The organism is Paenibacillus sp. JCM 18996 (assembly GCF_055392555.1).
This window is the reverse complement of sequence record NZ_AP043884.1, coordinates 3,147,501-3,202,667: the sequence shown is the minus strand read 5'-3', so window position 1 is coordinate 3,202,667 and position 55,167 is coordinate 3,147,501. Positions and strand designations below refer to the sequence as shown.

At 48.9% G+C, this 55,167-nt stretch carries 67 protein-coding genes, 2 rRNA genes and 1 other annotated feature (2 of these 70 running past the window's edge); of the genes, 1 reads left to right on the top strand and 68 read right to left on the bottom strand.

The window, feature by feature from the left end; genetic code table 11:
• The 59 genes from rpsI to ACZ5N7_RS15470 form a co-directional block, all read right to left on the bottom strand.
• Positions 1-341, bottom strand: partial view of a 30S ribosomal protein S9 gene (rpsI, locus tag ACZ5N7_RS15760; protein ID WP_464655503.1) — the 5' portion only. 52 nt of this gene lie to the left of the window's left edge; 341 of the gene's 393 nt are visible here — the first part of the coding sequence; the start codon lies at positions 339-341; its stop codon lies off the left edge, out of view.
• A gap of 19 nt (positions 342-360) precedes the next feature.
• Positions 361-798: a 50S ribosomal protein L13 gene (gene rplM / locus ACZ5N7_RS15755; protein WP_464655501.1), complete on the bottom strand. Its 438-nt coding sequence runs from the start codon at positions 796-798 to the stop codon at positions 361-363.
• 147 nt (positions 799-945) lie between these two features.
• On the bottom strand, positions 946-1,728 hold the full coding sequence (gene truA, locus ACZ5N7_RS15750; RefSeq protein ID WP_464655499.1) for a tRNA pseudouridine(38-40) synthase TruA: 783 nt from the start codon (positions 1,726-1,728) through the stop codon (positions 946-948).
• A gap of 223 nt (positions 1,729-1,951) precedes the next feature.
• A complete protein-coding gene (gene rplQ, locus ACZ5N7_RS15745) occupies positions 1,952-2,317 on the bottom strand; it encodes a 50S ribosomal protein L17 (protein ID WP_464655498.1) in 366 nt (121 codons plus the stop codon).
• A 42-nt stretch (positions 2,318-2,359) separates the two neighbouring features.
• Positions 2,360-3,304: a DNA-directed RNA polymerase subunit alpha gene (locus ACZ5N7_RS15740; protein ID WP_464655496.1), complete on the bottom strand. Its 945-nt coding sequence runs from the start codon at positions 3,302-3,304 to the stop codon at positions 2,360-2,362.
• A gap of 123 nt (positions 3,305-3,427) precedes the next feature.
• Positions 3,428-3,826, bottom strand: coding sequence for a 30S ribosomal protein S11 (rpsK, locus tag ACZ5N7_RS15735; RefSeq protein WP_464655494.1), 399 nt, complete (start codon positions 3,824-3,826; stop codon positions 3,428-3,430).
• A gap of 19 nt (positions 3,827-3,845) precedes the next feature.
• Positions 3,846-4,214, bottom strand: coding sequence for a 30S ribosomal protein S13 (gene rpsM, locus ACZ5N7_RS15730; RefSeq protein ID WP_464655493.1), 369 nt, complete (start codon positions 4,212-4,214; stop codon positions 3,846-3,848).
• A gap of 16 nt (positions 4,215-4,230) precedes the next feature.
• A complete protein-coding gene (gene rpmJ, locus ACZ5N7_RS15725; protein ID WP_003333770.1) occupies positions 4,231-4,344 on the bottom strand; it encodes a 50S ribosomal protein L36 in 114 nt (37 codons plus the stop codon).
• 169 nt (positions 4,345-4,513) lie between these two features.
• Positions 4,514-4,732, bottom strand: a complete 219-nt coding sequence (gene infA, locus ACZ5N7_RS15720; protein ID WP_464655491.1) for a translation initiation factor IF-1 — start codon at positions 4,730-4,732, stop codon at positions 4,514-4,516.
• 2 nt (positions 4,733-4,734) lie between these two features.
• Entirely contained in the window at positions 4,735-5,043 is a 309-nt protein-coding gene (locus ACZ5N7_RS15715) for a hypothetical protein (RefSeq protein ID WP_464655490.1), read from the bottom strand.
• Between the two features lie 16 nt (positions 5,044-5,059).
• A complete protein-coding gene (gene map, locus ACZ5N7_RS15710) occupies positions 5,060-5,806 on the bottom strand; it encodes a type I methionyl aminopeptidase (RefSeq protein WP_464655489.1) in 747 nt (248 codons plus the stop codon).
• Complete coding sequence (locus ACZ5N7_RS15705; protein ID WP_464655488.1) at positions 5,806-6,456, bottom strand: adenylate kinase; 651 nt, start codon at positions 6,454-6,456, stop codon at positions 5,806-5,808. Before ACZ5N7_RS15705 ends, map begins: the two co-directional genes overlap by 1 nt.
• 85 nt (positions 6,457-6,541) lie before the next feature.
• A complete protein-coding gene (gene secY, locus ACZ5N7_RS15700; RefSeq protein ID WP_464655486.1) occupies positions 6,542-7,843 on the bottom strand; it encodes a preprotein translocase subunit SecY in 1,302 nt (433 codons plus the stop codon).
• Positions 7,843-8,283: a 50S ribosomal protein L15 gene (rplO, locus tag ACZ5N7_RS15695; RefSeq protein ID WP_464655485.1), complete on the bottom strand. Its 441-nt coding sequence runs from the start codon at positions 8,281-8,283 to the stop codon at positions 7,843-7,845. Before rplO ends, secY begins: the two co-directional genes overlap by 1 nt.
• A gap of 38 nt (positions 8,284-8,321) precedes the next feature.
• Positions 8,322-8,510 (bottom strand): 50S ribosomal protein L30, encoded by a 189-nt coding sequence (gene rpmD, locus ACZ5N7_RS15690; RefSeq protein ID WP_464655484.1) that lies wholly within the window; start codon positions 8,508-8,510, stop codon positions 8,322-8,324.
• A 12-nt stretch (positions 8,511-8,522) separates the two neighbouring features.
• Positions 8,523-9,020 carry a 30S ribosomal protein S5 gene (gene rpsE, locus ACZ5N7_RS15685; RefSeq protein ID WP_464655483.1) on the bottom strand — a complete coding sequence of 166 codons (498 nt, stop codon included), beginning with the start codon at positions 9,018-9,020 and terminating at the stop codon, positions 8,523-8,525.
• A 30-nt stretch (positions 9,021-9,050) separates the two neighbouring features.
• Positions 9,051-9,416 (bottom strand): 50S ribosomal protein L18, encoded by a 366-nt coding sequence (rplR, locus tag ACZ5N7_RS15680; protein WP_464655482.1) that lies wholly within the window; start codon positions 9,414-9,416, stop codon positions 9,051-9,053.
• A 53-nt stretch (positions 9,417-9,469) separates the two neighbouring features.
• On the bottom strand, positions 9,470-10,012 hold the full coding sequence (rplF, locus tag ACZ5N7_RS15675; RefSeq protein ID WP_464655480.1) for a 50S ribosomal protein L6: 543 nt from the start codon (positions 10,010-10,012) through the stop codon (positions 9,470-9,472).
• A gap of 30 nt (positions 10,013-10,042) precedes the next feature.
• The gene (gene rpsH / locus ACZ5N7_RS15670; protein WP_464655479.1) at positions 10,043-10,441 is read right to left on the bottom strand and encodes a 30S ribosomal protein S8; all 399 of its coding nucleotides are present in this window, start codon (positions 10,439-10,441) and stop codon (positions 10,043-10,045) included.
• Positions 10,442-10,471: 30 nt separating this feature from the next.
• A complete protein-coding gene (locus ACZ5N7_RS15665) occupies positions 10,472-10,657 on the bottom strand; it encodes a type Z 30S ribosomal protein S14 (protein WP_113022649.1) in 186 nt (61 codons plus the stop codon).
• 35 nt (positions 10,658-10,692) lie between these two features.
• Positions 10,693-11,235, bottom strand: a complete 543-nt coding sequence (rplE, locus tag ACZ5N7_RS15660; RefSeq protein ID WP_464655477.1) for a 50S ribosomal protein L5 — start codon at positions 11,233-11,235, stop codon at positions 10,693-10,695.
• A gap of 32 nt (positions 11,236-11,267) precedes the next feature.
• Complete coding sequence (rplX, locus tag ACZ5N7_RS15655; protein ID WP_464655475.1) at positions 11,268-11,621, bottom strand: 50S ribosomal protein L24; 354 nt, start codon at positions 11,619-11,621, stop codon at positions 11,268-11,270.
• 52 nt (positions 11,622-11,673) lie between these two features.
• A complete protein-coding gene (gene rplN / locus ACZ5N7_RS15650) occupies positions 11,674-12,042 on the bottom strand; it encodes a 50S ribosomal protein L14 (RefSeq protein WP_464655473.1) in 369 nt (122 codons plus the stop codon).
• Positions 12,043-12,096: 54 nt separating this feature from the next.
• Complete coding sequence (gene rpsQ / locus ACZ5N7_RS15645) at positions 12,097-12,360, bottom strand: 30S ribosomal protein S17 (RefSeq protein WP_464655471.1); 264 nt, start codon at positions 12,358-12,360, stop codon at positions 12,097-12,099.
• 20 nt (positions 12,361-12,380) lie between these two features.
• Positions 12,381-12,578: a 50S ribosomal protein L29 gene (gene rpmC / locus ACZ5N7_RS15640; protein WP_464655469.1), complete on the bottom strand. Its 198-nt coding sequence runs from the start codon at positions 12,576-12,578 to the stop codon at positions 12,381-12,383.
• Positions 12,568-13,002, bottom strand: a complete 435-nt coding sequence (gene rplP, locus ACZ5N7_RS15635; RefSeq protein WP_464655468.1) for a 50S ribosomal protein L16 — start codon at positions 13,000-13,002, stop codon at positions 12,568-12,570. Before rplP ends, rpmC begins: the two co-directional genes overlap by 11 nt.
• Positions 13,003-13,004: 2 nt before the next feature.
• A complete protein-coding gene (gene rpsC / locus ACZ5N7_RS15630; protein ID WP_464655466.1) occupies positions 13,005-13,667 on the bottom strand; it encodes a 30S ribosomal protein S3 in 663 nt (220 codons plus the stop codon).
• Positions 13,668-13,680: 13 nt separating this feature from the next.
• Positions 13,681-14,013, bottom strand: a complete 333-nt coding sequence (gene rplV / locus ACZ5N7_RS15625) for a 50S ribosomal protein L22 (protein ID WP_464655464.1) — start codon at positions 14,011-14,013, stop codon at positions 13,681-13,683.
• Positions 14,014-14,064: 51 nt separating this feature from the next.
• The gene (gene rpsS / locus ACZ5N7_RS15620; protein WP_464655462.1) at positions 14,065-14,346 is read right to left on the bottom strand and encodes a 30S ribosomal protein S19; all 282 of its coding nucleotides are present in this window, start codon (positions 14,344-14,346) and stop codon (positions 14,065-14,067) included.
• A gap of 59 nt (positions 14,347-14,405) precedes the next feature.
• Complete coding sequence (gene rplB, locus ACZ5N7_RS15615; RefSeq protein ID WP_464655460.1) at positions 14,406-15,236, bottom strand: 50S ribosomal protein L2; 831 nt, start codon at positions 15,234-15,236, stop codon at positions 14,406-14,408.
• Between the two features lie 29 nt (positions 15,237-15,265).
• Positions 15,266-15,556 carry a 50S ribosomal protein L23 gene (gene rplW, locus ACZ5N7_RS15610; protein WP_464655458.1) on the bottom strand — a complete coding sequence of 97 codons (291 nt, stop codon included), beginning with the start codon at positions 15,554-15,556 and terminating at the stop codon, positions 15,266-15,268.
• A complete protein-coding gene (gene rplD, locus ACZ5N7_RS15605) occupies positions 15,556-16,179 on the bottom strand; it encodes a 50S ribosomal protein L4 (protein WP_464655456.1) in 624 nt (207 codons plus the stop codon). The genes rplW and rplD overlap by 1 nt, the downstream gene beginning before the upstream one ends.
• A 25-nt stretch (positions 16,180-16,204) precedes the next feature.
• On the bottom strand, positions 16,205-16,831 hold the full coding sequence (gene rplC / locus ACZ5N7_RS15600) for a 50S ribosomal protein L3 (RefSeq protein ID WP_464655455.1): 627 nt from the start codon (positions 16,829-16,831) through the stop codon (positions 16,205-16,207).
• Between the two features lie 52 nt (positions 16,832-16,883).
• Positions 16,884-17,192, bottom strand: a complete 309-nt coding sequence (gene rpsJ / locus ACZ5N7_RS15595; RefSeq protein WP_009589214.1) for a 30S ribosomal protein S10 — start codon at positions 17,190-17,192, stop codon at positions 16,884-16,886.
• 332 nt (positions 17,193-17,524) lie between these two features.
• Positions 17,525-18,715, bottom strand: coding sequence for an elongation factor Tu (gene tuf, locus ACZ5N7_RS15590; protein WP_464655453.1), 1,191 nt, complete (start codon positions 18,713-18,715; stop codon positions 17,525-17,527).
• A gap of 37 nt (positions 18,716-18,752) precedes the next feature.
• Positions 18,753-20,825: an elongation factor G gene (gene fusA / locus ACZ5N7_RS15585; protein ID WP_464655451.1), complete on the bottom strand. Its 2,073-nt coding sequence runs from the start codon at positions 20,823-20,825 to the stop codon at positions 18,753-18,755.
• Between the two features lie 175 nt (positions 20,826-21,000).
• Positions 21,001-21,471, bottom strand: coding sequence for a 30S ribosomal protein S7 (rpsG, locus tag ACZ5N7_RS15580; protein ID WP_464655449.1), 471 nt, complete (start codon positions 21,469-21,471; stop codon positions 21,001-21,003).
• Between the two features lie 37 nt (positions 21,472-21,508).
• Positions 21,509-21,931, bottom strand: coding sequence for a 30S ribosomal protein S12 (gene rpsL, locus ACZ5N7_RS15575; protein ID WP_464655448.1), 423 nt, complete (start codon positions 21,929-21,931; stop codon positions 21,509-21,511).
• 140 nt (positions 21,932-22,071) lie between these two features.
• A complete protein-coding gene (locus ACZ5N7_RS15570) occupies positions 22,072-22,323 on the bottom strand; it encodes a 50S ribosomal protein L7ae-like protein (protein ID WP_464655446.1) in 252 nt (83 codons plus the stop codon).
• 167 nt (positions 22,324-22,490) lie between these two features.
• A complete protein-coding gene (rpoC, locus tag ACZ5N7_RS15565; RefSeq protein WP_464659308.1) occupies positions 22,491-26,084 on the bottom strand; it encodes a DNA-directed RNA polymerase subunit beta' in 3,594 nt (1,197 codons plus the stop codon).
• Positions 26,085-26,182: 98 nt separating this feature from the next.
• Complete coding sequence (gene rpoB, locus ACZ5N7_RS15560; protein ID WP_464655444.1) at positions 26,183-29,719, bottom strand: DNA-directed RNA polymerase subunit beta; 3,537 nt, start codon at positions 29,717-29,719, stop codon at positions 26,183-26,185.
• A 404-nt stretch (positions 29,720-30,123) separates the two neighbouring features.
• Entirely contained in the window at positions 30,124-30,723 is a 600-nt protein-coding gene (locus ACZ5N7_RS15555) for a class I SAM-dependent methyltransferase (protein WP_464655443.1), read from the bottom strand.
• A 74-nt stretch (positions 30,724-30,797) separates the two neighbouring features.
• Positions 30,798-31,163, bottom strand: a complete 366-nt coding sequence (rplL, locus tag ACZ5N7_RS15550; protein WP_464655441.1) for a 50S ribosomal protein L7/L12 — start codon at positions 31,161-31,163, stop codon at positions 30,798-30,800.
• 63 nt (positions 31,164-31,226) lie between these two features.
• Complete coding sequence (gene rplJ, locus ACZ5N7_RS15545; protein WP_464655440.1) at positions 31,227-31,742, bottom strand: 50S ribosomal protein L10; 516 nt, start codon at positions 31,740-31,742, stop codon at positions 31,227-31,229.
• A 72-nt stretch (positions 31,743-31,814) separates the two neighbouring features.
• Positions 31,815-31,964 (bottom strand) — a sequence feature (ribosomal protein L10 leader region).
• Between the two features lie 57 nt (positions 31,965-32,021).
• Positions 32,022-32,714, bottom strand: coding sequence for a 50S ribosomal protein L1 (gene rplA, locus ACZ5N7_RS15540; RefSeq protein WP_464655438.1), 693 nt, complete (start codon positions 32,712-32,714; stop codon positions 32,022-32,024).
• A gap of 90 nt (positions 32,715-32,804) precedes the next feature.
• Complete coding sequence (rplK, locus tag ACZ5N7_RS15535) at positions 32,805-33,230, bottom strand: 50S ribosomal protein L11 (RefSeq protein WP_464655436.1); 426 nt, start codon at positions 33,228-33,230, stop codon at positions 32,805-32,807.
• 158 nt (positions 33,231-33,388) lie between these two features.
• Positions 33,389-33,922: a transcription termination/antitermination protein NusG gene (nusG, locus tag ACZ5N7_RS15530; protein WP_464655434.1), complete on the bottom strand. Its 534-nt coding sequence runs from the start codon at positions 33,920-33,922 to the stop codon at positions 33,389-33,391.
• A gap of 22 nt (positions 33,923-33,944) precedes the next feature.
• Positions 33,945-34,145 carry a preprotein translocase subunit SecE gene (secE, locus tag ACZ5N7_RS15525; protein ID WP_464655433.1) on the bottom strand — a complete coding sequence of 67 codons (201 nt, stop codon included), beginning with the start codon at positions 34,143-34,145 and terminating at the stop codon, positions 33,945-33,947.
• A 16-nt stretch (positions 34,146-34,161) separates the two neighbouring features.
• Positions 34,162-34,311, bottom strand: coding sequence for a 50S ribosomal protein L33 (gene rpmG / locus ACZ5N7_RS15520; protein WP_464655431.1), 150 nt, complete (start codon positions 34,309-34,311; stop codon positions 34,162-34,164).
• A 353-nt stretch (positions 34,312-34,664) separates the two neighbouring features.
• The gene (gene sigH / locus ACZ5N7_RS15515) at positions 34,665-35,309 is read right to left on the bottom strand and encodes an RNA polymerase sporulation sigma factor SigH (protein ID WP_464655429.1); all 645 of its coding nucleotides are present in this window, start codon (positions 35,307-35,309) and stop codon (positions 34,665-34,667) included.
• Between the two features lie 120 nt (positions 35,310-35,429).
• Positions 35,430-35,951, bottom strand: coding sequence for an NYN domain-containing protein (locus ACZ5N7_RS15510; protein WP_464655427.1), 522 nt, complete (start codon positions 35,949-35,951; stop codon positions 35,430-35,432).
• 12 nt (positions 35,952-35,963) lie between these two features.
• On the bottom strand, positions 35,964-36,701 hold the full coding sequence (rlmB, locus tag ACZ5N7_RS15505) for a 23S rRNA (guanosine(2251)-2'-O)-methyltransferase RlmB (protein ID WP_464655425.1): 738 nt from the start codon (positions 36,699-36,701) through the stop codon (positions 35,964-35,966).
• Between the two features lie 34 nt (positions 36,702-36,735).
• A complete protein-coding gene (locus ACZ5N7_RS15500) occupies positions 36,736-37,167 on the bottom strand; it encodes a Mini-ribonuclease 3 (RefSeq protein WP_464655423.1) in 432 nt (143 codons plus the stop codon).
• Positions 37,164-38,558 (bottom strand): cysteine--tRNA ligase, encoded by a 1,395-nt coding sequence (gene cysS, locus ACZ5N7_RS15495; RefSeq protein ID WP_464655422.1) that lies wholly within the window; start codon positions 38,556-38,558, stop codon positions 37,164-37,166. The genes ACZ5N7_RS15500 and cysS overlap by 4 nt, the downstream gene beginning before the upstream one ends.
• A complete protein-coding gene (gene cysE / locus ACZ5N7_RS15490; protein WP_464659306.1) occupies positions 38,539-39,198 on the bottom strand; it encodes a serine O-acetyltransferase in 660 nt (219 codons plus the stop codon). The genes cysS and cysE overlap by 20 nt, the downstream gene beginning before the upstream one ends.
• Positions 39,199-39,592: 394 nt before the next feature.
• On the bottom strand, positions 39,593-41,059 hold the full coding sequence (gltX, locus tag ACZ5N7_RS15485; RefSeq protein ID WP_464655420.1) for a glutamate--tRNA ligase: 1,467 nt from the start codon (positions 41,057-41,059) through the stop codon (positions 39,593-39,595).
• Positions 41,060-41,092: 33 nt separating this feature from the next.
• Positions 41,093-41,578, bottom strand: coding sequence for a 2-C-methyl-D-erythritol 2,4-cyclodiphosphate synthase (gene ispF / locus ACZ5N7_RS15480; RefSeq protein ID WP_464655419.1), 486 nt, complete (start codon positions 41,576-41,578; stop codon positions 41,093-41,095).
• Positions 41,575-42,279 (bottom strand): 2-C-methyl-D-erythritol 4-phosphate cytidylyltransferase, encoded by a 705-nt coding sequence (gene ispD / locus ACZ5N7_RS15475; protein WP_464655417.1) that lies wholly within the window; start codon positions 42,277-42,279, stop codon positions 41,575-41,577. Before ispD ends, ispF begins: the two co-directional genes overlap by 4 nt.
• A 124-nt stretch (positions 42,280-42,403) precedes the next feature.
• A complete protein-coding gene (locus ACZ5N7_RS15470) occupies positions 42,404-43,489 on the bottom strand; it encodes a PIN/TRAM domain-containing protein (RefSeq protein ID WP_464655415.1) in 1,086 nt (361 codons plus the stop codon).
• Between the two features lie 192 nt (positions 43,490-43,681).
• Between ACZ5N7_RS15470 and ACZ5N7_RS15465 the strand changes: the two genes are divergently transcribed.
• Positions 43,682-44,077, top strand: coding sequence for a nucleoside triphosphate pyrophosphohydrolase family protein (locus ACZ5N7_RS15465; RefSeq protein ID WP_464655414.1), 396 nt, complete (start codon positions 43,682-43,684; stop codon positions 44,075-44,077).
• 64 nt (positions 44,078-44,141) lie between these two features.
• Here ACZ5N7_RS15465 and pssA read toward each other — a convergent pair whose 3' ends face one another.
• From pssA to ACZ5N7_RS15420, 9 genes are all read right to left on the bottom strand, one after another.
• Positions 44,142-44,816, bottom strand: a complete 675-nt coding sequence (pssA, locus tag ACZ5N7_RS15460) for a CDP-diacylglycerol--serine O-phosphatidyltransferase (RefSeq protein ID WP_464655412.1) — start codon at positions 44,814-44,816, stop codon at positions 44,142-44,144.
• Between the two features lie 80 nt (positions 44,817-44,896).
• Complete coding sequence (gene disA, locus ACZ5N7_RS15455; protein ID WP_464655410.1) at positions 44,897-45,979, bottom strand: DNA integrity scanning diadenylate cyclase DisA; 1,083 nt, start codon at positions 45,977-45,979, stop codon at positions 44,897-44,899.
• Between the two features lie 15 nt (positions 45,980-45,994).
• Entirely contained in the window at positions 45,995-47,362 is a 1,368-nt protein-coding gene (radA, locus tag ACZ5N7_RS15450) for a DNA repair protein RadA (protein ID WP_464655408.1), read from the bottom strand.
• 230 nt (positions 47,363-47,592) lie between these two features.
• Positions 47,593-50,034 carry an ATP-dependent protease ATP-binding subunit ClpC gene (gene clpC, locus ACZ5N7_RS15445; RefSeq protein WP_464655406.1) on the bottom strand — a complete coding sequence of 814 codons (2,442 nt, stop codon included), beginning with the start codon at positions 50,032-50,034 and terminating at the stop codon, positions 47,593-47,595.
• Positions 50,035-50,114: 80 nt separating this feature from the next.
• On the bottom strand, positions 50,115-51,170 hold the full coding sequence (locus ACZ5N7_RS15440; protein ID WP_464659305.1) for a protein arginine kinase: 1,056 nt from the start codon (positions 51,168-51,170) through the stop codon (positions 50,115-50,117).
• 41 nt (positions 51,171-51,211) lie between these two features.
• Positions 51,212-51,730, bottom strand: coding sequence for a UvrB/UvrC motif-containing protein (locus ACZ5N7_RS15435; protein ID WP_464655405.1), 519 nt, complete (start codon positions 51,728-51,730; stop codon positions 51,212-51,214).
• 33 nt (positions 51,731-51,763) lie between these two features.
• Complete coding sequence (locus ACZ5N7_RS15430; RefSeq protein WP_464655404.1) at positions 51,764-52,225, bottom strand: CtsR family transcriptional regulator; 462 nt, start codon at positions 52,223-52,225, stop codon at positions 51,764-51,766.
• Between the two features lie 196 nt (positions 52,226-52,421).
• Positions 52,422-52,538 (bottom strand): 5S ribosomal RNA (gene rrf, locus ACZ5N7_RS15425).
• A 134-nt stretch (positions 52,539-52,672) separates the two neighbouring features.
• Positions 52,673-55,167, bottom strand: a 23S ribosomal RNA gene (locus ACZ5N7_RS15420); it runs 431 nt beyond the window's last position.

Below are 55,167 nucleotides of genomic sequence, written 5' to 3'. Positions count from 1 at the left end.
TTACGTTCTTTCATACGAGGGTCACGAGTCAGGAATCCGGCTCTTTTCAAAGATCCGCGGAATTCCGGGTCTGCTTTCAGCAGCGCACGGGAAATTCCGTGACGGATAGCTCCCGCTTGGCCGGACATGCCTCCGCCATGAGCAATAACCAATACATCGTATTTGTCCAATGTTTCTGTAAGATTCAAAGGCTGTTTCACGATCAGTTTCAAAGTTTCAAGACCGAAATACTCATTCAGGTCACGTTTATTAACGAGGATGCGTCCTTCGCCCGGTACGAGACGAACACGTGCTACCGAATGCTTACGACGACCTGTTCCATAATATTGAACTTGTGCCACGAGTTATCCTCCCTTTCAATTAGCCTTTTAGTTCCCAAACTTCAGGTTGTTGCGCTTGATGCGGATGCTCGGATCCGGCATACACTTTAAGCTTTGTTTTCATGCTTTCGCCAAGACGGTTCTTAGGAAGCATTCCGTGGATAGCAAGTTCAAGCATGCGCTCAGGTTTCTTTTGCAGCATTTCTTGAGCAGGCGTTACTTTCAATCCACCGGAGTACAAAGAGTGACGGTAGTACATTTTTTGCTGCAGCTTCTTTCCAGTAAGAACAATCTTGTCGGCATTAATGACAACTACAAAATCTCCAGTGTCTATGTGCGGAGTGAACTGCGGCTTGTGCTTACCGCGGATGATTGTTGCAGCTTCGCTCGCTAGGCGACCCAGGGTTTTCCCTGCAGCGTCAATAATGTACCATTTGCGCTCAACTTCGTTGGGTTTAGCCATGTATGTGGTACGCATTTACATATCCTCCTAAAAAAATATATCAAAACCTTGTTATTTTCAGCTCATTAGTTAAGTCAACTGTTCCATGTGTTCGTCTACTCGGGGCTGTGGGATAGCCAGTAGAAAACACAATTTCCATTTTACAATATAAACACGGAAATATCAAGGGGAATCTCTCAATTCCTCATAACTCACATGCCACAGCATAAGACCGTGAGGCTCGGCGGTCGGCCCCGCTTTCGCGCGGTTCTCCGCTTGAAGAATGGCGGGAAGATCGGAGCTCTTTCTTCTTCCTTCTCCTACCTGCAGCAAGGTCCCCACGATGATACGAACCATGTTATACAAAAAGCCGTTGCCGGTTAAAGTAATCACAATGATTCCTGAATCTTCGGAAGTGGGCTGCTCGTCTTTAATGAATTCAAGCGTGGCGTCATATATAGTGCGGACGTGGGTGCTTTTGTTCGACCTGACAGAGCAAAAGGAGGTAAAATCATGCTCTCCCACAAGATGAAGCAGCGCGGCCTTCATTTCCTTGACATTGAGTTTTCTGTACCAATGAAGCTGGGTTTGGTAATGAAATACATCTCTGTGCCGCCCGATCCTTATAAAATACTTATAGGTTTTGCTCTTGGCCGAACGGGTGGCGTGAAAATCGAGCGGCACTTCCCTGGCATTCGAAACCGAGATATCTACCGGCAGCAGGTTATTCATTGCCACACACCATCGGTCTACGGGAATCTGTGAAGAGGTAATGAAGTTGATAACCTGCCCTCGGGAATGGACGCCGGCATCCGTTCTTCCGGAGGCTAAAATTTTGATCTGTTCACCGGTCAAAAAAAAGAGGGCCTCTTCCAATTTATCCTGAATCGTGTTTTTGTTCGGTTGAGACTGAAATCCGCTGTATGAAGTTCCGACATAACTTACTACCATGCTGACGTTTCTCAAAGCGACCTCCGAACACGTGATGTTAATGGAGTCTGGAGAGGATATTTATCAATTCACCACAAAATAAAGCAGGCTTTTATAGTTCTGCCTGATACATACTTTACAAAAGCCCCGGTAAATACTACAAAAAAAAGGGCTTCATCAGAATCTTAAAGTAACAACCAACAAGAGAAAGCTCTATGTTAGTTGAAACCGGATTCTGTCCACCCTTTCCCGTGCCAAATTAGGCTCTGTCAACTAGCTCAAGATACACCATAGGAGCGGAATCCCCACGACGAGGTCCCAGCTTCAGAATACGGGTATAACCGCCTTGACGGTCAGCATAGCGGGGAGCGATATCCGAGAATAGCTTCTGGATTGCATCCTGTTCTTCGTTTGCAGCTTCACGGCGGACATAAGCCGCTACTTGACGGCGAGCGTGAAGGTCTCCGCGTTTGGCTAAAGTGATCAGCTTCTCTGCGATGGAACGAAGTTCTTTCGCTTTCGCTTCAGTTGTTTGAATGCGTTCATGTATGAATAAGTCAGTAACCAAGTCACGGAACAACGCTTTACGTGCACTTGCATCACGACCCAGCTTTTGGTAAGCCATGTGTTTAACCTCCTTCTTATTTCTGCTTGGTCTTGGTCTCTTTTATTCTTCCATTCTTAGGCCTAGTCCCAATTCTTCCAGCTTCTCTTGAACTTCTTCCAGCGATTTACGTCCAAGGTTTCGAACTTTCATCATATCTTCTTCTGTCTTGGTTATCAGCTCTTGCACGGTATTAATACCGGCGCGCTTCAAACAGTTGTAGGAGCGAACGGAAAGATCCAGTTCTTCGATCGTCATTTCAAGCACTTTCTCTTTCTTGTCCTCTTCCTTCTCTACCATGATTTCAGCGTCTTTAGCCTCATCCGTAAGCCCGACGAAGAGCATCAAGTGTTCTGTCAGGATCTTAGCGCCCAAACTCACAGCTTCTTCCGGCCGAATACTGCCGTCGGTCCATACTTCAAGGGTTAGCTTGTCATAGTTGGTAACTTGACCGACACGAGTATTTTCAATGCTGTAGTTCACACGAGTGATGGGAGTATAAATAGAATCAATCGGAATGACGCCGATCGGTTGGTCGTCCCTTTTGTTCTTGTCTGCTTGTACATAACCGCGGCCCCGATTGGCATGAATTCTCATATGAAGACGTGCATCGGAGGAAAGAGTGGCAATGTGCAGGTCTGGGTTAAGGATTTCAACATCACTGTCACCGCGGATATCGCCGGCTGTTACAATTCCTTCGCCTTCCGCATCGATTTCCAACATCTTTTCTTCGTCGGAATGGATTTTCAACGATAACCCCTTCAAATTCAGGATGATTTCTGTTACATCCTCAACCACTCCGGGGATTGTTGAAAATTCATGCAGCACTCCGTCAATCTGAACAGAATTTACCGCCGCGCCAGGTAACGATGAGAGTAAGATTCGACGCAATGAGTTGCCCAATGTCGTTCCGTACCCGCGCTCCAATGGTTCTACAACGAATTTTCCATAGCTTCCATCTTCACTAACAGATACGGTTTCAATTTTTGGCTTTTCAATTTCTATCATTAGATTTACCCTCCTCTAAAACGTCGCTTCCCTCTGGATACTTTCAATAAACCATGTAGTATGCCTATCCTACCCATCCATTATTCACATGTTTAGAATATTTATACCCCATACGATCCTGAATTAGACACGACGACGTTTAGGTGGTCGGCAACCGTTATGCGGAATTGGAGTAACGTCTTTGATCAGGTTCACTTCAAGACCTGCAGCTTGCAGAGAGCGGATAGCTGCTTCACGTCCTGCACCAGGTCCTTTAACCATAACCTCTACAGCTTTCATGCCGTGCTCCATTGCCGCTTTGGCAGCGGATTCGGCAGCCATTTGAGCGGCGAAAGGAGTGCTCTTGCGGGAGCCTTTGAAGCCCAGGTTACCGGAACTTGCCCAAGAGATTGCATTTCCGTGAGGATCTGTGATGGTAACAATCGTGTTGTTAAAAGTTGAACGGATATGAGCCACTCCGGATTCAATATTCTTACGGTCACGACGCTTGGTACGAGCTACTTTTGATTTTGGTTTTGCCATTAGTTTCTAACCCCCTTTATTATTTCTTCTTGTTCGCAACGGTACGACGAGGACCTTTACGAGTACGAGCATTGGTTTTGGTACGCTGACCACGAACAGGCAGTCCACGGCGGTGGCGGACACCACGGTAGCATCCGATCTCGATAAGACGCTTAATGTTCAGGCTTACTTCACGGCGAAGGTCACCTTCAACTTTAATGTTCTTGTCGATGAATTCACGGATTTTGTTCAATTCATCTTCGGTAAGATCGCGAACGCGAGTGTCAGGATTTACGCCTGCTTGAGCCAGGATCTTTTGAGAACTGGTTTTACCGATACCGAAAATGTACGTTAGACCGATTTCAACGCGCTTATCGCGGGGCAAGTCAACTCCAGCTATACGAGCCATTTATGCAGCACCTCCCTTATCCTTGTTTTTGTTTGTGCTTAGGATTTTCACAGATAACCATTACATTGCCTTTACGACGAATCACTTTGCATTTTTCGCAAATGGGTTTGACCGACGGTCTTACCTTCATTGTAATTACCTCCTGAGTGTTTCTGTTAAGAAACTTACTTCGTAAGCTTCGCTTGGTTTGCAGCAGCAAACCTACTAGACGATCTTCTCTTGCAAGGGTTTGCGGCTGCAAACCGTTCGTTAAGCTTGTCGTTTCTTTCATAGAAACTAACTTCACAAGCAATCCTTATTTATTTGAAACGGTAGGTTATACGGCCTCTGGTTAAATCATACGGAGACAACTCCACTGTCACTTTATCGCCGGGCAGGATGCGGATGAAATGCATTCTGATTTTACCGGAGACGTGGGCAAGGATTTTGTGTCCATTATCTAATTCAACCTTAAACATTGCATTTGGAAGAGGTTCAATCACTGTACCTTCAACTTCAATTACATCTTCTTTGGCCACAGTCATTCTCCTTTCTCATTCGCTTCGGCTTGCCCTGTGTGGACAAACCTATTCAGTGCATATCGTAGCTTCCCATTGGTAACACGGCCGGTTTCCAAAATACTGTCCGCCACCTCACTGCTGATCATGGACTCCAATTGAAGGTGAAGCAGGTTTTTCTTTTTAGGTTGGTCAAACTTTCGTTTGTCCCCATCCGCTATCAGAACAAATCGCTCATCAACGATACCGATGACGATGGCAGGTTTGCCGAGATCTCTTCCACGCAGCACCTTTACGATCTGTCCGATTTGTGGTTTCCTTGAATCCTCCACTCATCATCACCTTAGGTTAGGGTTTAGTTAGAATCTCGTAACCATCAGCCGTTATAGCGATCGTATGTTCAAAATGCGCGCACATGGATCCGTCTGCCGTTACAACCGTCCATTTATCCGCAAGCGTTTTGACAAAACGCTCTCCGGCGTTGACCATCGGTTCGATGGCCAGAACCATTCCCGGCTTCAATCTCGGTCCGCGACCTGCGATGCCGTAGTTCGGAATTTGAGGTTCTTCATGAAGCTTCGAACCAATGCCATGACCTACATACTCACGAACTATAGAAAGTCCTTCGTCCTCAACCGCCTTTTGAATAGCGTGTGAGATGGTGAATAAGCGAACATCGGGTTTCACTTCAGCTAGCCCGGTGTAGAGGGATCTCTCGGTAACTTCAAGCAGTTTGCGGGCTTTCTCAGAAATCTGGCCGACCGCGTAAGTCCAAGCCGAATCTCCATGATAGCCTTGATACTGCGCACCAATGTCAATGCTGATGACGTCACCTTCGCTTAATTTGCGTGAACCTGGAATGCCATGTACCAACTCTTCGTTCACTGAAGCGCAGATGCTGGCAGGAAAACCGTTGTAGCCTTTAAAAGATGGTATTGCTCCCTGGCTGCGAATATAGTCTTCAGCGAGTTGATCCAATTCTTTCGTTGTAACGCCAGGCTGAACAGCTTTAGCCAACAGACGATGCGTCTCAGCAACAATTCTCCCGGCTTCTCTCATAATCGCCAATTCAGCTTCGGACTTACAAATGATCATTACGCTTGACCTCGCAATAGTGAGCTGATTTCAGCGGTTACTTCGTCAATGTCCTGTTCCCCGTTAACCTGACGCAGGATTTCCTTCTGTTGATAGTACTGCAGCAAAGGAGCAGTCTTATTGATGTATTCGTCTAAACGAGTACCTACCTTCTCCTCAGTGTCGTCCGAACGCTGATAGAGCTCGCCCGAGCATTTGTCGCACTGCCCTTCATGCTTCGGAGGATTAAACAGAACGTGGTAAGTGGCTCCGCAAGATTTGCAAATCCGTCTTCCCGTTAGCCGGGCTAACAGCAAACTGCGGTCGACGGAAAGGTTGATCACATGGTCAATCTTCTTTCCCATCGCTTCAAGGATTTGATCCAATGCTTCCGCTTGAGAAATCGTTCTTGGAAATCCATCCAGCAAGAATCCTTTTTGGCAATCAGGCTGCTGCAATCTGTCCCTGACGATCCCTACCGTAATTTCATCCGGAACCAGCAATCCTTTATCAACGTATCCTTTGGCTTCAATTCCCAAGGGAGTCCCTTGACTCATAGCTGCGCGAAAAGCATCCCCAGTAGAGATATGAGGAATCTGAAATTCGGCAACGATTCTTTCTGCTTGCGTACCTTTACCAGCCCCCGGAGGGCCCATGAAGATTACATTCATTCCGAATACCTCCATATCTGGCGGGACGAACAGCACAATAGGTGCCGATGGCCGCTGCACTGCGGCTTCCACCAGAACCTATCTGCTATTTATTGATAAAACCTTTATAGTGTCTCTTAATCAATTGGCTTTCAATCTGCTTCATCGTTTCCAGCGCAACACCTACAACGATCAGAAGCGATGTTCCTCCGATCTGGACGGAGTTAGGCAAACCTGCGACTCGGCCCAAAATCATCGGGATAATGGAGATAAGCGCCAAGAAAAGAGCACCGGATAAAGTAATTCTCGTCATTACTCTGGTCAAATATACAGAAGTGGTTTTACCAGGACGAATACCAGGGATATATCCACCGTTCTTTTTCATTTGATCAGCCATCTGTTCAGGGTTAATCTGTACAAATGTATAAAAGAAAGTGAATCCGATGATCAGCATCACATATAGGACCATCCCTAAAGGAGCCGTTTGATTCATGTTGGTGATAATCCAGTCGGCCACAGCATTTCCTCTCCAGAAGCTTGCAAGCGTCGGGGGGAATACCAACAGTGACAGCGCAAAAATGACTGGAATGACACCCGCCGCATTCACCTTGAGAGGAATGTGCGTGGATTGTCCGCCATACATCTTGCGTCCTACCACACGCTTGGCGTACTGAACCGGAATTTTGCGTACCCCTTGCTGGATGAAGATTACTCCAACAATGATTAAAACGACAAACACCAGGATTATTAATACTTTGACGATGTTCAGGAACAACGCGCTTCCGGCATCGGCAATCTGGGTTTGGTAGATCTGTTGAATTCCTCTTGGAATGGCAGCGGCGATTCCGGCAAAGATGAGAATAGAGATACCATTCCCGATTCCTTTCTCCGTGATCTGTTCGCCAAGCCACATCAAGAAAGCTGTCCCCGCGGTAAGAACGATAGCAATCATCGCATAAGTCATGGCGCTCGGGTTAATAACAAGACCTCTATAGATATTGTTAAAACCGATTGCCAGACCTGTCGCCTGGATTAAACCCAGGACGATAGTACCATAACGGGTGAATTGAGCCAACTTTTTTCTGCCGGTGTCTCCCTCTTTTGCCCATTGTGCAAATTTGGGGATCACGTCCATAGAAAGCAGCTGGACAATAATTGATGCCGTGATATACGGCATAATCCCCATTGCAAAGATGGAAAATTGATAGAGGGCACCGCCGGAGAAGGTATTTAACAGACCAAACACATCAGTCGAACTCGATTGACTCTGCATGTGCAGAAGATTCGTATTGATGTTAGGCACCGGTATAAAAGCGCCTATTCTGTAGACGATGAGTATCAGTAAGGTAAAAAGGATCCTTCTTCTCAAATCATCTACCTTCATGATGTTCGAAATGGTCCTAAACATTAAATCACCTCGGTTTTACCACCGGCAGCTTGGATTTTTTCTACCGCAGACTCGGAGAACTTGTTCGCCTTAACTGTCAATCCCACAGTAATTTCGCCGTTTCCTAGAACCTTGATTCCGTCTTTAAATGCTTTAACCAGACCGGCCTCCTTAAGGATTTCCGGTGTTACTTCCGTACCCGCGGGGAATCGGTTCAGATCTTCCAGGTTTACTACCGCATATTCCTTACGGAACGGGTTGTTGAATCCGCGCTTAGGCAGTCGACGATACAATGGGTTCTGTCCACCCTCAAAGCCAGGGCGCACGCCACCGCCGGAACGGGCGTTTTGACCCTTGTGACCGCGAGTTGCGGTTTTACCCATACCGCTGCCGATACCGCGTCCAACACGTTTACGAACGGAACGGGATCCTTCAGCAGATGTAAGTTCATGAAGTTTCATCGTTGCACCTCCTCTAGAGCTATATTCACGATCGCCTTTTAAGCTTCGATTTCTTTGACTTCTACAAGATGACTAACCTTGTTCACCATGCCTCTGATGGCTGGATTGTCATTATGTGTAACCGTTTGGTGAAGCTTACGCAAACCAAGAGTGTTGACAGTGATGCGTTGGTCTTCACTGCGGCCGATCAAGCTGCGTTTGAGGGTGATTTGAATTTGTTTTGCCATTAGTTTCCCCTCCTAACCTAATAGTTCTTCTACTGTTTTTCCGCGAAGTTTCGCAACTTCTTCTGCTCTCTTAAGACGCTGCAGGCCTTCTAAAGTTGCGTTAACCATGTTGATGGAGTTAGAAGAACCTAGAGATTTAGTCAAGATATCGCCGACTCCGGCAAGCTCAAGCACCGCACGAACCGGTCCGCCGGCGATAACTCCAGTACCTTTGGAAGCTGGTTTCAATAATACTTTGCCGGCTCCGAAATGTCCTTGAACCAAATGAGGGATTGTCGTTCCAACAATTGGAACATGCACAAGGTTCTTCTTGGCATCTTCAATTCCCTTACGAATCGCATCAGGCACTTCAGACGCTTTACCGATACCAGCGCCAACCCAGCCCTTACCGTCGCCTACGACGACGAGAGCACTGAAGCTGAAACGGCGACCGCCTTTTACTACTTTAGCAACGCGATTGATATGAACAACTTTTTCAGTTAGCTCTAAAGTATTGGGATCTACTCGCAAGTGTATACCTCCTTATTTTACATTCTCCAATTAGAATTCCAAGCCTGCTTCACGAGCGGCGTCAGCCAACGCTTGAACGCGTCCGTGATACAAATAGCCGCTGCGGTCAAACACCACTTTATCGATACCTTTTTCTTTCGCGCGTTGAGCGATCAATTCGCCAACTTTGCGCGCAGCTTCTACATTTCCGCCGTTATCAACATCAGTCAGACTCTTATCCTGAGTGGATGCGGACACAATGGTTGCACCATTTACATCATCGATGATTTGAGCATACATATGTTTAGCCGAACGGAAGATATTCAGACGCGGACGTTCAGTAGTCCCTTGAATTTTCTTACGGACGCGAAGATGTCTTTTGAGCCGGGCTTTATTCTTGTCGCCTTTTGTGATCATTCGGATGTCACTCCTTTCATATCTTTTAAGAAGCGTACGTTCTTACGAACTTATTACTTCTTCTTGCCTGCTTTACCTTCTTTACGAAGAATACGTTCGCCTTCATACTTGATACCTTTACCTTTGTAAGGCTCAGGCTCACGAACAGCGCGAATTTTAGCAGCTGTAGCACCCACCAGCTCTTTATCGATTCCTTTAACAATAATTTTGTTGTTGGCAGGAACCTCGAACTCGATGCCTTTTTCTGGAACGATTTCAACCGGGTGGGAATATCCTACGTTAAGAACAAGCTTCTCGCCTGTCTTGTTGGCGCGGTATCCGACACCCACCAGCTCAAGAGTCTTAGAGAACCCTTCGTTCACACCGCTGATCATGTTCGCCAGAACACTGCGCGTTGTGCCGTGAAGAGAACGGTGCAATTTATTATCAGAAGGACGCTCCACGTTAACTTCGCTTTCAGCAACATTAATTTTCATGTCCTGATGGAATTCACGAGTCAGCGTTCCTTTAGGCCCTTTAACTGTTACTACTTTGTCATTCAAATTTACATTTACACCGTTAGGCAATGTAATTGGTTTGCGACCAATACGAGACATCTTTGCACCTCCATTCGATTACGATGTGTCTTACCAAACGTAGCAGATAACTTCTCCGCCAGCTTTAGTCTGACGAGCTTCTTTATCCGACATTACGCCATTGGATGTGGAGATAATAGCAATTCCAAGGCCGCCAAGAACCCTAGGGATTTCTTGACTCTTCGTATATACGCGAAGACCTGGTTTACTGATTCTCTTTAATCCGGAAATTACGCGCTCATTGTTAGGACCGTACTTTAAGAACAAGCGGATGATCCCTTGTTTGCTATCCTCAACATATTCAGCGTCGCGGATGAAACCTTCTTTTTTAAGAATCTCAGCGATTTCCCTCTTGATCTTGGAAGCAGGGATTTCTACCGTTTCATGACGAACGATGTTTGCATTGCGAATGCGTGTAAGCATATCGGCAATTGGATCTGACATTACCATTTAGCGAACCTCCTTCCCGTAAGTAGGGTATTACCAGCTTGCTTTTTTAACGCCAGGGATTTGGCCTTTATAAGCTAGTTCACGGAAACATATTCTACAGATTTTAAATTTACGAAGCACAGAGTGCGGACGGCCGCAACGCTCGCAACGAGTGTAGGCCTGTACTTTAAACTTCGGCGCACGCTGCTGCTTGATTTTCATTGAAGTTTTTGCCACTTAGTTTTACACCTCCGTTGACATGGATTGTCAAACTATTTAACGAAAGGCATTCCCAATTGTGTGAGCAACTCACGAGCTTCTTCGTCAGTCTTGGCGGTCGTTACGATCACGATATCCATGCCGCGGACCTTGTCGATTTTGTCGTACTCGATCTCTGGGAAAATCAATTGCTCTTTCAGGCCCAATGTATAGTTGCCGCGTCCGTCAAACGCTTTGGCAGACACGCCGCGGAAGTCGCGAACCCTTGGCAAGGCAACATTGAACAATTTGTCCAAGAAGTGATACATACGATCACCGCGCAGAGTAACTTTTACGCCGATCGGCATATTTTCACGAAGCTTAAAGCCCGCAATAGACTTTTTAGCTCTTGTAATGACCGGTTTCTGACCGGAAATGGATTGTAAATCCGTAACCGCGGCGTCAAGCACTTTGGAATTGGAAACCGCCTCACCAACACCCATGTTGATAACGACTTTCTCAATTTTAGGCACTTGCATTACGCTTGTATAGTTGAACTTTTGAATTAAAGCAGGAGTTGTTTCATTTAAGTAACGATCCTTTAATCTTGCAGCCATGATTTGTGGACCTCCTTTCTTGTTTTATCCGATTAGTCGATCACTTCGCCGGATTTCTTGGCTACGCGCACTTTTGTGCCGTTATCCAGTACTTTATATCCTACGCGAGTAGGCTTGCCGCTCTTAGGATCCACCAGCATTACGTTAGAAACATGAATCGGGGCTTCCTTTTCAATGATTCCGCCTTGCGGGTTTTGCTGAGAAGGCTTTGTATGTCTTTTGACCATATTCACGCCTTCTACAAGCACTCTATTTTCACGAGGGTAAGCTGCAATAATGCGGCCTTTCTTCCCTTTATCTTTACCTGTGATAACGAACACGTTGTCGTCTTTCTTCACATGCAATTTATTGTTGTGAGATAGGAGTTGTTTTTTTACTCTTGGCATATTCCATTCCACCTCCCGGGAAATGTTTTATTCCTGTCCAATCGGTTATTTATTAGATAACCTCTGGAGCAAGAGATACGATCTTCATGAAATCTCTGTCACGAAGCTCACGAGCTACCGGTCCGAAGATACGAGTTCCACGAGGGGACTTATCTTCCTTCACGATTACTGCCGCGTTATCATCAAAAGCAATGTAAGAACCGTCTTTACGGCGGGCTCCACGCTTAGTGCGAACGATAACCGCCTTGACAACGTCACCCTTCTTAACAACGCCACCTGGTGTTGCTTCTTTCACGGAGCAAACAATCAAATCTCCGATGTTAGCGGTACGGCGTCCGGTACCACCAAGTACACGAATACACATTAATTGCTTTGCACCGGAGTTATCTGCAACATTTAAACGAGAAAATGTTTGAATCATCCTGTATTCCCTCCTTCCACGGTTGCCTACATTCCCATAAACCGCTCAGAACCGTTAGATAATTACTGCCTTTTCAACAACTTCAACCAATCTCCAACGCTTATCCTTGGAAAGTGGACGAGTTTCCATAATTCTAACTACATCGCCGATTTTCGCATCGTTGTTTTCATCATGCGCTTTAAACTTTTTGGTGTATTTAATGCGCTTATGATAAAGGTTGTGCTTTTTATAAGTTTCAACAGCAACCACGATAGTTTTATCCATCTTGTCACTAACGACTTTACCGATTTGAAGTTTACGTTCGTTACGTTGTTCCATAGAGTGTCCTCCTCTCTATTTTAGCTGATCCCTAGTTCTCTTTCACGAATAACCGTTTTTGCTCGTGCAATTTCTTTACGCACTTTTTGAATTTGAACCGGGTTATCCAGTTGGCCGGTAGCCAGTTGAAAACGGAGGTTAAAGAGTTCTTCTTTAAATCCGGCAATCTTTTGCTCAAGCTCTGCAGTGGTTAGGTTGCGAAATTCACTAGCTTTCATTTGCTTCACCACCTAGTTCTTCTCTTTTCACGAATTTGGTTTTGATCGGCAATTTGTGAGAAGCAAGACGCATTGCTTCGCGTGCGACTTCTTCACTTACTCCGGCAAGCTCGAACAAGATTTTGCCCGGCTTCACCACAGCAACCCATTTTTCCACGTTACCTTTACCGCTACCCATACGAACCTCAAGAGGCTTTTGGGTGATTGGCTTGGCAGGAAAAATTTTGATCCATACTTTACCGCCACGCTTGATATAACGGGTCATAGCAATACGGGCAGCTTCGATCTGGCGGTTAGTAATCCATGCCGGCTCCAATGCTTGCAGACCGAATTCTCCGAAAGCAATTTCAGTACCGCCTTTGGCGCGGCCTCTCATGCTGCCTCTTTGTTGTTTACGATGCTTAACGCGTTTTGGTACTAACATGATTAGTTTCCTCCTTCCTCAACAACCTTTTTCTTAGCAGTTGGAAGAACCTCTCCGCGATAAATCCATACTTTCACACCGATACGTCCGTAGGTAGTGTGAGCTTCTGCAGTTCCGTAGTCGATATCCGCACGCAGCGTATGAAGAGGAACAGTTCCTTCGCTGTAACCTTCGGAACGAGCGATTTCAGCTCCGCCCAGACGGCCGCTTACCATAGTTTTAATCCCTTTAGCGCCGGAACGCATCGATCTTTGTATCGCTTGCTTCATAGCGCGTCGGAAAGACACACGGCGCTCTAACTGTTGAGCAATGCTCTCTGCAACAAGGATAGCATCCAGTTCAGGATTTTTGATTTCGGAAATGTTGATGTGAACTTTCTTTTTTGTCATGTTGGCGATGTAGTTGCGGATGTTTTCCACTTCCGTACCGCCTTTGCCGATAACCATTCCGGGCTTTGCCGTGTGAATAGTTACGTTGACACGATTCGCAGCACGTTCGATTTCAATCTTGGATACTGCAGAATCTTTTAGTTTATTTTTCAGGTATTCACGGATTTTCACATCTTCCAGAAGAAGATCTCCGAAGTCTTTACCTGCGTACCATTTCGACTCCCAATCGCGAATAATACCGATTCTTAGGCCCACCGGGCTTACTTTTTGACCCACACGCTGTCCCTCCTTATTTCTCAGATACCACTAATGTAATGTGGCTGGTACGTTTGTTAATCCGGCTTGCACGCCCCATTGCACGAGGCATAAAACGTTTCATGGTTGGACCTTGATTTACGTATACTTGTGAAATAACTAATTTTGCAGGGTCCATGGAGTAGTTGTGCTCCGCATTGGCAATCGCAGAATTCAGTATCTTCTCAACAATCGGAGAAGCTGCTCTTGGGGTGTGGCGAAGAATCGCAATCGCGTCACCAACGGCTTTACCGCGAATCAAGTCAATAACCAATTGCACTTTACGAGGAGCAATGCGAACATAGTTAGCTGCTGCTTTGGCTTGCATGGTAGTACCTCCTCTCAAACTAGGAATCATCCGTTACGATTTCCCATCGTATTATCTCTTGCCTGTTTTCTTATCTTCGCCTGCATGCCCTTTATACGTACGGGTTGGGGCAAATTCACCCAGCTTATGACCAACCATATCCTCTGTTACATATACAGGAACGTGCTTTTTACCGTCGTAAACCGCGAATGTATGGCCTACAAACTGCGGGAAAATTGTAGAACGGCGCGACCAGGTTTTAATTACCGCTTTCTTGGTGGCATCGTTCATATCTTCAACTTTCTTAAGCAAGTAACCGTCGATAAAAGGTCCTTTTTTCAAACTGCGTCCCATTGATGATCCTCCCTTCCCTTAACCTTGAATTCATTAAGAGACTATAGATTCAAGCCGCCTTACTTCGTACGTCTGCGAACGATGTATTTGTCCGATGCTTTGCCTTTTTTACGAGTTTTATATCCAAGGGTCGGTTTGCCCCAAGGAGACATTGGAGACTTACGTCCGATAGGAGCGCGGCCTTCACCACCACCGTGAGGGTGATCGTTAGGGTTCATAACTACCCCGCGGACTTCAGGTCTCTTGCCGAGCCAACGAGAACGTCCGGCTTTACCGATGCTGACGAGCTCATGGTCTTCGTTTCCAACGGAACCGATGGTTGCGCGGCAAACCTTCAAAACTCTGCGGACTTCACCGGAAGACAGGCGGATCGTTACATACTGCTCTTCCTTACCAAGCAATTGAGCTTCCGTACCGGCTGCGCGAACCATTTGTCCGCCTTTGCCAGGCTTCAACTCAATGTTGTGGATAACCGTACCTACCGGAATGTTCTCCAGTGGAAGTGCATTACCAATCTTGATGTCGGAACCGGGACCTGAAGTGATAACATCGTCAACCTTCAGACCTTTAGGAGCGATGATGTAGCTTTTCTCGCCGTCCGCATAGTGGATAAGAGCGATGTTTGCGGAACGGTTCGGATCGTACTCAATAGTGGCAACGCGTCCTGGTATTCCGTCCTTAGTGCGTTTAAAGTCGATTACGCGATACTTTCTTTTGTGGCCTCCGCCTTGATGACGAACGGTGATTTTACCTTGATTGTTGCGGCCGGCTTTCTTATAAAGAGGAGCCAGCAAAGATTTCTCCGGTGTTGATGTTGTGATTTCTTCGAATGTAGAAACGGACATCGAGCGACGGGCCGGGGAAGTCGGTTTGTATTTTTTGATTGGCATCCAGATTCCCTCCTTACTTTTGGAATGTATTAGACAGTTTCAAAGAATTCCAATTCCTTGCTGTCTGCACTCAAGGTTACAATGGCTTTCTTCCACTCGGAAGTATAGCCGGAATGACGTCCATAACGCTTTGGCTTTGCGGGCATTCTCAAAGTATTGACGTTAGTCACCTTCACGTTGAAAATAGCCTCGATTGCCTGCTTGATTTCGGTTTTGTTCGTACGAAGATCAACTTCGAAAACATATTTCTTATCAGCCATCATCTCAGCCGTACGTTCAGTGATGATTGGGCGCTTGATAATATCGCGTGGATTTTTCATTACGCAAGCACCTCCCCTACTTTTTCAGCCGCTTCCTTGGTGATGATCAGCTTGTCGTATACTAAAACATCAAGTACATTGATTCCGTCAGCTGCCACGAACTTGACACCAGGGATATTGCGTGCGGATAACGCAACGTTCTCATCATAGTTGGAAGCAACCACTAATGCTTTGCGGTCCACTTTCAAATTATTAAGGATTGCTGCGAATTCTTTTGTTTTTGGCGCGTTGAAGCTCAATTGATCCAACACGATGATTTGGTTATCAACCACCTTGGAAGATAGAGCCGACTTGATTGCCAAACGGCGAACTTTCTTAGGAAGTTTATAAGCATAGCTGCGTGGAGTCGGGCCGAATACGACACCGCCGCCCTTCCATTGAGGTGCACGGATACTTCCTTGGCGTGCACGTCCGGTACCTTTTTGCTTCCATGGTTTACGACCGCCGCCGCGAACTTCGGAACGGCCTTTAACTTTATGTGTTCCTTGACGCAAAGATGCTTGCTGCATTAGAACAGCTTCATGCATTACGTGCGCGTGGGGTTCGATACCGAACACTGCGTCGGCCAACTCAACTTCTCCAACCTGTGATCCGCTAACATTGTAAACTGCTACTTTTGGCATCAGTAATCCTCCTTTCTTGCCTTTCTTATGCTTTAACCGAAGACTTCACGCTAACATAACTGTTCTTAGGTCCCGGAATGGAGCCTTTAACCAACAGTACATTGCGCTCAGCGTCAACTTTAACTACCTGCAGGTTTTGCAAAGTAACCGTCTCGTTACCCATGTGTCCTGGCAGCTTCTTGCCTTTTGGCACTCGGTTTGCTTGAATGGAACCCATCGAACCTGGACCGCGGTGATAACGGGAACCGTGAGCCATAGGTCCTGTGGATTGTCCGTGTCTTTTGATAACACCTTGGAACCCTTTACCTTTGGACGTTCCGGTTACATCAACATACTCGCCCTCTGCGAACAAATCTGCTTTCAACTCTTGGCCAACTTCGTAAGCGCCGATTTCAATTCCGCGAAATTCTTTAATGTAGCGCTTAGGCGTTGCTCCAGCTTTTTTCGCATGGCCCAACTCCGGTTTGTTGGCTCTCTTCTCTTTCTTATCATCAAAACCGATCTGGATGGATTCATAACCGTCATTGTCCGTATCTTTCTTTTGAAGAACTACGCAAGGGCCCGCTTGAATCACAGTGACCGGCACTACCAAACCTTCCGGTGTAAATACTTGAGTCATCCCAAGTTTTCTACCTAAGATACCTTTGACCATTTGTTGACACCTCTTTTCATTGCTTCGTCTTATTTATTGTAATTTCAATCCATTAAAGTTTGATTTCAATGTCCACACCGGACGGCAGATCCAAACGCATCAACGCATCCACAGTTTGTGGAGTAGGATTCACAATATCGATCAAACGTTTGTGAGTGCGCATTTCGAACTGCTCTCTGGAATCCTTGTATTTGTGAACCGCACGAAGAATCGTGATAACCTGCTTTTCAGTAGGAAGCGGAATCGGACCGGAAACACCTGCACCGGAACGCTTTGCTGTCTCAACGATTTTCTCGGCGGATTGATCAAGAACTCTGTGATCATACGCCTTCAAACGAATACGAATTTTTTGCTTTGCCATATAAGTCCCTCCTTCTATCGCCCAAATTTTTTTCGGACATACTCAGTGAAAATATCCTGACGCCCTCTCCTATGGCAAAGGAGCCGGGTGTGTCAGCAACCTCTCACATCATCGCAACGTCACAGACCAACGTTCACTATTATATAAAAAAATCTTTTATAAAGCAAGTAAATTATGCATGAATCGCCTAACTTTTTTTCTCGCTTGTTGCGATGCAGCAGATGGAACTGAAATTATTCCGATCTGTTGGAAATCGGGGCGTTTTCGTATTGATTTTAATTAAGAAAAAGACCCCGGCTGCAATGACCGGGATCTTTATTTCCAAACGGTTATTACTTAACGATTGTAGCAACAGCGCCCGCACCAACAGTACGTCCGCCTTCACGAATCGCGAAGCGGGTTCCTTCTTCGATCGCGATTGGGGAGATCAGCTCAACGGTTACAGTGATGTTGTCGCCTGGCATAACCATTTCAGTACCTTCCGGCAGGTTGATGATACCTGTTACGTCAGTTGTACGGAAGTAAAACTGGGGACGGTAGCCTGTGAAGAAAGGTTTATGACGTCCACCCTCTTCTTTAGTCAGAACGTAGATTTGAGCGGTAAAGTTAGTGTGAGGCTTAACGGAACCTGGCTTGGCAAGAACTTGGCCGCGCTCGATATCTTTGCGGTCTACACCGCGAAGAAGGGCTCCGATGTTGTCGCCTGCTTGAGCGGAGTCAAGAAGCTTACGGAACATCTCAACGCCTGTTACGATCGACTTTCTTGTTTCTTCAGCAAGACCAACGATTTCGATCTCGTCTTGTACTTTAACAGTACCACGCTCTACACGGCCGGTAGCAACTGTACCGCGGCCAGTGATGGAGAATACGTCCTCGACAGGCATCAAGAAAGGCTTCTCAGTGTCGCGCTCTGGAGTCGGGATGTAAGTATCGATTTGCTCGAACAGCTCAACGATTTTGTCAGCCCATTCGCCATCAGGGTTTTGAAGTGCTTCACGAGCGGATCCGCGAACGATTGGAGTGTCATCGCCTGGGAATTCATACTCGTTAAGAAGGTCGCGAACTTCCATTTCAACCAACTCAAGAAGCTCTTCGTCTTCAACCATGTCGCATTTGTTCAAGAATACTACGATGTAAGGTACGCCTACCTGACGGGAAAGAAGGATATGCTCGCGAGTTTGCGGCATTGGGCCGTCAGCTGCGGAACATACCAGGATCGCTCCGTCCATCTGTGCAGCGCCGGTGATCATGTTTTTAACATAGTCGGCGTGGCCTGGGCAGTCAACGTGAGCATAGTGACGGTTAGGAGTCTCGTACTCAACGTGAGCTGTGGAGATTGTGATACCGCGCTCGCGCTCTTCCGGAGCTTTGTCGATCTGGTCGAATGCTACAGCAGCACCGCCGTATCTTTTGGACAATACAGTTGTGATCGCAGCAGTCAAAGTTGTTTTACCATGGTCAACGTGACCGATAGTACCGATGTTAACGTGCGGTTTATTACGTTCGAATTTAGCTTTTGCCATTGTGGAAATGCCTCCTTATAGGTAGGAATTTAATATATTAAGCGCCTTTTTTGGAGATGATTTCATCTGCAATGTTTTTAGGCACTTCTTCATAATGGGAAATCTCCATGGAGTAGACACCGCGTCCTTGCGTTCTGGAACGAAGTGTTGTGGAATATCCGAACATCTCGGACAGAGGTACCTTAGCACGGATAATTTGCGCACCAAAGCGTGCATCCATACCTTCAATACGTCCGCGGCGGGAGTTCAGGTCGCCCATAACGTCGCCCATATACTCTTCTGGAACGGTAACTTCCACTTTCATGATTGGCTCAAGCAGAACCGGCTTACACTTGTCTTTGGCCGCTTTGAGCGCCATCGAACCGGCAATCTTAAACGCCATTTCGTTGGAATCGACATCATGGTAGGAACCATCGACAACAGTAGCTTTGATGTCTACCAGAGGGAATCCTGCAAGAACTCCGTTCTTCATGGATTCTTCGATACCGGCCTGGATTGGCGCGATATATTCTCTTGGAATCGATCCACCCACAATTTTGCTTTCGAAAGTAAATCCAGCCCCTGCTTCCTGAGGTTCGAACTCAACCCAACAATGTCCGTATTGACCACGGCCGCCTGATTGTCGAACGAACTTGCCTTCAACCTTGGCTGGAGCACGGAAGGTTTCTCTGTAAGCAACCTGAGGTTTACCTACATTGGTTTCCACTTTGAATTCGCGAAGCATACGATCCACGAGGATCTCCAGGTGAAGCTCACCCATACCTGCAATAATGGTCTGGCCGGTTTCCTCATCCGTATGAGCACGGAAAGTGGGATCTTCTTCAGCCAGCTTTTGCAGGGCGATACCCATCTTGTCCTGGTCAGCCTTGGTTTTCGGCTCAACTGCAAGCTGGATAACCGGCTCCGGGAAGTTCATGGATTCCAGGATAACCGGATTCTTCTCGTCACAAAGTGTGTCGCCTGTAGTAGTATCTTTCAAGCCGACAGCTGCCGCGATATCTCCCGCGTAAACGATAGAAATCTCTTGACGGCTGTTAGCGTGCATCTGAAGGATACGGCCTACCCTTTCACGCTTGCTTTTGGTAGCGTTCAATACATAAGAGCCTGCTTCCAATTTACCGGAGTAAACACGGAAGAATGTCAGCCTACCTACGAAAGGGTCTGTCATAATCTTGAACGCAAGGGCCGAGAACGGCTCTTCGTCGGAAGATTTACGCACAGTCTCAGTACCGTCTTCCAGCATCCCTTTGATGTCAGGAACATCGATTGGAGCCGGGAGGTATTCAATAACTGCGTCCAGCATCAGCTGAACCCCTTTGTTCTTGTAAGAGGATCCGCAAATGACAGGGAAGATCTTGACGGATACGACACCTTTGCGAAGCGCTGTCTTAAGCTCTTCAATAGTGAGTTCTTCACCTTCAAGATACTTCATTGTAAGTTCTTCGTCCAGCTCGGCAATTTTCTCCACCAATTCCAAACGAAGCTCGCTTGCTCTGTCCTTATACTCGGCAGGGATTTCAACGACCTCGATTTCCTTACCCAAATCGTCTTTGTAGATATGTGCTTTTTCTTCAAGCAAATCGATGATACCGACGAAATCGTTCTCGGCACCGATCGGAAGCTGAATTGGGACAGCGTTAGCGCCCAACTTCTGACGCATGGAAGCAACGGCTCCCAAGAAATCCGCACCGATAATATCCATCTTATTGACATAAGCAATTCGAGGAACATTATAACGGTCCGCTTGTCTCCAAACGGTTTCGGATTGAGGCTCAACGCCTTCTTTGGCGCTGAATACTGCTACTGCCCCGTCCAACACGCGCAGGGAACGCTCTACTTCAACAGTGAAGTCAACGTGACCCGGGGTATCGATGATATTGATGCGGTGACCCTTCCAAGCGGCGGTAGTCGCAGCGGAAGTAATGGTAATTCCGCGCTCCTGCTCTTGCTCCATCCAGTCCATCGTAGCTGCACCTTCGTGCACCTCACCGATTTTGTGTGTACGTCCTGTGTAGAACAAGATGCGCTCAGTAGTCGTAGTCTTACCGGCATCAATATGAGCCATGATTCCGATATTGCGCGTATCTTTTAAGGAGAACTCTCTTGCCATCTGGTACTTGTCTCCCTTCGTCACTTTGCTTATTTTATAGAATCAGAAGGGACCTGCCGCTGGAGTCAGCGCAAACCTTCCATTCTTAAGAATAACTTCTTATGCCCACGAAGCGCAAGACCGCGCAAGCATAAGATCGCTGTTCTTCCAAATGCGTCGATTGACGCGATAAATCCTACCAGCGGTAATGGGCGAACGCTTTGTTCGCTTCCGCCATTTTGTGAGTGTCTTCACGCTTCTTCACGGAAGCGCCGGTGTTGTTGGCGGCATCCATAATTTCAGCGGCCAATCTTTCTTCCATCGTCTTCTCGCCGCGAAGTCTGGAATAGTTCACCAACCAACGAAGACCAAGCGTAGTACGGCGTTCCGGTCTAACTTCGATAGGCACTTGGTAGTTTGCTCCACCTACACGGCGCGCTTTAACTTCAAGTACCGGCATGATGTTCTTGATAGCTTGCTCGAACACTTCCATCGGTTCTTTACCTGTACGTTCCTGAATCAACGAGAACGCGTTGTAAAGGATGGTTTGAGCAACCCCTCTTTTTCCGTCAATCATAATGCGGTTGATTAGACGAGTAACCAACTTGCTGTTATAGATAGGATCTGGCAATACATCTCTACGAGTAACTGGACCTTTACGAGGCATAGTTATCCCCCTTTCTTAACGAATTGATGCTAAAAGCTTACTGTTTCTTTTCTTTAGGACGTTTTGCACCGTATTTGGATCTTGCTTGTTTACGGTTGTTCACGCCGGATGTATCCAAAGCGCCGCGCACGATATGGTAACGAACCCCCGGCAAATCTTTTACCCTTCCGCCACGGATCAACACAACGCTGTGCTCTTGCAGGTTGTGACCGATACCTGGGATGTATGCTGTTACTTCAATACGGTTAGTAAGACGCACACGAGCGTATTTACGAAGAGCGGAGTTCGGTTTTTTTGGTGTCATGGTACCCACACGAGTACATACACCGCGTTTTTGAGGAGCGCTCAAATCGGTTTGCTCTCTTTTCAAAGCGTTGAAACCTCTCTGAAGAGCTGGCGATTTGGACTTCTCCACCTTGGCTTGGCGTCCTTTACGAACTAGCTGATTAATTGTTGGCATGATGCCACCTCCTTCCCAAAGTAAAAAATGTTGAGTCTTTTTTAAGCCCACAGATCCAGGCGAGTCATAAATGAGCATAGATAATGTTCTTGCCTGATAGACAAAAACATTATCGAAACGTTATTTAAAATAACTGCTTATCATTCATTCATAACTGCGGCCATGGCAGCACCGACTTCAATCCCGCAGGCCTTTCCAAGCTGTTTCATGGAATCTACGTAAGTGACCTTAACCCCCATCTTCTTGCAGAGGTTGACCATCCTTATAGTAATCCGCGGATCTGCATCTTTGGCAACATAAACCTCGCGGGCTCTTCCGAGCTCAACCGTTCTCATTGCTTGTTTCGTGCCGATACTAAGATTCGACGCCTGTGTCACTTTTTCATAAGACATTGGTTCAACATCCTCCAAAGTACAGGTGAATATCCACATTGGCACACTTTGATATATTAGCATTTCAACAATGCCATGTCAAGAAAAGTTGCCTGTCCTCAGAAAGATTTCAGAGTGATATGTTCTGAGGACAGGCGACTGATTAGATCAGGTGAAACCTTACAGAGTTATTCCACTGTCACCGGTTCTTTTGGCGCGTCCTCATCCATTGACAATTCCTCTGCCGGCTCGGTCAGACGAATATTGCGGTAACGCGTCATACCGGTTCCTGCCGGAATCAGCTTACCTATGATGACATTCTCTTTAAGGCCCAGCAGCTGGTCGACCTTGCCTTTGATAGCCGCATCGGTCAATACTCTTGTAGTCTCTTGGAAGGAAGCCGCGGACAAGAAGGAATCGGTCTCCAGGGACGCCTTGGTTATACCAAGCAGGATCGGCCTTGCAACCGCAGGCTCGGCACCCGCAAACAGCGCCTCCTTGTTGCCTTCCTCATATTCATGGATATCAACAAAGGAACCGGGCAACAGTGTGGTATCCCCTGCATCAACGATACGTATTTTGCGCAGCATCTGACGGATCATCACTTCAATATGCTTATCGTTGATTTCTACCCCTTGGTTACGATAAACGCGTTGAACTTCCTGCAGAATATAGTTCTGCACTCCGCGGATTCCTTTAATGCGCAGCATTTCCTTCGGATCGATGGAACCTTCGGTCAACTCGTCTCCGGCATCGATCTGCTGGCCGACGGAAACCCTGATCCTCGATCCGTACGTTACGGCATACACCTTGGTATCCGCTTCGCCCACAACTTCGATTTCACGGCGGTCCTTAGCTTCGCGAATTTCTTTAACCGTACCGTCGATCTCTGTGATGATCGCTTGGCCTTTAGGATTACGCGCTTCGAAAAGCTCCTGAATACGCGGCAAACCTTGAGTAATATCGTCTCCGGCAACACCGCCGGTGTGGAACGTACGCATCGTCAGCTGCGTTCCAGGCTCACCGATGGATTGAGCTGCAATAATTCCCACAGCTTCACCGATCTCAACGTGCTGACCAGTCGCAAGATTGCGTCCGTAGCATTTCTTACATACGCCGTGGCGTGAACGGCAACTGAGCACCGAACGAATCTGAAGCTTCTCGATTCCAGCCGCGATAATCGCATCGGCGATATGGGACTCGATCAATCCATTGCGGTTAACAATAATTTCCTTGGTCTCAGGATGCCTGATCGTTTCAAAAGAATATCTTCCTTCAATACGGTCGTACAGATCTTCGATAACCTCTTTGCCGTCCTGGATTTTGCCGACGACAAAGCCTTTATCGGTTCCGCAATCTTCATCGCGGACGATCACGTCCTGGGCGACGTCAACCAGTCGGCGGGTCAGATAACCGGAGTCCGCCGTACGCAGCGCCGTATCCGCCAAACCTTTACGCGCGCCATGCGTGGAAATAAAGTATTCCAGAACCGTCAAGCCCTCACGAAAGTTGGACTTAATCGGCAGCTCAATGATTTTACCCGATGGATTGGCCATCAGTCCGCGCATTCCGCCCAGCTGTGTAATCTGCGATTTGTTACCGCGCGCTTTGGATTCCACCATCATGTTGATGGAGTTGAACTTATCCAGCGATTTCATCAGGATATCCGTGATTTGATCTTTGGCGTTACTCCAGATGGCGATAACGCGGTCATAACGCTCTTCATCGGTAATCAAACCGCGGCGGTACTGGTTGGTGACCGTTTTTACTTTTTCCTCGGATTCTTTCAGGATTTCATTCTTTTCCTTAGGAACGATTACGTCTGCAACGGCAACCGTAATCCCTGCTTTGGTGGAATAAGTGAAACCGAGCTGCTTGATCCGGTCAAGAATGATGGAGGTTTGGGTCGTGTGGTATTTACGGAAGCACTCCGCAATAATTGTACCCAAATACTCTTTACCAACCGCAATTTTACTTGGAATCCCCATAATCCGGCCGGCTACGTCCTCACCTTTATCAAAAATAAAGTATTCGTCCGGAGTACCGTTAAGCAGGTTCGTTTTTGTTGCTTCATTGATATATGGCAAATCTTCAGGGAAGATTTCGTTGAAAATGATTTTGCCGATGGTAGTCACCAGCATAGCTTCCTGCTGTCTTGCAGTAAAGCTCGTTTTGTTCAGCGCCTTCGCCGGAATGGCTACCCTGGCATGAAGAGCGCCATTTCCGCTTTGGTACAGCGATACGGCTTCGTGAACGGAACGGACAACCGTGCCGGATCCTTTGGCTTGCGCGTTATCCATGGTCAGATAGAAGCTTCCAAGGACCATATCCTGAGACGGCGTGACAACAGGCTTTCCGTCTTTAGGATTGAGGATATTGCCCGATGCCAGCATCAGAACGCGCGCTTCCGCCTGAGCTTCGGCAGACAATGGAACGTGGACCGCCATTTGGTCACCGTCAAAGTCTGCGTTATATGCGGTACATACGAGCGGATGCAGCTTGATTGCACGGCCTTCCACCAGGATCGGCTCAAACGCCTGAATCCCCAGTCTGTGAAGTGTAGGGGCACGGTTCAGCAGAACCGGATGCTCTTTGATCACTTCTTCGAGAACGTCCCAAACTTCCGGGCTTACGCGCTCTACTTTACGCTTGGCGCTCTTGATGTTGTGGGCAAGGCCTTTGTTTACCAGCTCTTTCATGACAAACGGTTTGAACAACTCTAATGCCATCTCTTTCGGAAGACCGCACTGGTACATCTTCAAGCTCGGCCCTACTACGATAACCGAACGTCCGGAATAGTCGACGCGCTTACCCAACAGGTTCTGGCGGAAACGTCCTTGCTTTCCTTTCAGCATATGGCTCAAGGATTTCAAAGGACGGTTGCCGGGGCCAGTGACCGGGCGTCCGCGGCGTCCGTTGTCGATTAATGCGTCAACCGCTTCCTGAAGCATACGCTTCTCGTTCTGGACGATAATGTCCGGAGCGCCGAGGTCAAGCAGTCTCTTCAAACGGTTGTTGCGGTTAATGACACGGCGGTACAGATCGTTCAAGTCGGAAGTGGCGAAACGTCCGCCGTCCAATTGAACCATCGGACGAAGCTCCGGCGGAATGACCGGAAGTACGTCCAGCACCATCCAATCCGGTTTATTCTTGGAATTCCTGAAGGCCTCCATCACCTCAAGGCGTTTGATCGCACGGTTGCGTCGCTGTCCCTGGGCGGTCTTCAGCTCTTCCTTCAGCATATCGACTTCCTTCTCGATGTCGATATCCTGCAGAAGCTTCTTCACGGCTTCCGCACCCATGCCGGCCTGGAAAGCATAGCCGTATTTCTCGCGGTAGCTTCGGTATTCCTTCTCGGAAAGCAGCTGCTTCTTCTCCAAAGGAGTATCCCCCGGATCGGTGACCACGTAGGATGCAAAATAGATGATTTCCTCAAGGGATCTTGGGGACATATCCAACGCGAGACCCATGCGGCTCGGGATTCCTTTAAAGTACCAAATATGGGAAACGGGAGCGGCCAGCTCGATATGGCCCATCCGCTCGCGGCGAACTTTTTGACGGGTCACTTCAACCCCGCAGCGGTCGCAAACGACGCCCTTATAGCGGACGCGCTTATATTTGCCGCAGTGGCATTCCCAGTCCTTAGTCGGTCCAAAAATTTTCTCGCAAAAAAGACCTTCTTTTTCCGGCTTTAAAGTACGATAGTTGATTGTCTCCGGCTTCTTGACTTCCCCACGGGACCAAGAGCGGATTTTATCCGGTGATGCCAGACCGATTTTCATATACTCGAAATTGTTAACGTCGATCAAGGAGCAACCCTCCTTAAGAATGTGCTAGTATGTTCCAAGGCAACTGCAATCATTTCCGGACAACTTCTTCCTTACTCGACTCCCATTTCTGCGCCTTCCAGGTTCAGGTTCAACTTGTCGCTGGTCGCATCGTCTTCGTCGTCAAGCTCTTTCATCTCTATCTCTTCCTCATTGCCGGACAGGATTTTGACGTCCATGCCCAAGCTTTGAAGCTCTTTGATCAAAACTTTGAACGATTCAGGCACACCGGGCTCCGGCACATTCTCGCCTTTTACAATCGATTCGTATGTTTTTACGCGTCCGACAACATCGTCAGATTTGACAGTCAGAATCTCCTGCAGCGTATAAGCGGCGCCGTAGGCTTCAAGAGCCCAAACCTCCATCTCACCGAAGCGCTGTCCGCCGAATTGAGCTTTACCGCCCAATGGCTGCTGGGTAACCAGAGAGTAAGGTCCGGTGGAACGGGCGTGGATCTTGTCGTCGACCATGTGGGCCAATTTGATCATGTGCATGACGCCAACGGTCACTTCACGTTCGAACGGCTCACCGGTACGTCCGTCGTACAGCATGGTTTTACCATTGCGCTGCATGCCGGCTTCTTCCATCGTGTCGAACACATCATACTCATGAGCACCGTCAAATACCGGTGTGGCTGCGTGAATACCGAGCCTCAAGGAAGCCATGCCCAAGTGGACCTCAAGCACCTGCCCGATGTTCATACGGGACGGTACCCCCAGAGGGTTTAATACTACCTGGACCGGTGTACCGTCAGGCATGTAAGGCATATCCTCTTCAGGGAGGATTCGAGCGACAACCCCTTTGTTGCCGTGGCGTCCCGCCATTTTATCCCCTTCGGAGATCTTGCGTTTCTGTGCGATATACACGCGTACAAGCTGATTCACGCCCGGAGGCAGTTCATCGCCGTTCTCGCGGGTAAATACTTTCACGTCCACAACAATTCCATCGGTACCATGCGGTACGCGCAGGGAAGTGTCTCTTACTTCACGGGCTTTTTCACCGAAAATCGCATGCAGCAATCTTTCCTCGGCGGTCAGCTCCGTTACCCCTTTCGGAGTTACCTTGCCGACCAGAATGTCTCCTGCGGCAATCTCAGCACCGACACGAATAATTCCTCTCTCGTCGAGATTCTTCAACGCGTCTTCCCCTACATTCGGGATGTCACGCGTAATCTCTTCCGGTCCGAGCTTCGTATCCCTCGCTTCCGACTCGTATTCTTCAATGTGAATCGAAGTATACACGTCTTCCTTGACCAGCTTCTCGCTAAGCAGGATAGCGTCCTCGTAGTTGTAGCCCTCCCAAGTCATGAAGGCAACGACAACATTGCGTCCCAATGCCAGCTCGCCCTGCTCGGTGGACGGTCCGTCCGCGAGAATATCTCCAACTTTCACCTGTTCGCCTTTAAAAGTAATCGGACGCTGGTTGATGCATGTCCCTTGGTTGGAGCGCATAAACTTGTGCAGCTTGTGCTTGATCAGGTTGCCGTCCACCAGATTGCCGTCGATCGTCTTCTGCTCACGCACCCATATTTCATTAGCTGTTACGCGTTCCACAACGCCATCCACCTTGGATACAATACATACCCCGGAGTCCTTGGCGGTCTTGTGTTCCATTCCTGTGCCGACAAGAGGCGCCTTCGGAATCAACAGCGGCACCGCCTGGCGTTGCATGTTCGATCCCATTAACGCCCGGTTGGAGTCGTCATTCTCCAGGAACGGTATGAGAGCCGTCGCTACGGATACAACCTGTTTGGGAGAAACGTCCATATAGTCGACGCGGTCAATCGGAAGAGTCAGGATATCGTCTTTATAACGAACGATTTCGCTTTCTCTCTCGAATTTGTTGTCTGCTGTCAATGGCGCATTCGCCTGCGCGACAACATAGTTGTCTTCCTCGTCCGCCGTCAAGTAAGAGATTTTATCCGTCACCACGCCTGTCTTGGGGTCTACCCAACGGTAAGGTGCTTCAATAAACCCGTACTCGTTGATTCTTGCAAAAGTGGACAAAGAGTTGATCAACCCGATGTTCGGGCCCTCAGGCGTTTCAATAGGGCACATACGGCCATAGTGAGAGTGATGCACGTCGCGGACTTCGAAGCCGGCGCGCTCTCTCGTCAAACCGCCGGGTCCCAAAGCGGAAAGACGGCGTTTATGCGTCAGTTCGGCCAAAGGATTCGTCTGGTCCATGAATTGGGACAACTGCGAGCTTCCGAAGAACTCTTTGATCGACGCGATCACGGGACGGATGTTAATCAACGCCTGCGGCGTGATCACATTCGCATCCTGGATGGACATCCGTTCACGGACGACACGCTCCATCCGGGACAATCCGATCCGGAACTGGTTCTGCAGCAGCTCTCCCACGGAACGCAGACGACGGTTGCCCAGATGGTCGATATCGTCCGTGTTTCCGATTCCATGCAGCAGATTGATAAAATAGTTAATGGAGGAAATAATATCAGCCGGGGTAATATTCTTCACGGTCTTATCGATAAAACCGTTCGAAATCACCTTAACGATCTTCCCATCTTCAATCGGCGAATACACATTCACGCATTGAAGCGGGATTTCGTCAGTCTCCATCACGCCGCCTGTGATGCGGTACGATTTCAAGTTCACGCCATCCTCCAGATGCGGCAGGATTTCGTCCAGCAAACGGCGATCCAGCAGTTGGCCCGCTTCGGCTATAATCTCGCCCGTGCCGGCATCCACCAAAGTTTCAGCCAGCCTCTGGTTGAACAAGCGGTTCTTGATATGAAGCTTTTTGTTGATTTTATATCTTCCGACGTTCGCCAAATCATAACGCTTGGGGTCGAAGAAACGAGCGACAAGCAAGCTTCTGGCGTTATCCAGAGTAGGCGGCTCGCCCGGACGAAGACGCTCATAGATTTCTATGAGAGCTTTATCCGTCGAATCGGTGTTGTCTTTATCCAGAGTGTTGCGAATATACTCATTATCGCCGAGCAGCTCCAGAATTTCCGCATCCGTACCGAAACCAAGCGCCCTGAGAAGCACGGTTACCGGAATCTTACGGGTACGGTCGATACGAACATATATAATATCTTTGGCATCAGTTTCAAGCTCCAACCAAGCGCCCCGGTTCGGAATCACTGTAGCCGTGTAAGTTTTTTTACCGTTCTTGTCGACTTTTGTGCTAAAATAGACGCTAGGTGAGCGAACAAGCTGACTGACGATAACCCGTTCTGCACCATTGATTATAAAAGTTCCCGTCTCCGTCATAAGCGGGAAATCGCCCATAAATACTTCCTGCTCTTTGACTTCCCCAGTCTCTTTGTTGATGAGACGTACCTTCACACGCAGCGGAGCGGCATATGTGACGTCGCGTTCCTTGGATTCATCGACCGAATATTTAGGCTCGCCTAAACTGTAATCGATAAATTCAAGCACCAGATTGCCTGTGAAATCCTGGATTGGAGAGATATCCTGGAACATCTCGCGCAAGCCTTCGTCCAGAAACCACTGGTACGATTTTTGTTGGATTTCGATCAGGTTCGGGATCTCCAGCACCTCATTAATCCGTGCATAAGTTCTGCGTTTCCGTCGACCAAACTGAACAAGATGACCCGCCAACTTTTATTCACCCCTTAATGTCTACTAAATTACCGCTAAACCTATAAAGCAAGAAAAACTTCCTTGGAAGTTTCACTCGGTTATATCGGCGGGTTCAGCGATAAATTGTTGTGATGAGAGACTAACAAGGTTGATTCTGTTCAATCAGCCTGTTATAAATACATATAAGCATTAAAAGACAGACCTCATGTAATTTCCACATTCTTCATTCTCTAATTGTAGATTTGCCTAAAATTTAAACATTATACGTTTCATGTTAAAATATTATTCATTTCTACACATGTTTTCGAGAAGAAAAATCTGCTTGACATTTTAGTCAAGTAAAGACATAAAGCCTATCTTAATACTGACATTTTATAATGATATCACATCACAAGTTAAATGTCAATTTTTTTCTTAAATGATTATTGTTTCTTCGCTTGCAAAATTCTATACCCTTTGTCCTTGCACACCTCGGTTACTTCCCCGTACAATTCCTCAAGTTTAGCGTATGCCGACGGCGCTCCCTGCTTCTTCTGGATGACTATCCACAGAGATCCGCCTGATGACAGGCAATCCCTCGCTTGGCTGAAAATCGAATGCACCGTTTCTTTACCCGCACGAATGGGAGGATTCGATACAATTACATCGAAAGCTTCCATGCGCACCGCTTCGAGCAAGTCGCTCTGCAGTATCCGCACATTGGAGATGCCGTTCATTTTAGCGTTGTTTTGAGCCAGTTCAACCGCTCTTTCGTTGATATCAACCATCGTAACGACGGACTGGGGATCCGAAGCAGCAATCGCTAAACCGATAGGGCCGTAGCCGCAGCCTACGTCAAGCACCTTCGCGCCGTTTCCAATCTCCAGATTGGAGATGAGCAGCTTGCTTCCGTAATCCACCTCCATCTTGGAAAAAACACCGGCATCGGTGCTAAATAACAGCTTTCTTCCCCTCAGCGTCTCCTCAATCTTATGAATATCATGCTTAACGGTCGGCCGTTTGGAATAGTAATGCTCTGACATGATGGTCCCTCCATCAGACTCGAAATGCAAAGAACCCCCTGAAGTGTACAACTTCAAGGGGAACTAACCATTTATTACTTCACTTCAACAGATGCTCCAGCGTCAGTAAGCTTGGTTTTGATAGCTTCAGCGTCTTCTTTGGAGACTTTTTCTTTGATCGGCTTCGGTGCGCCGTCAACAAGGTCTTTCGCTTCTTTCAAGCCAAGGCCTGTGATTTCGCGAACCACTTTAATTACGTTGATTTTGGATCCTCCAGCGGCAGTCAGAATTACGTCGAACTCTGTTTGCTCTTCAACTTCCGCTGCTGCTCCGCCGCCTGCTGCTACAGCTACAGGAGCTGCTGCCGTTACTCCGAATTCTTCTTCAATTGCTTTAACCAGATCGTTCAGTTCAAGAACGGTCATCCCTTTGATTGCTTCCAAGATTTGCTCTTTAGACATGGTTGAACCTCCATTAATTTTTGTTTTAGTAAGGATACAAGATCCTGTCAGATTCGTAATTGATTAAACTTCTTGAGCCGCTCCGCCTTCTTGCTTGTCAGCCACCGCTTTAACTGCAAGAGCGAAGTTGCGCATAGGCGCTTGAAGCACGCTGAGCAACATGGACAACAGACCTTCTCTGGACGGCAGATCCGCCAAAGCTTTAATCTGGGCCATATCTACGACTTTCCCTTCAACTACACCCGCTTTAACTTTGAGAGCTTCGTTCTTCTTGGCGAACTCAGTCAAAACTTTCGCAGCTGCAACCACATCATTCTTGGAAAATGCAACTGCTGTCGGGCCGGTCAAGTGAGCATCCAGCTCAGTCAATTCGGTTTCCGCAGTCGCGCGGCGAACCAAAGTATTCTTGAGAACCTGGAATTCAACACCCGCTTCACGGAGTCTCTTGCGCAGCTCGGTTACTTGAGCCACATTCAATCCGCGGTAATCCGCAACGATAGTGGAAGCACTGTCACGAAGCTTGCTTGCAACGTCGGATACCACTTGTTGCTTTTCCTGAAGTACTTTTTCGTTTGCCATTTTGTACACCTCCTAAGAGCTTTTATCGAGCATTCTTTATCACATCAAATACTGAGCGTACAGACCTGGTTGATTGCAATAAAAAATGCCTTCATAGACACTACGAAGGCATGTTGATTCCGATACTCTTGGAAAAGAGTCATCTATATATCACAACACCTCGGTAGGAAATTAAGCTGTTGGAGCAGCACCTACTGTCTACGGTCAGCATATTCGTTTGTTAAAGACCTTAAGTAGATTATCACGGCTGCCGACAAAAGTCAACATCCGATGATTGTCTTATCTGAAGGCTTGCACGTTGATCTTGGCGCTTGGTCCCATTGTAGAGGATACCGCGATGTTCTTCAGGTATACACCTTTAGCAGAAGCAGGCTTCGCTCTTACAAGGGCGTCGATTAACGCTTTGAAGTTCTCGTTCAATTTCTCAGCGTCGAAGGAAACTTTACCGATCGGCGCATGAATTTGACCCGCTTTGTCCAGGCGATATTCGATTTTACCGGCTTTGATCTCTTGTACGGCTTTGGTTACATCAAACGTAACGGTTCCCGCTTTAGGGTTCGGCATCAAACCTTTACCCCCGAGTATACGACCCAACTTACCGACTTCGCTCATCATGTCAGGTGTCGCTACACAGACATCGAAATCAAACCAGCCTTGTTGGATTTTGTTAATCATATCTTGATCGCCTACGTAATCCGCTCCGGCCGCTTCAGCTTCTTTCGCTTTGTCGCCTTTTGCGAATACGAGGACACGCTTGGTCTTACCGGTACCATGAGGAAGCACAACTACCCCACGAACTGCCTGGTCTTGCTTCCTGGGATCCACTCCCAGACGCACTGCCACTTCGACCGTCTCGTCGAATTTCGCAGTCGCCGCTTTCTTCACGAGCTCAATCGCTTCTTTAGACTCGTATTGAGCTTCAACATCGATCAATTTTGCAGCTTCAATGAATTTTTTGCCATGGTTAGCCATTATGCTACTCCTCCTTTGTGGTGTTAACGGATAATCCTCCCACTGACGGGCGTGATTGCTCAAGCCCCGCTTGCACGGATTTCTCTGAAATTAGTCAACGATAGTAATACCCATGCTGCGTGCTGTACCTTCAACCATCAGCATAGCCGCTTCGACGGATGCTGCGTTCAGGTCGGGCATTTTTTGCTCAGCGATTTCACGGACTTGCGCACGCTTCACTGTAGCGACTTTCTTCTTGTTCGGTTCGCCGGATCCTTTTTCGATCTTAGCCGCCACTTTCAGCAATACTGCTGCCGGAGGGGTTTTGGTAACGAATGTAAAGGAACGGTCTTCGAAAACTGTAATCTCGACAGGAATGATCAGTCCCGCCTGATCCGCAGTTCTAGCGTTGAATTCTTTACAGAATGCCATGATGTTGACACCCGCTTGACCCAATGCCGGACCTACCGGAGGTGCTGGATTCGCCTTGCCTGCAGGAATTTGCAGTTTTACCATTTTGATAACCTTTTTAGCCATTGTGGACACCTCCTTGCTCAAAGTCTGATAGAGGGAGAGCCTCCCACTGTCGAAAGGTCTATCCGCTGTGAATAGACCTGGAAAGAAACCTATAATCAGACAAAAAGATCACCTTAGAGGAACCATTCTGCCGACACCGGAAAATCCGCAGGATTTCCTTACAACTTTTCCACCTGATTAAAATCAAGCTCCAGAGGGGTTTCTCTGCCAAACATATTCACGTGAACCTTCAGCTTCATCTTGTCCGACAAAATTTCTTCAACCGAACCGACAAAGTTGGCAAAAGGTCCCACCTTCACACGCACAGTTTCTTTGAGGTCAAACTCGATCTTAGGTTTAGGCTCTTCCATACCCATATGCTTCAGGATGGCTTCCACTTCCTCAGGCAATAAAGCCGTCGGTTTGGAACCTGAACCCGTAGAACCGACAAACCCCGTTACTCCCGGCGTATTGCGGACGACATACCAGGAATCATCGGTCTGAATCATTTCCACTAGGACGTATCCCGGGTAAACTTTGCGCATGACGGTCTTTCTCTTGCCGTCCTTGTTCACCAGTTCCTCTTCCATCGGCACCAGCACGCGGAAGATTTTGTCCATCATGTTCATGGATTCGACGCGTTTCTCCAAGTTGGCCTTTACTTTATTCTCATACCCGGAATAGGTATGTACAACGTACCATCTTTTCTCCATATCATCCACCTATGAAATTCGCTTATTTAGTAACAAGACGAAGCAGTTCAGAGATTCCTAGATCGAGTATGGCGAAGTAAACGGCAATAAAGGCGATTGCAGAGAGTACAACAAGGGTATAGCTTGTCATTTCCTTGCGACTTGGCCATTTAACCTTCTTCAGCTCGGCGTAAGCATCGCCAAAGAACGAAAAGCTCTGTTTCATCTTACCTAAAAATGCCACTGTTACACCTCCAAAACTACCTGGTTTCGCGATGAGAAGTTTGTGTATTGCAGAATCTGCAATATTTTTTCATCTCGATGCGGTCTGGATTGTTTCGCTTATTTTTAGTGGAAGTATAGTTTCTCTGCTTGCAGTTTCCACAAGCCAATGTAATTATAACCCGCATGCTGTGCACCTCCCGGACAACCTGAATTCACAGCCCTTTTTTGTTGAACGAAAAAGCAGCTACTTTTAGGGCTACCTAAAGTACTTTAGCATAACACATTACACGTGTCAAGGGAAAGGTGTTAACAACGCCATACTCGCTATCTATTATTCACCTGCATGTGCGCTTATAAACTCCCGCTTCGAAAAATACGAAGAAATGAACGCTGTCCTTATGTTTCTTGGTAAAGAAAGTTTCATTTCACCAGCCGTTGTACCAGTATGGACATCATTTTCATTCATCAGTGGTGCCGCATAGCGGTATGTAAGTCTTTAACGTTAAAAAAAACACCGTCTCCGTCAAGATGGTGTCTCTTACAAATCTCGTACTTCAAGGTATTTTTCGAGCTTGCGCTTTACACGCTGCAAAGCGTTATCTATCGATTTCACGTGTCTGTCCAGGTCCACCGCAATTTCCTGATAAGATCGTCCATCCAGGTAGAGCATCAGCACTCTTCTCTCAAGCTCGCTGAGCAGCTCTCCCATCTTATCTTCCAGTCCGCTAAATTCTTCTTTGTTAATCATCAGTTCTTCCGGGTCGGTCACCCTTGATCCGCAGATGATATCCAGTAGAGTACGATCGGAATCTTCATCGTAAATCGGCTTGTCCAAGGAAACGTAAGAATTAAGAGGAATATGCTTCTGACGGGTGGCTGTCTTGATAGCGGTAATAATCTGCCTCGTAATGCAAAGTTCGGCAAAGGCCTTAAAGGACGCGAGCTTGTCTCCCCGGAAGTCACGAATCGACTTGTACAATCCAATCATGCCTTCCTGCACGATATCTTCCCGATCGGCGCCGATTAAAAAATAGGAGCGGGCTTTGGCACGCACAAAATTACGGTATTTGTTGATCAAATACTCCAACGCTTCGCCGCTGCCTTCACGGACTGCTTCGACAATAGATTCATCTGTCTTGAGGTCATAATAGCTAATTCTCAACTCATCGAGGTCGACGCTCACTTAATTAATCCCTCCGGCCTGTGAAGCTGCTATTCATTTTCAAAGGATAGTGTTAGTATACATGATGAAATCTAGCAGCGTCAATCCGAAACCTCTCAGAATCTAGCAATTTTACTTGGATCAGGAATCTTGGTCTCCCCTTCTCCAGCGCTCGAGTATAGATTTCATTTCGTCGCTGAGCTTAGCGTCCAAATTGTTGCGCGACCGGGTGGATTGGCTTCGTATCCTGGTTTTGAGCTCCTTCTGGCTCTGCCGGACCTTTTGCAGCAGCTCGCGGGAAGACAGCCTCAAAGCCCCTTTTGCGAAAATCACATGCTGTTCTATCATGTCGGAGGTGGCCACAGATATCCGCTTTCTGCGGCCCATCAGTTCGAAGACGAGACGCTCTATCAATTCGTCCGCCGTTTCCTTCTCTTTGGTATAGTAGACGGCAAGCTTGCTCATCTCGTATTTGCGTCCCAGGCCCGGCACCTGATAGGCGTCAAACACGAGCAGCACCTTGATGCCCGAGAAGGATTGATACTCCGCCAGGGTATCGATCAAGCGGTCCCTCGCTTCCTCGAGGTTCGTATCTTTTAAAGCGTTCAACTCCGGCCAGGCCCCGATTATGTTATATCCGTCGACAATGAGCACCTCATCCATAAAGTTAAGGCGCTAAAACCGCCGCTGGCGGACGACTTCATACATGAGGACCGAAGCGGCTACAGAGGCGTTGAGCGAATTGATCTGTCCGAACATCGGAAGCTGGATCAGGTAATCGCACTTTTCTTTGATCAGCCTTCCCATCCCTTTGTTCTCATTCCCAATCACAAGGGCGGTTGCAGCGGTAAAGTCGCTGCCGTACATCGACTGGGTGGCCGCCACATCCGCTCCCGCGACCCAAACGCCCTGCTCCTTCAATTCCTCGATCGTTTGGGCTATGTTGGTTACTCTTGCTACAGGGACGTATTCCACCGCACCGGCGGAGGTCTTGGACACTACCGCGGTCAATCCGGCCGATCTGCGTTTGGGAATAATCACTCCATGCACGCCCGTGCAATCGGCTGTCCTAAGAATTGAGCCTAAATTGTGCGGGTCCTCAATTTCATCCAGAATCAGAAGGAAGGGAGCTTCGTTCCTGGCCTTCGCCCCGGCAAGAATCTCTTCAACTTCCACATATTCATGCGGCGCGACCTGCGCGACAACGCCTTGGTGCTGGATTCCCTCCGCCATTGCGTCAAGCTTTCTTTTATCCACATGCTGGACGATGACTCCGTTGTTTTTGGCCGCGGTTATGATTGGATGGGTCAAATGCTTCTGGGCATTGTCCGCAATCCAGATTTTATTGATCGTTCGGCCTGAACGAAGAGCTTCGAGCACAGAGTGCTTCCCCGCGATGTATTCTTCTTCCATTGTCTGTTTACCTCCTCAGGCTTCGTGCCGTCCGCTAACGGCTGATCTTGGCCTCTACAGCGATCTTCATCAGTGTCTGCAGCCTGTCGAACTGCTTGGTAAAGTATAAATACCCGACCAAGCATTCAAAAGCGGTGCTGTGCCGGTATTCCAGGACGTCCGCATTCTTTGCGGTGGTTCCGGATTTGGCGTTCCTCCCTCTTTTCACCATATCCAGTTCCTCTTCGGTCAAAAGGGGAAGCCACGCCTGGAGCGCCTTGGCCTGGGCTTTAGCCGACACGTACTGCGTTGCCAGCCGATGAAGATGGTTAGGGCGATGATTAGGCAGGGAAACCACATATTGGCGGACATACACTTCAAATACAGCGTCCCCAACATAAGCCAGAACGAGAGGGTTCAGCAGATGCGGGCTCTTTGAGGGAGGAAACGGAAACAGCAGGGTGAGAGAATCAAAAATATCGTTCATTTTCTCCGCCAACGTATTCCTTGAGGCGTATCCTCAAGCAGAATCCCCATCTCTGTCAATTGATCCCGGATCTCGTCTGCACGGGCCCAATTCTTGGCCTGCCGGGCTTCCGTCCGCTCCCTTATCAACTGGTCCACCTGTTCGTCAAGTTGAGCTTCCTTGCGGGGTATTATGCCCAAAACCCGATCCATTTCCTTGAATTGTTGAAGCAGTAGATTGACCGAATCCTCAGTGACGATCTCCCTGGTTAGATACTGATTGGCGGCGGAGATTAAATCAAACCACACTGTGATCGCGTCCGGAGTATTGAAATCGTCGTTCATTTTGTCTTTGAACTGCTTTTTGGCCTCGCACACCGCCTCTTCAACCGCCGGATCCAGTGGACCTCCGCTTGCGGTTTTGGCTCTGTGGTTCAGGTTCGTGATGCAGTTGTCGATCCGCTCTACGCTGCCCCGTGCCTGTTCCATCGAATCGTCGCTGAAATTAAGCGGGTTGCGGTAGTGGGCGGACAGCATGAAATAGCGGAATACTTCAGGCCGTACATTTTTCAGCAATTCCCGGACCGTGATGCCATTGCCCAGCGATTTGGACATTTTCTCGTTGTTAATATTCAGAAAAGCGTTATGCAGCCAGTAGTTGGCCATTTTCTTGCCCGTTACCGCCTCACTCTGCGCAATTTCACATTCATGATGGGGAAACTGAAGGTCCATCCCCCCGCCGTGGATGTCGATCGTATCACCCAAATATTTGCGGACCATAGCGGAGCATTCGATGTGCCAGCCGGGACGTCCTGTTCCCCAAGCGCTCTCCCAAGAGATTTCGCCCGGTTTCGCTCCCTTCCATAACACAAAATCCTGCGGGCTTTCCTTCCGCTCGTCCACCTGGATGCGGATGCCATGCTGGAGCTCCTCCAGGTTCTGATGGGACAGCTTGCCATACTCCTCAAACTCGCTTGTACGGTAGTAGACGTCACCGCCGCTGGGATAAGCATAGCCGGTCTCCACCAGCTTGCCTATGAAGGCGACAATCTCCTGGATATTCTCCGTTACCCGCGGATGAATGGAGGCCCTGTGCACGCCAAGAGCCTCCGCGTCCTCCGCGTAGGCCTGAATATACTTCTCCGCCAGCTCCGGTACGGTGGACTGCTCCTCGTTGGCTTTGCGGATCAGCTTATCGTCAACGTCGGTGAAGTTCACTACATAGTTCACTTCATATCCGATCGATTCCAGATAACGGCGGACCACATCGAAAAAGATCATCGGACGGGCATTGCCGATATGGATGTAGTTGTACACCGTAGGACCGCACACGTACATTTTGGCCTTGCCCGGTTCTATGGATTGAAACACTTCTTCCGTTCGGGTCATGGAGTTATACATTCTGAGCGTCATGCTTTTTCAATCCTCCGTTCTTTTGCCGTTCGTTTTCCAATTCCAGCTTCAAATCGTCAATCTGACGCTGCAGCCGGCGGCACATCTCGACAACAGGATCCGGAAGGTCCCCATGGTTCAACCGGTCAACGCGCGCGCCGTTTCTTTTGACAATGTTGCCCGGCACGCCCACGACGGTACTGCTCGGCGGAACTTCCTTCAACACCACCGCGTTCGCGCCGATACGGGCGTTGTCTCCAACGGTGAACGATCCAAGGACCTTTGCACCTGAAGAAATGACCACCCGGTTGCCGATCGTCGGATGCCTTTTTCCGCATTCCTTCCCGGTTCCGCCCAAGGTGACCCCTTGATACAGGACGACATCGTCGCCGATTTCACATGTTTCACCGATGACGACACCCATCCCGTGGTCAATGAAAAGACGTTTGCCGATAACGGCTCCCGGGTGGATTTCGATGCCGGTCATAAAGCGCCCGAACTGGGAAATGATCCGCGCCAGCGTAAACCATCCCCGTTTAAACATCCAGTGGGCGATCCGGTGAAGCCAGATGGCGTGCAGACCGGAATAAGTAAAGACCACCTCAAAGGTGCTCCGCGCAGCGGGGTCGTTCTCGAATATGGCATCAATATCGGATTTCATCGTTCTCCACACGTTTGGTCACCCCCAAAAATATTCTCCTTTAGCCGTTGAACAGTACCGCAAAATAAGTACCGCAAAATGCAAAAAACCTCTGCAGCCGAAAGCTGCAGAGGCGACTCGTCGCGGTTCCACTCTGCTTGAATCCCCCGGTCGATGACAGGGAAGTCCTCTGGCGTCCGTAACGGGAACGACTCGGCAAGGCCTACCCTCGTAAGCTCAACCCTGCAGCTCACAGGCGCATTTCTTTTGAAAGGGAAATGGATAACTCGCAGCCGGACGCATTCTCTCCCGTTATCCTCTCTGCTAATTCCTCACTTCAACGTACTCTCCTGATCAATGCAATATCCTATAGAACAGCTTTAATGTGTTTGTCAATAAGTATACCCAATACAATCTATCTTGACAATAAGGCGTTCAACCGGGATTTCACTTTAGCTCGGCCCAGCAGGGACAAGGTTACGTTCAAATCACGTCCGTGTGTCTGTCCGGTCAAAGCCGCGCGAGTAGACATAAACAGCTGTTTGCCTTTAAAGCCGGTCTCCGTCTGTACGTTCTTCAGCATTCCTTTAATACTGTCCGGAGTGAATGCAGCCGCCGATTCCACCTGCTTCAGGAAGGAAGCGAGAACAACCGGAATGTGCTCCTCCGCCAAGATTGCTTGTGCCTCTTCCTCCAATTCAAGCTCCTCCTTGAAAAACAAGGCGGCCAGCTCGACAATTTCCGCCGCGTATCTCAGCTGCTCCTTATACAAGCCCACCAGCGTAGTCACCCATTCCATCTCGCTGTCAGTCAACTGCTCAGGGACAAAGCCGGCCCTCTTAAGGTGGGGCAGCGACAGCTCCACAATCCTGGACAATTCCGCATTCTTGATATAGTGTCCGTTCATCCAGTTCAGCTTATCCATATCGAATACGGCTCCGCTCTTGGACACACGGTTCAAATCAAACTGCTCGATCAGCTCTTCTTTGGTAAAAATTTCCTCTTCCCCGCCCGGTGACCAGCCTAGCAATGCGATAAAGTTCAGTACCGCTTCAGGTAGATATCCCAATTCTTTATACTGCTGGATGAACTGGATAATCGATTCGTCCCGCTTGCTCATCTTCTTGCGGTCCTGATTCAGGATCAAGGAAAGATGGGCGAATTCGGGAACAGGCAGCCCTAGCGCTTCATACATCATGATCTGGCGGGGAGTGTTGGACAGATGCTCTTCTCCGCGGATGACCAGAGTAATCTTCATCAGGTGATCATCCAGAATGACCGCAAAGTTATACGTAGGAATTCCGTCCGGGCGGACGATGATGAAATCCCCGATCCCGTTCGTCTCGAATTCGACATGGTCGCGGACTTTATCGTCGAAAGCGATGACCTGGTCTTCAGGCACAAGAAAGCGTATGGAAGGCTTGCGGCCTGCGGCTTCATAACGTTCAATCTGTTCGGCGCTCAAATGGCGGCATTTGCCCGAGTATTTTGGCATTTCGCCCCGCGCTTCCTGCTCGTCCCTCTCCTGCTCCAGCTCCTCTTCGGAGCAGAAGCAGCGGTAGGCGTTCCCCTGCTTCAGCAGCTGGTCTATATAGGGCTGATACATGCCTTCAGCGAGCCGCTCCATTTGGCGATAAGGGCCGTAGGGGCCGCCTGCATCCACGCTCTCATCCCAATCCAGGCCCAGCCATTTCAGTCCGTTCAATTGATTCTCCACGCCGGATTCCACGTGTCTCGTCTGATCTGTATCTTCAAAACGGATAACGAATGTCCCGTTGTTCTTACGCGCGACCAAATAATCGAACAATGCCGTTCTCGCTCCTCCGATATGCAGATGCCCCGTAGGGCTCGGAGCGTATCTTACGCGAATTTCGTTGGACATGCCAATGGACCTCTTTTCATCGCTAATTGAATGTTATGATAGCACATTTTTCAACAAACAAACAACCGATTGGGCGGCGATGCCCTCGCCTCTTCCGGCAAATCCGAGCTGCTCCGTTGTGGTCGCTTTCACATTGACCTGCGACTCCTCCGCTTCCAGCGCCCGTGCGATAATGGCTGCCATTTGGGGAATAAAAGGCGCCATCTTCGGCTTCTGCGCGATAATCGTGGAATCGACGTTGCCGAGCCGGTATCCGTGCTCCTTGGCCAGCTCCCACACCCGCTCCAGCAGCTTCAGGCTGTCGGCGTCCTTGAACGTCTCGTCCGTGTCGGGAAAATGCTTTCCGATGTCGCCCAGCGCCAGAGCGCCCAGGATCGCGTCGGAAATAGCGTGAAGCAGCACATCCGCATCGGAGTGGCCCAGCAGCCCTTTCTCGTAGGGAATCGCCACGCCTCCTATAATGCACGGTCTTCCTTCCACCAGCTGATGCACGTCAAAGCCCTGTCCTACTCGAATCATCGTTGTTCTTCCTTCCTCTGTCCCAGAATCCACTCCGCCATAAGCAAATCGTCGGGAGTCGTTATTTTCACATTCGTATAGTCGCTTTCCACCACATGAACCGGATAGCCAATCCTCTCCACCAGCATGGAATCGTCGGTTCCGATGAATTGTTCTTCCGCAGCTCTCTTATGGGCCTCCATCAGCAGGGAAAGACGAAAAGCCTGTGGTGTCTGGATCGCCCACAAGCTGCACCGATCCGGCGTCGATTCGATCGCTCCGGCATCGTTTACTACTTTGATCGTGTCTTTCACGGGTACGGCAAGAACAGCCGCGTCTTTCTCCCGCACATGCCGCCAGCAGGACAGCACCGCCTCGGGGCGGGCAAACGGCCTGACAGCGTCATGCACCATCACCCACTCCGTATTGTCCGGAAGCGCCTGTAGACCTTCATACACCGAATGCTGGCGCTCCGATCCGCCCGCTACGACAGACTTTACCTTATACAGCCCGTACTGTTCTATGTAATCCCTGCATCTTTCCACGTCGGACTCCCCGGTCACCAGCACAATGGAATCCACTTCCTTGAGGCCCTGAAAAAGCTCCAGAGAATACACCAGAATCGGCTTTCCCGCTATATGCAGATACTGCTTGCTTTCCGCCGTCTTCATCCTTTTTCCTTTACCAGCGGCGACAACCACAACGCCAAGTCCGCTCAACACCGATCCCACCCGACTAAGAAGTTACTTTATCTATCATAGTCCATGCGGGGAGGCTTTTTCAACGGTAGCCCGATTTTCATGCCACAGCCATGCCCGTTGCGCGTTAAAGAGAATGCCGCCGGTTTCACTGGGCTTTTTCCAGCAGCTTCGGCTTGGCAAAAATCATCCGTCCCGCAGAAGTCTGCAGCACACTGGTAACCATAACCTCAAGCGTCATGCCGATAAAATCGCGCCCGCCCTCGACGACAATCATCGTTCCGTCATCCAGGTAAGCGACGCCCTGCCCGTGCTCCTTGCCGTCTTTAATCACATGCACGATAATTTCTTCACCAGGCAGCACCACAGGCTTTACCGCGTTCGCCAGGTCATTGATGTTCAGCACCGATACGCCCTGCAGCTCACACACTTTATTCAGGTTAAAATCATTGGTAATGACCTTCCCCTGCAGCACTTTGGCCAGCTTCACAAGTTTGGAGTCCACTTCCGATATCTCTTCGAAATCCCCTTCATAGATGAGCACCCGGACCTCCAGCTCCTTCTGGATTTTGTTCAGGATGTCGAGGCCCCGGCGCCCGCGGTTTCTTTTTAACAAATCGGACGAATCGGCAATATGCTGCAGCTCCTCTAATACGAACTCCGGGATGACCAGCGTGCCTTCGATAAATCCGGTTTTGCAAATATCGGCGATCCTGCCGTCAATGATAACGCTCGTATCCAAAATTTTGTGTTCTTCGAAAGTGGACGATTCCGCTGCCCGTTTGCCAGAGGCTCCTGTCATGAAGATCTTGCTGAGCTCGTCTTTCTTGGAGTATCCCAACCGAAAGCCGGCGTATCCCATAAATGACGTAAGCATAACAGGGATAAAAGACCACGAACCTGAGCCTTTGCCCAAAGAGGCGGCCAACAAAGCAGAAGCGGCCATTCCCAGCAAAGCTCCCAGAAGACCGGACAACAGATCCGACACGGGAACGTCCACTACAGACTGCTCTCCTTTATGGACCCATTTGACTGCCGCAGAAAGCGCCCAAGCCGACACAACAAAAAACAGAACGGCTCCTACAGCCATCATCCAGTAAACTTGGCCCGGCACTTGCCCTAATCCCAACACAGACTCTATGAATTGAAAAAAGGGGCTTCCAACATAATCATTCCATTGATAAAACAACGCTGCTCCCATGAATGCAAAAAGCACCTGAAGCCATTTTCTCATTCCGCCATACACCTCCAAAGACATATAAAAAGCTGCTTCCTTACAATTATGGTCTAAAATGTGGAGGGCTAACCCTGGACACAGCCAATTTTAGAAAAAACCTGCGCGCGTAAAATTCCATCTGATGGAAATTGATGTTTGCTGGAGATTCCTATATAATGAAATAAATTCCACATAACGAGGTGTTTGTAATTGAACTCCTTAACCTTGAAGCAATTTCAGGAGCAAGTTTCCGAACTGTTACTCCGTCACCGCAGTCTTCTGGACGTTCTATCCAAATTACAACAAACAAACGCCACCGTTAACCGTTCTGTAGTAAAATCGATCACCGAATGCGGATGCATCCAGCTGAATGCCGGCAAACAGAGATATACCCGTTCCATGACGTTGGAAGAAGCCAAAGACACCTTGGATTCACATGTCAGCGGCGCTTTGTGCGAGCAGTGCAGGGAAATCGTGACCCAGGAATTGGGCAGCCATCTGTTCTACATGTCCGCCTTGGGCAACCTGCTCAATTTGGATCTGGAGCAGGTCGTGGACAAAGAATCCGAGAAATGCTCTACCCTTGGATTATTCAAGTTATCTTAGACCGCAAAAAAAGCATTTATTTTTTCCCGAAGGAGAAAATAAATGCTTTTTATTTTCCGGATCGTTATCTTTTCTTGCGTCTTTGCTGGAACAGGCCGTATAACGCGTAAATGACAAGAGGTACAAAGATGAGCTTGGAGGCGGTTCCCGGAAAAATAACGGCGAGGATAGTGGCGAAAATGGCCAGCAGGCCCGTGATCCAAACCGCCGCTTTAGGAATCGCCATTTTCTTGAAGCTCGGGTATTTGATGGTGGAAACCATGAGATAGGACAAGAGCAATGTACTGAACACAAGAATGTATTTATTGATATCCGAGTGGAATAAAGCTAAAGTGGCAAGAACTCCTCCGGCCGCGGGAATAGGCAGTCCCACAAAATAACCCGGGATCCCCTCGATTACGTTGAACCGGGCGAGACGGAGGGCGCCGCAGATGGGAAAGATGGCGGTTACGATCCAGGCCACCGTCGGATTGATATCTTTAAACGCAACCACATACATAATAAAAGCCGGTGCCACGCCAAATGAAATCACGTCCGACAGGGAATCGAGTTCTTTGCCGAATTCGCTGGCAACGTTCAGTGCTCTGGCTACGCGTCCGTCCAGCCCGTCCGTCAACATCGCGATAATCACCATAATGGCGGCAAATTCGGGACTTTCGTTAAAAACAAATATAATGGCCAGTATTCCTAAGAATAAATTGGCAATCGTAAACAGACTCGGAAGAGATTTGGTTAGCATCGTTTCCACCTTTTACTTTTACTTTACCGTGCGGAAGCGCGAGTCAGTCCGCTAAATTCCACGCTCTGATTGTATGGGAATTAGATATGCCTGTCAATGAATACTTGCTCCTGGATCCGCTTTAACCCTTCCTTGATCGTGCGCGCGCGCACTTCCCCGATACCGTCCACTTCATCCAGCTCTTCGATTGTAGCCATCATGATATGCGGAAGGTACTCGAGGTTCTCGACCAGATTGTTGATAATGACGGTGGGCAGGCGCGGAATCTTATGAAGCACACGGTACCCGCGGGGAGAGACAGGCTCTTCCAGGATGCTATTGCTGAGGGGAAATCCCAGCATCCGGATAATCTGATTCTGTTCAAGCAGCTCATCGGAAGTAGCCCGCTTGATGAGAGTCAAGATCTCTTTCATTTTATCGTCTTGAATGTCCCGGCCGTAATCTTTGATTACGAGATAAGCTTCATGCTCGGTGTTTGCGACCAGCTCTTCCAGCTGCATGCTGATCAAGCGCCCTTCCGTTCCGAGCTCGGTGATATATCTCTTGATTTCCGCCTTGATTTTGAGCACCATAATGATTCTGTGCAGAACGTTAACCACATCGTGGAGAGTCACCTGCTCTTCAAATTCGGAGGCCCCCAAATTCGTCATATCCTGGTCAAGCACGGCTTTATATTTTTCCAGAGTCTGCATGGCCTGGTTGGCTTTCGTCAGAATAACGCCGATGTCTTTGAGCGTATATCTTAAATTCCCTTGGTATAAAGTGATGATGTTTCTTCTTTGCGAAATGGAGACCACCAGCCGGTTCGTCTGCTTGGCCACCCTCTCCGCCGTTCTGTGGCGTATTCCCGTCTCGATAGAGGAGATAGAGGAATCGGGAATCAGCTGGGTATTCGCATAAAGAATCTTTTTAAGATCCTCGCTTAAAATAATGGCCCCGTCCATCTTGGCCAGCTCATATAAATAATTGGGCGAAAAATCGCAATGGATGGAGAATCCGCCGTCGACAATCCCCTGGACTTCCGGACCGTAGCCTACGACCAGAAGAGCCCCGGTCTTGGCCCGCAGGACATTCTCCAGCCCGTCGCGAAAAGGAGTTCCCGGCGCCACCAGCTGCAGCAGTTGGGTCATCACGTCCCTTTTGGCTTCCTCTTTTATCGTCATTTATGTCTCTCCTTCTTAACCTAGCGCTTGCTGTAACGCCTCGGATACTGTGTTTACGCCAATGATTTCGATTCCCTTCGGCTTTGTCCACCCTTTTATATTTTTTTCCGGTACTATGACTCGTTTAAATCCCAGCTTCAAAGCCTCCGTGACCCTTTGCTCAATTCTCGAAACGCCGCGCACTTCGCCGGTCAGTCCGACTTCCCCGAAGACGACGTCATAAGGGCGGGTGGGCTGATCCCTGAAGCTTGAAGCGATGCTGATGGCAATGGCCAAATCGACCGCAGGTTCGTCCAGCTTGACTCCTCCTGCGGCATTCAAATAAGCGTCCTGATTCTGCAAAAAAAGTCCGACCCTCTTCTCGAGCACTGCGATAATGAGAGCCAAACGGTTCTGGTCAACACCCGTTGCCATTCTGCGCGGGCTTGGAAAATTCGTCGTCGACACGAGCGCCTGCAGCTCCACCAGCACAGGGCGGGTGCCTTCAATGCTTGCGATTACCGTTGAGCCGGCGACACCCAGAGGCCTCTCCTGCAGAAACAGCTCGGAAGGATTGCCCACCTCGTGCAAACCGGATTCGCGCATTTCAAAGATGCCGATCTCATTAGTAGAACCGAAGCGGTTCTTTACCGCTCTTAACAACCGGTAAGTATGATGCCGTTCGCCTTCAAAATAAAGCACGCAGTCTACCATATGCTCCAGCAGCCGCGGGCCCGCAATCGCTCCTTCTTTGGTTACGTGGCCTACTAGCACTGTGGCGATCCCTTTTATTTTGGCGATACGCATAAAATGACCCGTGCATTCCCTTACCTGCGATACGCTTCCGGGAGCGGAGGCAATGGCCGGATGATAAACGGTCTGGATGGAATCTATAACAATAAAATCCGGCTGCACGTCTTCTATCGATTCTTCAATATGCTCAAGGTTGGTTTCGCATAAAACATACAGCAGGTCCGAAAGTGCATTGAGCCGCTCCGCCCTAAGCTTTGTTTGCTTCACGGACTCCTCGCCGGAAATATACAGAACCTTCAAGCCTTTGCGCGTTAGAGCATGAGAGGTTTGCAGCAGCAATGTGGATTTTCCGATGCCGGGATCGCCGCCCACAAGAATGAGGGATCCCGGTACGATACCGCCGCCCAGCACCCGGTTTAATTCTGCATTCTCGGTGACGACCCTCGGTTCGGGGCTGCTTTCTATGTTTATGATGGATTTGGCTTTTTCTTTCGCCCTGGACAAGGAAGAATTCATCCCCTGCGTCTTGATAACGGTTTCGGTTTCCTCCACCATACTGTTCCAGGAGGCGCAGCCTGGGCATTTGCCCAGCCATTTGGGCGATTCGCAGCCGCATTCCGTGCAATAAAATCTGGTTTTAGTTTTGGCCATTCGTTCTGCTCCTAATCTAATCTTCCCGCCGTCCGGTTCACCTACTCAAATATTAACATTTTGTCCTGTTCGTGAAAACCCCTGCAACAAAATAACCCCGAATGCGGGCAAAGCCTTCGCAGCTTAACGCGTCACTTTTTTGGGCCCCGGACAAGTACAAGAAAAAGCACCTTGAGGAAGAAGTGTCGACTTCTCCTCAAGGTGCCGGGAAGGTGATTATGCATACTTTATTACTTGCTTGTCACTTCTTCATTACGCAGCACTACCAGATCTCCGTCTTTCTCGTCGATGACCAGCTGGTCTCCTTTGGAGATATTGCCTTTGAGCAGCTCTTCGGACAGACGGTCTTCAATATGCTTCTGAATCGCGCGGCGGAGCGGACGGGCACCGAACGCGGGGTCAAATCCTTCTTTCGCCAGGAAAGCTTTGGCTGCGTCGGTGAGAGAGAACTCAACCTCCTGCTCTCTCAGCCGTTTGCGAAGATCGTCGGCCATCAAGGTAACGATCTCGGCAATATGCTTCTCCTCCAGGGAGTGGAACACGATTATTTCGTCGATACGATTCAAGAATTCAGGACGGAAGCTCTTCTTCAGCTCGCCCATCACTTTATCTTTCATATTATCGTAATCGCGGCCGGCATCGATGGAGGCGGTGAAGCCAAGAGTACTGTTCTTCTTGATCAGCTCGGCTCCGACGTTGGAAGTCATAATGATCAACGTATTGCGGAAATCTACAGTTCTGCCTTTGGAGTCTGTCAGACGTCCGTCTTCAAGCACCTGCAGCAGAATGTTGAACACTTCCGGATGGGCTTTCTCGATTTCGTCCAGCAGGACAACCGAGTACGGTTTGCGGCGTACTTTCTCAGTCAGTTGTCCGCCTTCCTCGTAACCGACATACCCCGGAGGCGCTCCGACCAATCTGGAGGTGGAATGTTTCTCCATGTACTCCGACATATCGATGCGGATCACCGCGTTCTCATCGCCAAACAGGGATTCTGCCAGCGCTCTTGCCAGCTCGGTTTTACCTACCCCGGTTGGTCCGAGGAAGATGAAGGAACCCATCGGGCGCTTCGGATCCTTCAATCCGGCTCTGGCGCGGCGGATCGCACGGCTGACGGCTTTCACCGCTTCGTCCTGTCCGATGACACGCTGATGCAGGATGGCCTCCATTTTCAGCAGGCGATCGGTTTCTTCTTCAGCCAGCTTGACGACAGGAATGCCGGTCCAGCTTGCCACGACCTGGGCAATATCTTCCGGAGTGACTTCGGAATCCACGCGTCCCTGCTTCTCTTTCCAATCGTTGCGGGTGGAATCCAATTCTTCGCGAAGCTTTTGCTCTGTATCGCGAAGAGCGGCAGCCTTCTCGAATTCCTGGCTCTGCACTGCGGAATCTTTTTCCTTGCGGACGTCTTCCAGCTTGCTTTCCAGGTGCTTCAGGCTAGGCGGTACAGTGTAAGACTTCAAGCGTACTCTCGAGCCCGCCTCGTCAATCAGGTCGATCGCTTTATCAGGCAGGAAGCGGTCCGTGATATAGCGATCGGACAATTTCACCGCTTGTTCAATCGCTTCATCGGTGATTTTCACTCTGTGATGCGCTTCATAACGGTCTCTCAGACCGTGCAGAATCTGAATCGCTTCTTCAGGAGACGGCTGATCCACCGTAATCGGTTGAAAGCGGCGCTCCAAAGCGGCGTCTTTCTCAATATATTTACGATACTCATCTAGTGTCGTTGCCCCGATGCATTGCAGCTCTCCCCGGGCCAGCGCCGGCTTCAGGATATTGGAAGCATCTATCGCGCCTTCCGCGCCTCCGGCGCCGATCAGGGTATGCAGCTCATCGATGAACAGAATAATATTTCCTGCCTGGCGGATTTCGTCCATGATTTTCTTCAAGCGGTCTTCAAATTCACCGCGGTATTTGGTCCCCGCAACGACGGAACCCATATCTAAAGTCATAACGCGTTTATCGCGCAGAGTTTCCGGAATTTCGTTGTTTATAATTTTTTGGGCCAGGCCTTCGGCGATTGCGGTTTTACCTACTCCGGGCTCTCCGATCAGAACCGGGTTGTTCTTGGTCCTGCGGCTCAACACCTGAATTACGCGTTCGATTTCTTTGCTTCTTCCGATGACCGGATCCAGGTTGCCCTCTTTTGCGATAGACGTCAGATCCCTGGCCAAGCTGTCCAGTGTAGGAGTATTCACATTAGGATTGTGTCCGTGGTTAGTGGAAACCACTTCGCTGCTTCCAAGCAGCTGAAGCACCTGCTGGCGGGCTTTGTTTAGCGAAACTCCAAGATTGTTCAGCACGCGTGCGGCTACCCCTTCACCCTCGCGAATCAATCCCAGCAGAATATGCTCGGTTCCCACATAGGTGTGGCCCAGTTTACGGGCTTCATCCATCGAAAGCTCAATTACTTTCTTGGCTCTGGGGGTGTAAGCGATGTTGGAAGGCTGCTCTTGGCCGCGGCCGATTAAGGATTCGACCTCGTCTTGAATCTTCTCGAGCCCGAGTCCGAGCGCGATTAACGCTTTGGCTGCGATGCCTTCGCCTTCACGGATCAACCCCAGCAAAATATGCTCGGTACCTATATTATTGTGACCCAGACGAACGGCTTCTTCCTGGGCTAAAGACAGCACCTTCTGTGCGCGTTCCGTAAATCTGCCAAACATCATGTATAGCACCTCCATGGTTTATTATATCGATGTTTACAATAAGAATGTTACCCTATTAACGGGTACGGAAAACGATTTAATTAACTTTGCTTAATCCGCGAACGGATCAGGTCGGCCCGCCGAATGTCCCTTTCTTCAGGGGAAAGCTTCTCTCCGGTGATCTTTTGCAGGAAGCCCGGCTGGGTCATGACCAACAGTTCGTTGAGCGCTGTAGCGGAAACGTTGTTTATTATGTTCAAATCAATACCAAGCCGGACGTCGGACAGCTTCTGCGCCGCTTCCTTGGAATCGATGATGGCCGCATGCGAGAGGATCCCGTAGGACCGGCTGACCCGGTCGACGATGCGGTGGCGGGTCTCGTTCAGCAGCTTCTGCCTTGCGGCCTTCTCATGCTCGATGATCTGTTTGGCGACGCTGTATAAATTGTCTATAATCTCTTCTTCCGACTGCCCCAGTGTAATTTGATTCGAAATTTGAAAAAGATTCCCCAGCGCCTCGCTACCCTCGCCATATAATCCCCTCACCGCGAGTCCCACCTGAGTAATAGCGGACAAAATACGGTTAATTTGTTGGGTGAGGACCAGCGCCGGTAGATGCATCATGACTGAAGCCCGGATTCCCGTGCCAACATTTGTGGGGCAGCTTGTCAAATAGCCGTGTTTCTCGTCATATGCGTAATCCAATTGGGCCTCGAAGATATCGTCGATCTGATTGGCTAAATCCCAGGCTTCTTTAATCTGAAAACCGGGATATAAGCATTGAATGCGAAGGTGGTCTTCTTCATTCACCATGATGGATATGGATTCATTATCGCTCAAAATGACTGCGCCATTGCGTGATTCACTGGCCAGGTTAGGGCTGATCAGATGCTTCTCGACTAAAACCTTTTTGTCAAGCTCGGTCAGCTTGTTCAGCGGGATGAGCGTGAAATCGCTAATTGTGGTCAGCTCTTCATTGTCCAAAACATCTGCCGCCTTGTCCAGCACTTCCGCCGACTGCACTTGATCCGCCAACATCGGGAAAGGATAGCTTCTCAAGTTTCGCGCTATTCGGACTCTGGAAGAGATAACAATTTCTGAATACGGGCCCTGGCCTTTCATCCATTCGCTTAAAGCTTTGTCTGTGAAATGTTCCATTGACATAGGCATTACCCCCCATATGGGATTCAATCCATCCATTAAGAATCGGAAACCTTCTTCTCCAATTCTTTGATCTTGTCCCGGATCTCAGCCGCCTGTTCAAACTCCTCCCTTTCGATAAGAAGGGAAAGGTCTTTCTTCAAATTCTCAATTTCCCTTTTATGCTTGATTAAACCGCCGGTTCGTTTAGGCACCTTCCCTATGTGGGTCGTGTTGCCGTGTACTCTTTTGAACAGCGGATCCAGCCTTCCCGAAAATTGTTTATAACAGTTGCTGCAACCGAAACGGCCGATTTTACCGAATTGTGAATACGTTAAACCGCAGTTCTCGCATCGCATATTTTGGGGCTTGGCTGTAACTGTGCTGGCTGTGGATGGCTCAAAATCCAATAATCCGGACAATAAATTATGAATGGAGAAACCGCTCGGAGTGCCCGGAATGAACTCACCCTTTTCCCGGGCGCAAGCCTCACAGATGTGAAACTCGGTTTTGTCCCCGTTGACGATCTTGGTAAAATGAAGCGTGGCCGGCCTTTTTCCGCATTCTTGGCATGTCATGGATGATTACCTCCTTCAAACATAACAGTTTGGTCATTTGGTGAGCAATGATATGAGCATGGCCTTTAGTATCCGGGCTCTGACTTCATCCCTCAGCGGAAGTTTCAGGTTAAGCACATCTCTGGACAAGGCGGCGTTGATCAGGTTGGCCTCCCGGAGGGAAACATGGTTTCTCTCTTTTAACTGATAAATCAGGCCTTCCGACGCAGCTTGGTCGATCTGGTTTCCCACCGTGCGAAAGATGTGGTCAAGAATCTCTCCGTGAGACGTCAACTTCACTTTTTGTATTCTGATAAAACCGCCGCCGCCCCGCTTGCTTTCAACGATATACCCTTTTTCCAGAGTAAACCTGGTGCTTATTACGTAGTTAATCTGTGAAGGCACGCACTGAAACTCGTCCGCAAGCTCATTGCGTTGGATCTCAACCATACCTTCAGGGCTTTGTTCTAAGATGTGTTTCAGATACTGTTCTATATTTTCTGATACATTGCGCATACCCAATCCTCCAGTATCAGAACTGTATTGACTTTGACTTTCTTTGACCTTAATCAATATTATATAACAAATTTTAAATATTGCAAGAGGCCTGAATTTCAAGAAAATTTCTTTTCTTAGTTTAGCTTGAATTATAAGCAATCATACAAAGAAAAGCAAAAAAAGAGCCCGCATCTGCGGACTCTTCTTACATGTTGCTTGGCAATGTCCTACTCTCCCGGGACCCTGCGGTCCAAGTACCATCGGCGCTGAAGGGCTTAACGGCCGTGTTCGGTATGGGTACGCGTGGTTCCCCTTCGCCATGATCACCAAACGTTTTATTTCATTCAGGGTGTTTATTCCCTGAAAACTAGCAGCGAATTCAACGTAGGCTTGTTTGTTCTTTCAGGCCCCGAGAAAGTATTCGGATTCCGCTTCGTCAGCTTCCTCTTCACTTTCTTGGGTATTATGGTTAAGCCCTCGACCGATTAGTATTCGTCAGCTGCATGCATTGCTGCACTTCCACCCCGAACCTATCTACCTCGTCGTCTACAAGGGGTCTTACTGAATTGGGAAATCTCATCTTGAGGGGGGCTTCACGCTTAGATGCTTTCAGCGCTTATCCCTTCCGTACTTGGCTACCCAGCGGTGCTCCTGGCGGAACAACTGGTACACCAGCGGTACGTCCATCCCGGTCCTCTCGTACTAAGGACAGCTCCTCTCAAATTTCCTGCGCCCGCGACAGATAGGGACCGAACTGTCTCACGACGTTCTGAACCCAGCTCGCGTACCGCTTTAATGGGCGAACAGCCCAACCCTTGGGACCTACTTCAGCCCCAGGATGCGATGAGCCGACATCGAGGTGCCAAACCTCCCCGTCGATGTGGACTCTTGGGGGAGATAAGCCTGTTATCCCCAGGGTAGCTTTTATCCGTTGAGCGATGGCCCTTCCATTCGGTACCACCGGATCACTAAGCCCGACTTTCGTCCCTGCTCGACCTGTTTGTCTCGCAGTCAAGCTCCCTTCTGCCTTTGCACTCTTCGAATGATTTCCAACCATTCTGAGGGAACCTTTGGGCGCCTCCGTTACTCTTTAGGAGGCGACCGCCCCAGTCAAACTGCCCGCCTGACACTGTTCCCGATCCGGATCACGGACCCAGGTTAGAACCTAGATACGATCAGGGTGGTATCCCAACGTCGCCTCCGCACAAGCTGGCGCTCATGCTTCTTAGGCTCCCACCTATCCTGTACAGATCGTACCCAAATTCAATATCAAGCTGCAGTAAAGCTCCATGGGGTCTTTCCGTCTTGTCGCGGGTAACCTGCATCTTCACAGGTATTAAAATTTCACCGGATCTCTCGTTGAGACAGCGCCCAAGTCGTTACGCCATTCGTGCGGGTCAGAATTTACCTGACAAGGAATTTCGCTACCTTAGGACCGTTATAGTTACGGCCGCCGTTTACTGGGGCTTCGGTTCACAGCTTCGGTTTGCACCTAACCACTCCCCTTAACCTTCCAGCACCGGGCAGGCGTCAGCCCGTATACTTCGCCTTGCGGCTTCGCACAGACCTGTGTTTTTGCTAAACAGTCGCTTGGGCCTTTTCACTGCGGCCCCCTCAGGCTATTCACCTTACCGGGGCACCCCTTCTCCCGAAGTTACGGGGTCATTTTGCCGAGTTCCTTAACGAGAGTTCTTCCGCGCGCCTTAGAATTCTCTTCTCGCCTACCTGTGTCGGTTTGCGGTACGGGCACCTTCACCTGGCTAGAGGCTTTTCTTGGCAGCATGAGATCATCGCCTTCGGTACTTACATTTCCCTCCCCATCACAGCCCAGCCTTACGATGCGCGGATTTGCCTGCACATCAGCCTCACTGCTTGGACGAGCATCCATCCGCTCGCACGACTACCCTTCTGCGTCACCCCATTACTCATAACGGCTTACGGTGGTACAGGAATTTCCACCTGTTGTCCTTCGACTACGCCTTTCGGCCTCGCCTTAGGTCCCGACTAACCCTGAGCGGACGAACCTTCCTCAGGAACCCTTAGGCTTTCGGCGGACAAGATTCTCACTTGTCTTTTCGTTACTCATACCGGCATTCTCACTTGTGTACAGTCCAGCAGTCCTTCCGGTCTACCTTCGCTCCGGTACACAACGCTCCCCTACCACTGACTTTCGTCAATCCATAGCTTCGGTGGTGTGTTTAGCCCCGTTACATTTTCGGCGCAGAGTCACTCGACCAGTGAGCTATTACGCACTCTTTCAATGGTGGCTGCTTCTAAGCCAACATCCTGGTTGTCTGTGCAACTCCACATCCTTTCCCACTTAACACCTACTTAGGGACCTTAGCTGATGGTCTGGGCTGTTTCCCTCTTGACAATGGATCTTAGCACTCACTGTCTGACTCCCAGGTACAAGTATGTGGCATTCAGAGTTTGACTGGACTTGGTAACCCTTGGCGGGCCCCGCACCCAATCAGTGCTTTACCTCCACTACTCTTTCTTCCTGAGGCTAGCCCTAAAGCTATTTCGGGGAGAACCAGCTATCTCCGAGTTCGATTGGAATTTCTCCGCTACCCCCACCTCATCCCCGAATTTTTCAACATTCGTGGGTTCGGGCCTCCAGTGAGTGTTACCTCACCTTCACCCTGGACAGGGGTAGATCACACGGTTTCGGGTCTACGTCCACGTACTCATTCGCCCTGTTCAGACTCGCTTTCGCTGCGGCTCCGGCTCTTCACCTTAACCTCGCACGGGAACGTAACTCGCCGGTTCATTCTACAAAAGGCACGCCATCACCCCTAGATCGGGCTCTGACTTCTTGTAAGCGCACGGTTTCAGGTTCTCTTTCACTCCCCTCCCGGGGTGCTTTTCACCTTTCCCTCACGGTACTGCTTCACTATCGGTCGCTAGGGAGTATTTAGCCTTGGCAGATGGTCCTGCCGGATTCCCGCGGGGTTTCACGT

Excerpts from the sequence above, each read along its gene's own strand:
- rplM (WP_464655501.1), bottom strand. The coding sequence starts at position 798 with ATGCGTACCACATACATGGCTAAACCCAACGAAGTTGAGCGCAAATGG.
- rplQ (WP_464655498.1), bottom strand. The coding sequence starts at position 2,317 with ATGGCTTACCAAAAGCTGGGTCGTGATGCAAGTGCACGTAAAGCGTTG.
- ACZ5N7_RS15740 (WP_464655496.1), bottom strand. The coding sequence starts at position 3,304 with ATGATAGAAATTGAAAAGCCAAAAATTGAAACCGTATCTGTTAGTGAA.
- rpsK (WP_464655494.1), bottom strand. The coding sequence starts at position 3,826 with ATGGCAAAACCAAAATCAAAAGTAGCTCGTACCAAGCGTCGTGACCGT.
- rpsM (WP_464655493.1), bottom strand. The coding sequence starts at position 4,214 with ATGGCTCGTATAGCTGGAGTTGACTTGCCCCGCGATAAGCGCGTTGAA.
- rpmJ (WP_003333770.1), bottom strand. The coding sequence starts at position 4,344 with ATGAAGGTAAGACCGTCGGTCAAACCCATTTGCGAAAAATGCAAAGTG.
- map (WP_464655489.1), bottom strand. The coding sequence starts at position 5,806 with ATGATCATTTGTAAGTCCGAAGCTGAATTGGCGATTATGAGAGAAGCC.
- ACZ5N7_RS15705 (WP_464655488.1), bottom strand. The coding sequence starts at position 6,456 with ATGAATGTAATCTTCATGGGCCCTCCGGGGGCTGGTAAAGGTACGCAA.
- secY (WP_464655486.1), bottom strand. The coding sequence starts at position 7,843 with ATGTTTAGGACCATTTCGAACATCATGAAGGTAGATGATTTGAGAAGA.
- rplO (WP_464655485.1), bottom strand. The coding sequence starts at position 8,283 with ATGAAACTTCATGAACTTACATCTGCTGAAGGATCCCGTTCCGTTCGT.
- rpmD (WP_464655484.1), bottom strand. The coding sequence starts at position 8,510 with ATGGCAAAACAAATTCAAATCACCCTCAAACGCAGCTTGATCGGCCGC.
- rplR (WP_464655482.1), bottom strand. The coding sequence starts at position 9,416 with ATGATCACAAAAGGCGACAAGAATAAAGCCCGGCTCAAAAGACATCTT.
- rplF (WP_464655480.1), bottom strand. The coding sequence starts at position 10,012 with ATGTCTCGTATTGGTCGCAAACCAATTACATTGCCTAACGGTGTAAAT.
- rpsH (WP_464655479.1), bottom strand. The coding sequence starts at position 10,441 with ATGGTAATGTCAGATCCAATTGCCGATATGCTTACACGCATTCGCAAT.
- rplE (WP_464655477.1), bottom strand. The coding sequence starts at position 11,235 with ATGGCTGCAAGATTAAAGGATCGTTACTTAAATGAAACAACTCCTGCT.
- rplX (WP_464655475.1), bottom strand. The coding sequence starts at position 11,621 with ATGCCAAGAGTAAAAAAACAACTCCTATCTCACAACAATAAATTGCAT.
- rplN (WP_464655473.1), bottom strand. The coding sequence starts at position 12,042 with ATGATTCAAACATTTTCTCGTTTAAATGTTGCAGATAACTCCGGTGCA.
- rpsQ (WP_464655471.1), bottom strand. The coding sequence starts at position 12,360 with ATGGAACAACGTAACGAACGTAAACTTCAAATCGGTAAAGTCGTTAGT.
- rpmC (WP_464655469.1), bottom strand. The coding sequence starts at position 12,578 with ATGAAAGCTAGTGAATTTCGCAACCTAACCACTGCAGAGCTTGAGCAA.
- rplP (WP_464655468.1), bottom strand. The coding sequence starts at position 13,002 with ATGTTAGTACCAAAACGCGTTAAGCATCGTAAACAACAAAGAGGCAGC.
- rplV (WP_464655464.1), bottom strand. The coding sequence starts at position 14,013 with ATGCAAGCCAAAGCAGCAGCTAACTATGTTCGCATTGCTCCTCGTAAA.
- rpsS (WP_464655462.1), bottom strand. The coding sequence starts at position 14,346 with ATGGGACGCAGTTTGAAAAAAGGACCTTTTATCGACGGTTACTTGCTT.
- rplB (WP_464655460.1), bottom strand. The coding sequence starts at position 15,236 with ATGCCAATCAAAAAATACAAACCGACTTCCCCGGCCCGTCGCTCGATG.
- rplW (WP_464655458.1), bottom strand. The coding sequence starts at position 15,556 with ATGAAAAATCCACGCGATATTATCAAGCGCCCAATCATCACTGAACGT.
- rplD (WP_464655456.1), bottom strand. The coding sequence starts at position 16,179 with ATGCCAAAAGTAGCAGTTTACAATGTTAGCGGATCACAGGTTGGAGAA.
- rplC (WP_464655455.1), bottom strand. The coding sequence starts at position 16,831 with ATGGTCAAAGGTATCTTAGGTAGAAAACTTGGGATGACTCAAGTATTT.
- rpsJ (WP_009589214.1), bottom strand. The coding sequence starts at position 17,192 with ATGGCAAAGCAAAAAATTCGTATTCGTTTGAAGGCGTATGATCACAGA.
- tuf (WP_464655453.1), bottom strand. The coding sequence starts at position 18,715 with ATGGCAAAAGCTAAATTCGAACGTAATAAACCGCACGTTAACATCGGT.
- fusA (WP_464655451.1), bottom strand. The coding sequence starts at position 20,825 with ATGGCAAGAGAGTTCTCCTTAAAAGATACGCGCAATATCGGAATCATG.
- rpsG (WP_464655449.1), bottom strand. The coding sequence starts at position 21,471 with ATGCCTCGTAAAGGTCCAGTTACTCGTAGAGATGTATTGCCAGATCCT.
- rpsL (WP_464655448.1), bottom strand. The coding sequence starts at position 21,931 with ATGCCAACAATTAATCAGCTAGTTCGTAAAGGACGCCAAGCCAAGGTG.
- ACZ5N7_RS15570 (WP_464655446.1), bottom strand. The coding sequence starts at position 22,323 with ATGTCTTATGAAAAAGTGACACAGGCGTCGAATCTTAGTATCGGCACG.
- rpoC (WP_464659308.1), bottom strand. The coding sequence starts at position 26,084 with ATGAAAATCGGTCTGGCATCACCGGATAAAATCCGCTCTTGGTCCCGT.
- ACZ5N7_RS15555 (WP_464655443.1), bottom strand. The coding sequence starts at position 30,723 with ATGTCAGAGCATTACTATTCCAAACGGCCGACCGTTAAGCATGATATT.
- rplL (WP_464655441.1), bottom strand. The coding sequence starts at position 31,163 with ATGTCTAAAGAGCAAATCTTGGAAGCAATCAAAGGGATGACCGTTCTT.
- rplJ (WP_464655440.1), bottom strand. The coding sequence starts at position 31,742 with ATGGCAAACGAAAAAGTACTTCAGGAAAAGCAACAAGTGGTATCCGAC.
- rplA (WP_464655438.1), bottom strand. The coding sequence starts at position 32,714 with ATGGCTAACCATGGCAAAAAATTCATTGAAGCTGCAAAATTGATCGAT.
- rplK (WP_464655436.1), bottom strand. The coding sequence starts at position 33,230 with ATGGCTAAAAAGGTTATCAAAATGGTAAAACTGCAAATTCCTGCAGGC.
- nusG (WP_464655434.1), bottom strand. The coding sequence starts at position 33,922 with ATGGAGAAAAGATGGTACGTTGTACATACCTATTCCGGGTATGAGAAT.
- rpmG (WP_464655431.1), bottom strand. The coding sequence starts at position 34,311 with ATGCGGGTTATAATTACATTGGCTTGTGGAAACTGCAAGCAGAGAAAC.
- ACZ5N7_RS15510 (WP_464655427.1), bottom strand. The coding sequence starts at position 35,951 with ATGGATGAGGTGCTCATTGTCGACGGATATAACATAATCGGGGCCTGG.
- rlmB (WP_464655425.1), bottom strand. The coding sequence starts at position 36,701 with ATGGAAGAAGAATACATCGCGGGGAAGCACTCTGTGCTCGAAGCTCTT.
- ACZ5N7_RS15500 (WP_464655423.1), bottom strand. The coding sequence starts at position 37,167 with ATGAACGATATTTTTGATTCTCTCACCCTGCTGTTTCCGTTTCCTCCC.
- cysS (WP_464655422.1), bottom strand. The coding sequence starts at position 38,558 with ATGACGCTCAGAATGTATAACTCCATGACCCGAACGGAAGAAGTGTTT.
- cysE (WP_464659306.1), bottom strand. The coding sequence starts at position 39,198 with ATGAAATCCGATATTGATGCCATATTCGAGAACGACCCCGCTGCGCGG.
- gltX (WP_464655420.1), bottom strand. The coding sequence starts at position 41,059 with ATGTCCAACGAAATTCGCGTAAGATACGCTCCGAGCCCTACGGGGCAT.
- ispF (WP_464655419.1), bottom strand. The coding sequence starts at position 41,578 with ATGATTCGAGTAGGACAGGGCTTTGACGTGCATCAGCTGGTGGAAGGA.
- ACZ5N7_RS15470 (WP_464655415.1), bottom strand. The coding sequence starts at position 43,489 with ATGAGAAAATGGCTTCAGGTGCTTTTTGCATTCATGGGAGCAGCGTTG.
- pssA (WP_464655412.1), bottom strand. The coding sequence starts at position 44,816 with ATGCTAACCAAATCTCTTCCGAGTCTGTTTACGATTGCCAATTTATTC.
- disA (WP_464655410.1), bottom strand. The coding sequence starts at position 45,979 with ATGACGATAAAAGAGGAAGCCAAAAGGGACGTGATGACCCAACTGCTG.
- radA (WP_464655408.1), bottom strand. The coding sequence starts at position 47,362 with ATGGCCAAAACTAAAACCAGATTTTATTGCACGGAATGCGGCTGCGAA.
- clpC (WP_464655406.1), bottom strand. The coding sequence starts at position 50,034 with ATGATGTTTGGCAGATTTACGGAACGCGCACAGAAGGTGCTGTCTTTA.
- ACZ5N7_RS15440 (WP_464659305.1), bottom strand. The coding sequence starts at position 51,170 with ATGGAACATTTCACAGACAAAGCTTTAAGCGAATGGATGAAAGGCCAG.
- ACZ5N7_RS15435 (WP_464655405.1), bottom strand. The coding sequence starts at position 51,730 with ATGACATGCCAAGAATGCGGAAAAAGGCCGGCCACGCTTCATTTTACC.
- ACZ5N7_RS15430 (WP_464655404.1), bottom strand. The coding sequence starts at position 52,225 with ATGCGCAATGTATCAGAAAATATAGAACAGTATCTGAAACACATCTTA.